Raw genomic sequence first — 52420 nt, forward strand, 5'->3', positions numbered from 1 at the left:
TTGCCCGTGAGCGCGGTTTGATCATTGACCAGGCTGGTTTTGATAGTGCAATGGCTGAGCAGCGCAAACGCGCGCAACAGGCTAATAATTTTGGCACAGATTATAATGATGCCCTGATTATTGATAACGACACTGAATTTGTCGGCTATGAAACACTGGAAAGTGCGGCAACGGTAACTCACTTAGTCGCAGAAGGGGCTTTTGTCGACTCGTTAAACGAAGGTCAGAGCGGACAAGTTATTTTATCAACCACACCCTTTTACGCTGAATCCGGCGGTCAATCCGGGGATGCTGGTAAGTTAATACTTAACAATGGCGTATTTGTTGTTACCGATACTAAAAAATCCGGCAGTGCATTTTTGCATAGCGGTTATGTCAGCATGGGTTCAGTAATGTTGAATGGCAAAGTGCATGGCGAAGTTGATTCAGCGCGCCGTCAGTCTATCGCACTGCATCATTCGGCGACCCACTTGTTACATGCGGCGCTGCGCAAAACCTTAGGTGAACATGTTACTCAAAAGGGATCCTTGGTCGACGCGGAAAAATTACGTTTTGATTTCTCCCATTTTGAAGCGCTGTCTGCGGACTGTCTGAGCGAAGTAACTTACTTGGTGAATGAGGCAATTCGTAATAACTATGAAGTTGTGACTAATTTAATGGACATAGAAGAAGCTAAGACTTCCGGTGCTATGGCCCTATTTGGTGAAAAATACGATGAAATGGTACGTGTTGTCCAGATGGGCGACTTCTCAACTGAGTTGTGTGGTGGTACTCATGCCAAGCGTACGGGTGATCTGGGCTTGTTTTTGATGCGCTCCGAGTCCGGTATTGCTGCCGGTGTCCGTCGTATAGAAGCGACCGTAGGCACGGCTGCAGATCAGGCGATTGCAGATATATTCTTAGAAGTTGATAAAGCCTGCAGCATGATTAAGGGAGATCATTCCAATTTCGGCGAAAAAATAGAACAGCTTGTGGATCGCAGCAAACTATTAGAAAAAGAGGTCGCTCAGCTTAAGGCAAAAATTGCCGGTGCAGCAGGCGCTAATCTAATTGATAATGCCATTGAGATAAACGGCGTAAAGGTTGTTATTGCAAATGTTGAAGGAATTGATCCTAAATCATTGCGTGATAGTGTTGATCAAATGAAAAATAAAATGCAATCAGGTATTGTTGTTTTAGCGACAGTCGCAACCGATGATAAGGTCAGTTTAATCGCCGGTGTGACTAAAGATTTAATCAAAAAAGTGAAAGCCGGGGAGTTAGTTAATCTGGTTGCCGGTCCTGTAGGTGGGAAAGGTGGTGGTCGTCCGGATATGGCAATGGCAGGAGGTAATAATCCTGCAGCTTTAGCGGATGCACTCGCATTAGTCGCACCCTGGTTAATTGAACGTTTGTAATAGATAGATTTGCTATGTCAATAGCGTGAATAGATGAGAAATAACGATGGCATTATTAGTTCAAAAATATGGCGGAACCTCAGTAGGTAATATTGAGCGCATAAAAAGCGTTGCTGAAAAAGTGAAAACAACAAGAGAAGAAGGTCACGATGTGGTAGTTGTCTTATCCGCGATGTCGGGTGAGACAAATCGTATGATAGCGCTCGCCAAAGAGATAACAGCCAATCCAAGTCCGCGTGAAATGGATGTGCTATTAACCACGGGTGAGCAAACTACGATTGCACTTTTATCAATGGCATTACACAGTTTAGGTGTTGATGCTGTCTCTATGACTGGGGATCAGATCCGTTTAAAGACCGACTCTTGTCATAATAAAGCGCGTATTTTAGACGTCGAAACAAAAAATATTAAGGCGTACTTAAAACTTGGGCGGGTAGTTGTTGTTGCCGGTTTTCAAGGCCGCTCAGAAACTAATGATATTACCACCCTAGGCAGGGGAGGTTCGGATACCTCTGCGGTTGCTATTGCTGCGGCTTTAAAAGCGGATGAGTGTCAAATTTACACCGATGTTGACGGTGTTTATACAACGGATCCGCGTGTTGAACCCAATGCACGCCGTTTAGACAGTATTACCTTTGAAGAAATGCTTGAAATGGCAAGCTTAGGCGCTAAGGTTTTACAAATTCGCTCAGTCGAGTTTGCAGGAAAATATAATGTACCCCTTCGTGTTCTATCAAGTTTTAAAGATGGTGGCGGCACTCTAATCAGTTATAAGGAAAATAAAATGGAATCTCCTGTTATCTCCGGTATTGCGTTTAATCGTGATGAAGCCCGTTTAACATTATCGGGTGTACCTGATCAGCCGACCGTTGCCGCACAAATTCTCTCTCCTATTGGTGATGCTAATATCGATGTGGATATGATAGTACAAAATACCGTCGGTAACGGGAAAACAGATTTCACTTTTACCGTGCATCGTGAAGATTATCAGCAAACCAAGGAACTATTAGAGAAAGTGTGTGTCTTATTGCACGCAGATCATGTTCAGGGTAATAAGGAGATAGCAAAAGTTTCAGTCGTAGGCGTTGGAATGTGGAACCACCCGGGTGTTGCTAAAACAATGTTTGAAACACTGGGAGAAGAGGGTATTAATATTCACCAAATTGCAACGTCAGAGATAAAAATCTCAGTGCTGGTTGATAGTAAGTATCTCGAACTTGCTGTGCGTTCATTGCATAAAGCATTTGAGCTGGCAAATGACCCGACAGAAGAAAAATAAATTTTGGGATATGGTGCAGTAAAAACACGGGCAAGATAGCCTGTACTGGTCCATACTTAAATCAACGGATAGATTAATCCTAACAGGAGTGGCGCATGCTTATATTAACACGCCGGGTTGGTGAAACGCTGATGATAGGCGATAACGTTACCGTTACCGTTTTGGGCGTAAAAGGTAATCAAGTAAGAATTGGTGTAAACGCACCGAAAGAAGTATCGGTTCACCGTGAAGAAATTTATATGCGGATTCAAGCAGAAAAAAATAGCGAATAAACAGCATTCTTAAGTCATGATTTAAAATAATGTTATTCTTTTAAAGAGCCCGTAGGCTCTTTTTTTTTACTTATTTAAAGTGCTTTTTAAGCGGCTCACGGGAAGGTAGGTTAAAAATCCAGCATATGCAGGGTTAAATTGAAAGAAGGTTTCCCGTTTCTAATACAAGGCTGCTAAGACGCGCTGAGCATAATAGTTCCGTGTACGAAGCTAATTAAGCAATTTGGTATAATAAATAAGCAAACAGAAGTCACTTGTCAGAAAATGTTTGACTTGTTTTTAGAAGACAGTATTATGTGCGCCACAAGACGACGGTGGGGTGGCCGAGTGGCCGAAGGCGCTCCCCTGCTAAGGGAGTAACGGGTTTATAGCCCGTTCGAGAGTTCGAATCTCTCCTCCACCGCCATTCTTGTAGATTCTTAAAGCGGGTGTAGCTCAGCTGGATAGAGTACCTGGCTACGAACCAGGTGGTCAGGGGTTCGAATCCCTTCACCCGCACCATCTTTTTTTGCAGGAAGTGGTACGTATAAGAATCAAATATCAAATATCAAATATTAAAGACAAAAGAATATCGCGGCGGGTGTAGCTCAGCTGGATAGAGTACCTGGCTACGAACCAGGTGGTCAGGGGTTCGAATCCCTTCACCCGCACCATTCTTTATAAACTTACTCTGGTAAGTTTTTTGTTTTTAAGAGCTTTATAATATTAAATTATTAATATTATGCACTATGCGGGTGTAGCTCAGCTGGATAGAGTACCTGGCTACGAACCAGGTGGTCAGGGGTTCAAATCCCTTCACCCGCACCACTTTTTATAAACTATCTATATCTCCCTGTTTACGATCTTCAATCCAATACAATAATCCAATACAATTTTTATCCAAGCCATAAAATCATCTGCAAAATACATTTTTATGTGTTTTTTACATTACCCCTCTTTTTTTGCGTTACACCTCTCTTTTTATAAAATATATACTTTTATAGAACTTCTGAAGGTTTACACTAAGCGCTCTGCACTGTTCACATTTAATATAAAAAAAAGTACACTTAATATGCTGTTAAGGTACACTTAATATGCTCGTAAAGTGCTTTTTCATGCACTCCAATATATTGTCTTATGTCCATGCCAAGGGGTTGATAGATAAAAAAAAATATTTGTGAATATTTATTCATTAAAAGCTGTTTATTGAAATATACCGACTAGATCAGTGTAGAAAAGGATAAAGAACTATGGATATCAATCAGTTACTGTTAACCGCGTTGCAATTATTAGGTCTCGGGATGGCCTTCGTATTTCTGTTTTTAGGCTTATTAATGGTTGTTGTCAATTTGATGGCGAAATATATTCCAGCAGATCAGCCAGTTGTTAATAAAAAAAGGGTTCAGCAGAGTCCTGCAACAATGAGCTCTGCAGAATCTTCAATCAATCCTGCATTAATAGCCGCTATCACCACGGCTGTGCATCAATATCACAAAACCAAAACCGCATAATAGGAAATGAAAAATGAAGGAGCAAGAAAATATGTCTAAGCCTCTGGCAATCACTGAAGTTGTCCTACGAGATGCGCATCAATCATTATTTGCAACACGTATGCGTACCGAAGATATGCTGCCTATTGCAGAGAAGTTGGATAAAATTGGTTTCTGGTCATTAGAGACATGGGGTGGCGCTACGTTTGATTCCTGTATCCGCTTTTTAGGGGAAGATCCATGGGATCGTCTGCGTGCTTTAAAAGCTGCCATGCCTAATACGCCGCAACAGATGTTATTACGCGGTCAAAACTTATTAGGTTACCGTCATTATGCGGATGATGTTGTTGAAAAATTTATAGAGCGTGCTCATACTAATGGTGTGGATGTATTCCGTATCTTTGATGCAATGAATGATGTGCGTAATTTTGAAACCGCTATTAAATCAGCGGTTAAAATTGGTGCACACGCTCAGGGAGCGATTTCTTATACCACTAGTCCGGTACATACCGTTGATAACTGGGTTGATATGGCAAAACGCCTTGAAGATATGGGCTGTCATTCTTTATGTATTAAAGACATGGCGGGTTTATTAAAACCCTACGTTGCCGAAGAATTGATCACCAAAATTAAAGCCAGTACCAATATTCCCCTAGCATTACATTGTCATGCAACCACCGGGCTCAGTATTGCAACACATCAAAAAGCGATTGATTCAGGTATCGATATTATTGATTCTGCTATCTCTTCAATGTCCATGACCTATGGGCATACTCCAACTGAAACGCTGGTTTCAATTGTTGAGGGTGAAGCGCGAGATACAGGGCTGGAATTGCCTAAACTTGCAGAGATATCCGCGTACTTTCGTGATGTTCGTAAAAAATATGTGAAATTTGAAGGTGAATTGAAAGGTGTTGATCCGCGTATTCTGATTGCGCAAGTGCCTGGCGGTATGTTAACTAACATGGAAAGCCAACTTAAGCAGCAGGGCGCCGCAGATAAGATGGATCAAGTGTTAGCGGAAATCACCGCGGTGCGTAAAGATCTTGGTTATATTCCGCTGGTTACCCCGACCTCTCAAATTGTCGGTACACAAGCTGTAATTAATGTCTTGATGGGTGAACGTTATAAAAATATCACCAAAGAAACTGCCGGCGTATTAAAAGGTGAGTATGGCGCGACACCCGCACCGGTTAATGCGGAACTGCAAGCGAAAGTATTAGATGGCGGAACGGCCATTACCTGTCGTCCTGCTGATAACATTAAACCTGAAATGAAACATATTCAGACAGAGTTTAAAAAACTTGCCGCTGAAAAAGACATTAAAGTTGCCAAAGATGAAATTGACGATGCATTGATTTATGCTTTATTCCCTGAAATTGGTCTTAAATTTTTAGAAAATCGTAATAACCCCGATGCATTTGAGCCCGTACCCAGCGCCGATGATCTAAAGCCCGCCGCTGAAACGGCTAAAAAGCCGCAACAGGGTGGTGTAGAAACTTATTCAGTAGCAGTTGATGGACAATTATTTACCGTCCAAGTTGGCCCTGAGGGCACGGTAGAGGGCATTACCGCAGAAGCGCCTTCAACGCCGAACGCAACGCTATCGGCTTCAACACAAGCTGCAACAACCTCGACAGCGATGAGCGAAGAATTACCAGCCCCATTGGCGGGTAATATCTTTAAAGTGCTGGTCAGTGAAGGTGAAAAGGTTGAAGAAGGTGATGTGCTATTGATAATGGAGGCGATGAAGATGGAAACTGAGATTCGTGCACCAAAATCAGGCGTAATCCAAGGCGTCTTTGTCAAAGAAGGTTCTTCTGTTGCCGTGGGTGAAACCCTGTTTAAAATAGCTTAAGGAAGATAACGTGGATGGATTAGCAACACTTTGGGCAGATACGGGTATCGCACATTTTACCTTACCTGATCTGGTCATGATTGCTGTAGGTATTTTATTATTATACCTCGCAATAGTACGTAAGTTCGAGCCGTTATTGTTATTACCCATTGGTTTTGGCGCAATTTTAGCGAACATTCCCAATGCTGGTTTTACAGAACCCGGCGGCATACTTTATTATATCTACCATGTGGGGATTGAAACGGGGGTTTTCCCGTTAATTATCTTTATGGGTGTCGGGGCACTAACGGATTTTGGTGCTTTGATTGCAAATCCTAAGACCCTGTTCTTAGGCGCTGCGGCTCAGTTTGGTATTTTCACTACATTATTTGGCGCTATTTTACTTAATTTAGTACCGGGTTTTGAATTTAGCCTGCAGGATGCTTCTGCTATTGCCATTATTGGCGGCGCCGATGGTCCGACTGCTATTTTCTTAGCATCTAAGCTTGCGCCTGATTTGCTTGGACCTATTGCCGTTGCCGCTTATTCATATATGGCACTGGTACCGCTGATTCAGCCACCTATTATGCGCGCTTTGACCACTCAAGCTGAGCGTGAAATTAAGATGGAGCAGTTACGTCCGGTCAGTAAGCGGGAAAAAATTATTTTCCCAATGGCTGTCTTATTAATGACTATTCTATTTTTGCCGGCGGCGACACCTCTTGTGGGGATGTTCTGCTTAGGTAACCTGATGCGTGAGTCTGGCGTTGTTGAGCGTTTAAGCAGTACCGCACAAAATGAGCTTATTAATATAGTCACCATCTTTTTAGGATTGGGCGTCGGTTCAAAGTTATCGGCAGAAAAATTCTTAAACCTGGAAACCTTAGGTATTTTAGGATTGGGTGCGATTGCCTTTTCTATCGGTACTGCATCGGGTGTGTTAATGGCAAAACTGATGGGCAAATTCTCTAAAGATAAAATAAACCCGTTAATCGGTGCGGCAGGGGTTTCGGCTGTTCCAATGGCGGCGCGAGTTGCAAATAAGGTTGGTTTAGAGGCAAACCCTCATAACTTCCTATTAATGCATGCGATGGGACCTAACGTTGCTGGAGTGCTTGGTAGTGCGGTTGCAGCGGGTGTGCTTTTAGCGCTCGTAGGCTAATTTACTGATTATATTTTGTTATTGTATCAAGGCCACTTATTAAGTGGCCTTTTTTATGGGTGAAGGAGTTTCATTTGTGGTCTGAATTAATAGTTTTGTTGGTCAGCAGTTTTGTTTCTGCCACTTTATTTCCCGGCGGATCTGAATTATTACTGATTTATTATCTGAAAAATAATCCCAGCGAACTCTGGTGGTATTTTAGCGCTGTGACCCTAGGCAACAGTTTAGGTGCAATAACTACCTATTTTTTGGGTTTTTATGTCTGTGGAAAAACACAAAAAACCAAGTCTAAGTACTTTAAAACGTGGTTATTTTGCCAAAAACATGGTCTATGGGCTTTATTATTAAGCTGGTTGCCCGTGGTGGGTGATTTTATTCCTCTGGCGGCAGGGTGGTTAAAACTGCCGATCTTTCGCTCTATTGTATTTATAACCTTGGGCAAAGCGTTACGTTATGCAGTCATTACAGTGACCACACTGTCTTTAATTTGAGCAAATCCAATCATTGTCTTTTATTTTTCTATTATGAACCGCGCATGTTTATGTGTTGTTCGGCGCAGATTATTTTTTTGAACTTGTAAATGGTATCTTTATTAAGGTACTCTGCTAAATCTTTTCGTTATTTCAAAGGGTAAGCTCTTGTCTCTCAATTATAATCAGCGTTTAGCTGTTTTTGAACAACAATCACAATCTCTAGAAGGTTTTGGACGCGGTGTTGAACGTGAAGCGTTACGCGTGACGCCCGATGGCGGATTATCACAAAGTGGCCATCCGGATGCTTTTGGTAGCGCTTTATGCCACGGTACTATCACCACTGATTATGCTGAAAGTCTATTAGAGTTTATTACCCCCGTCGCTAAAAATGTCGATCAGCTCTTTGCCTATTTAAACGATGTGCACCATTATGCGGCTAAAAATTTAGAAAATAATGAAACATTATGGCCGATCAGTATGCCCTGTTTTATTAATAATGAAGACTCAGTTGAACTTGCCCAGTTTGGTTCATCTAATGCCGGCAAAATGAAAACCGCCTATCGTGAAGGATTAAAAAATCGTTACGGCAGTATGATGCAGGTCATTGCCGGAGTGCATTATAATTTTTCATTCCCGGAAATTTTTTGGGAGACGTGGGCTGAAGTTAATCAATCACCCTTAACGGGAAAAGATGCTAAGTCTGCCGGTTATATGGGGTTGATCCGCAATTATTTGCGTTTTGGCTGGGCTATTCCTTATCTGTTCGGAGCATCTCCGGCAATCTGTAAATCATTTTTACAGGGTAAAAAAACAACCTTTAAATTTAAAAAAACCGGTCTTGGCACTGTCTATTTGCCCTATGCAACTTCGCTGCGTATGAGTGATTTAGGTTATACAAGCAGCGCTCAATCTTCACTTGATATTTGTTATAACAGCCTGGAAAATTATCTCGCGTCAGTGCGCAAAGCGTTGACCCAAAAAAATCCGGAATTTGTCGATTTAGGCATCAAAGATGATGATAAATATATTCAACTAAATGACAATGTACTGCAAATTGAAAACGAGCTTTATGCTTCGATTCGTGCAAAACGGGTACAGAAAGAGGGTGAAACACCTTTGCAGGCATTAAATGCGCGCGGTATTGAATATGTTGAGATCCGCTCTTTAGATGTCAATCCATTTTCTAGCGTTGGTATTACGGAAGAACAGGTCAATTTTCTGGATCTGTTCCTGACCTGGTGTGCGATCACTCCTTCTGAGGATATTACTACATCACAATCAAAGCACTTTTCAGAAAATTTTAATAAAATAGTGACCGAAGGTCGTCAACCTAATTTAATGCTGGAAATTGACGGCACTGAGCAGAATGTAACGGCTTGGGGAGATTGGCTAACGGGACAGTTAAAAGAACTTGCTGTTGTGATGGATAAAAAAACGGCGGAACAGCGTTACCATGATGCAATTACTCATATCGCCCCGCGCTTCGCTGAACCCGAGTTGACAAGTTCTGCACGAATTTTAAACTTTATTAAAGAGAGTAACTCAGATAATGGCGTATTAGCCTTGGATTTATCGAAGAGTTATAAAAAGCAGTTAATTGCGCAGGACTATCAAATTTGGTCCGATGCTTTCTTTGAAAATGAAAAAACAGTTTCCGAACAGAAACAGAAAAAAATAGAAGCAAGTGACGATCTGGATTTTGATGGATACCTGCAGCGCTATTTTTTAAATGCACAAAAAAAATAGTGAGATTAAGGTTATAAAGAGCCTATAAGATTAAGCTCTTTATATTACTCAACATGATAGATTTTTGTAGGTTGGTGAAGCATCATTTTGGAAGCAAATTTAATGAAAATTAAACATAAAATAATGTATGTTATTAGCGTTCTGATATTAACTTCATGTGCGACGCCACCCCCCGCTAATCCCGAAAATATTTGTGATATTTTTACTGAAAACAGAGACTGGTATCATGCTTCTAAAAATATGAATGAAAAATGGGGTACCCCGATTCATGTTCCTATTGCAATGATGTATCAGGAGAGCAGTTTTAAGCATAATGCCGCGCCACCGATGCAATACTTCTGGTTTATTCCGATTGGTAGAGCAAGTGATGCATATGGTTATGCTCAGGCTAAAACCATGACCTGGGGTGATTACCAGCGTGAAACCGGTAATGGCTGGGCCGATCGTGATGATTTTGATGACGCAATGGATTTTATGGGTTGGTTCACTTATAAAACCCAAAAAATTAACGGCGTCTCTAAATGGGACGCTTATGGACAGTACCTGAATTATCATGAGGGCTGGGGAGGCTATAAGCGCGCCAGTTATAGAAAAAAACCTTGGTTAATGCGGGTCTCTAAAAGAGTGGATAACCGGGCTAGAAAATACGCTCGACAACTAAAAACCTGTCAGGAGAATTTAGATTCCAGCTGGTTATGGCGGTTATTCTTCACTTAACCGTTTATTAAATATATTTTTCAAAAGGAGTTCCAATGCCATTATTAGATAGTTTTACCGTTGATCATACGATTATGAATGCCCCTGCGGTTCGCATAGCGAAGTCCATGCAGACCCCGAGTAAAGATACCATCACCGTCTTTGATTTACGTTTTACGGTGCCTAATGAAGGTATATTGTCGGAAAAAGGGATCCATACCCTAGAGCATCTTTTTGCAGGATTTATGCGCGATCACTTAAATAGCTCCGATGTTGAAATTATTGATATTTCTCCAATGGGGTGTCGAACTGGATTTTATATGAGTTTGATAGGCAGTCCAAGCGAGACAGAAGTTGCCGACGCTTGGTTAGCCGCAATGCGTGATGTGTTGGCTGTAAAGCATCAGGAAGAGATTCCTGAGCTTAATAAGTACCAATGCGGGACTTATACTATGCACTCGCTTAGCGAGGCGAAAGAGATTGCCCATGCAATTATTGATGCCGGGATTGGCGTTAATAAAAATGCAGATATCAGCTTGTCGGATGAACAATTAAAGCAGTTATAATAAGCACTGCTGGTAATTAAAAAAATACCAATCTAGAAATCTAGATTGGTATAAATATTAGAATAAAAAATATTAGGTCTATTGTGATGGGTTATCAGAACAAACTATCCCTTATATTTTTTGTAAAACTGCGGCATCACTTTGACCAGTTTAACCTTGTTGTTTTCTACTTCTAATATCTCCATAGGATAACCGCAGACACGCGCACTGATCTGGCCTTTGGGTATCTCTTCAAGATATTCTAAAATGAGACCATTTAAAGTACGAGGCCCGTCTGTTGGTAACTTCCAGCCCATCTCTTTATTGATATCGCGAATACCTAAGCTGCCTTCAATAATATAAGAGCTATCCTTTTGCTTGTAAATTTCCTGCGAACTGTGCGGCTCCTGTGTGGTCGTAAAGTCACCCACTATCTCTTCTAAAATATCCGCAAGTGTTACTAGCCCCTGAATATCTCCATATTCATCGACGACTAAACCGATCCGTTCTTTATTATGCTGAAATTTAATAAGCTGAGTATTTAAAGCCGTCCCTTCGGGAATGAAATACAACTCTCGCACACTGCGTAACAGGCTGGTTTTTGTGAAATCGCCTTTGAGGAGAATCAGCAGAGAATCACGTGCATGCACAAACCCTATCGCATCATCAATGGTATCCCGGTATAAGAGGGTCATAGTATGAGTGCGATGTTGTAACTGTTTAAGAATAGTTTCCCAATCATCGTTAATATTGATTGCCGCAATCTCATTACGGGGGATCATTATTTCGTCAACGGTGACCTGTTCCAGCTCTAGAATGCTCAGTAACATCTGCTGATGATGTGCCGGAATCATTGAGCCTGCCTCATGCACCACGGAGCGTAATTCATCACTTGAAAGCGCCTGATCATCGGTGTGGTTAATATTCACTCCAAAGATACGTAACAGGGTATTTGAAATACCATTAATTAACCACACCAGCGGGCTAAGTAATTTTTGCAATGGGCGCAAAATAAATGAACTTGGAAAGGCAATTTTTTCCGGATAAAGTACTGCTAAGGTTTTTGGAGTTACTTCGGCAAAAATCAGAATAATTAAAGTAAGTATACCGGTCGCCATAGCAATGCCGGCATCACCAAATAAACGCTGACCGATGATCGTGGCGATTGCCGACGCCAAAATATTAACTAAGTTATTACCTATTAAGATCAGGCCAATCAGTTTATCGGGCTCTCTGAGTAAGTTTTCAACACGTATTGCCACTTGGTTTTTACTTTTTGCAAGGTGCCGCAAGCGATAGCGATTTAATGACATCATGCTGGTTTCTGAACTAGAAAAATAAGCTGAAATAATAATTAAAATTCCAAGCGTTATCAGTAATCCACTAGTGGGTATAGCGTCCAAATTTCCTCTCTTTGTATTAAATAAAAATTAACGAATGTTAGGTCTGCGATAGTAGCGAAAAAATGAGCATAAAACAAAAGCGATTATTTTAATTGGCTAAAATAGTGATGGCACTGCTTTTATCTTTTATTTGCATCTAAGTTGTTATTAACCGCTGATAATTAATTTCATGCACTTATTTATTTGCATCTAAGTTTTCAATAAAGCTGCGAATGAGCAGGTTATTTTCACTGAAACTTAGGCGTAAAGGGTGATTGTTGTTTAGTTGAGTATGATTTCACGGACAAATCGACTGCCAAAATAAGCCAGCGTTAATAAAGATGAGCCAATGATAGTGATATAGACAATCAATTGTCCTCGCCAGCCTTTTGTATAATGTCCCCATAATAAAGTCGCATAAAGTATCCATGCAATTATAGACAGAATTGCTTTATGTGCATTTCCTTGCGCAAACATATCATCCAGGAAAATAAATCCACTAAAAAGAGTACAACTTAATAAAATAAAGCCAATCAGAATAAACTGAAATAAGCTTTTTTCAAGGGTCATTAAAGGCGGCATGTTGATCATGCTTAAGGGGCGTTTATGATTTTTTAAGCGATAATTAATGTAGGCAAGTTGTAATGCAAATATGCTGGCGATGGTCAGCACTGAATAGGCTAATAGAGCAAAAATAATATGCGACCCGATCGCCGGGTGCATTTCTAAATGGGTAATATAATGACTTGGCAAATGCGCAACGGCAATAAAATTAATGATATTGAAGCCAAATATAACCGGTAATAAAACACCCGTATTAAGGCGCTTACTCATTATCGCCGACAATAGGGCGATAAAAAATCCAATTAAAGACACAACATTTAAAATCGGCAGGCTTTGTCCGTTGATTAAGAATATATTTTCATACAACCAAACTGCATGAGTAGAAAGTGCGATGATTGTTGACACAATAAAGCACTTATAGAAAGGCCTTGCCCGATTAAATAATATATTGACCGCTAAACCACCACTGATGAGATAAAAAGTAGCGACAATAAATGCCCAGTAATCCATATCAACCCACTTTTGTTATTTATATTGCTTTTATTATACGCACAGCTTTGCGCTTAAAGTAGTGAAAATATATTCTTTATTAATTGCTTGGAAGGTTACAAGTGATCCTCCATATTATGCGGCACTGACGACAAAGAGAGATGACCGAATCCGGTGGGTAATTAAGATTAAATCCGCGGCCATTTACAAAGTTTTGCCGCCGAAGACTTGCGATATGCTCTTAAAATCAGATGCGACGGATTTAATGCCTTTGTAAGCAGCGGCTAGGAATGCTTTGGTGATTCTAATTGCTTGTAATTGCACGTGCGGGTCACCGTGAATCTGCATATTCCGGTAGTATGGGTATTGATAAGTGCGTATAATAAATTTTATTTTTAGCAACGAGATCTGAGTATGTTTGAGAATCTAACCGAACGACTGTCGAAAAGCCTGAAAAATATCAGTGGAAAAGGGCGCTTAACCGAAGATAATATTAAAGATACCCTGCGTGAAGTGCGCATGGCTTTATTAGAAGCCGATGTTGCGTTACCTGTTGTTCGTGATTTTATACAAGCGATAAAAAAACGTGCTGTTGGTCAGGAAGTTGCTAAAAGTTTAAGCCCCGGTCAATCCTTTATAAAAATTGTCCAAAATGAGCTTGAATTGGCAATGGGGGAAGTTAACGAATCATTAAATCTTGCGACACAACCCCCCGCCATTTTATTGATGGCTGGTTTGCAGGGTGCGGGTAAAACAACATCGGTGGCTAAACTTGCCCGATTATTAAAAACCCGTGATAAAAAAAGTGTGTTAGTGGTCAGTGCCGATATTTATCGTCCCGCTGCAATCAAACAGCTGGAAACACTTGCCGGTGAAGTTGATGTTGAATTCTTCCCAAGTGATATATCGCAAAAACCGATTGATATTGCTAATGCCGCTATCGCTCACGCGAAAAAGAAATTTATTGATGTAGTGATTGTCGATACTGCCGGTCGTTTGCACGTCGACGGTGAAATGATGGATGAGATTAAAGATCTTCATCATGCGATTAAACCTATCGAAACGCTGTTTGTTGTTGACGCGATGACCGGTCAAGATGCCGCCAATACCGCTAAATCTTTCAATGAAACATTACCCTTGACGGGCATTATATTAACCAAAGCCGATGGTGATGCACGTGGTGGTGCGGCGCTCTCTATCCGTCATATCACGGGTAAACCGATTAAATTTATCGGTATGGGCGAGAAAGTTGATGCGCTGGAGGCTTTCCATCCTGACCGCATTGCTTCGCGTATTTTAGGAATGGGCGATGTTCTTTCATTAATCGAAGAACTTGAAGCCAAAGTTGATAAAGACAAAGCGGCAAAGCTGGCGAAAAAAGTTAAATCCGGTAAGGGTTTTGATTTAGAAGATTTTCGTGAGCAGCTAATACAGATGAAAAGTATGGGCGGCATGACCGGCATGATGGATAAATTACCGGGCATGGGCAAGTTGCCTGACGGTGTTAAAAATCAGGTAAATGATAAAAGTACCGAGCAGATGGAAGCGATCATTAATTCCATGACCAAAAAAGAGCGCGGTAAACCGGAAATAATTAAAGGCGGACGTAAACGCCGAATCGCAGCAGGCTCTGGTACGCAAATCCAGGATGTGAATAAATTATTAAAACAATTTATGCAAATGCAGAAAATGATGAAGAAAATGTCCGGTAAAGGCGGCATGCGCAAAATGATGAGCAGCATGCAAGGTATGATGCCGCCAGGCATGGGAGCAGCAGGCGCGCCTCCTGGGCTGGGTAATTTTAGAAAAAAATAAGTGTATTTAGAGTTTCCTAAATAAGCTCAAGTTGACTTTTTTCGTACTCTTCTTGGGCTTTTTTGATCCGTTAGATTGTGAGTTTAGTCGCTTAACTGCGGTGAAAGTGTGATTTATATTGTTCTTTTGCCTGATAAGAGTATAATTTTGCAGCTTTCTACAAAAGCAGGTGGTCAGAATATTCTGACTTATGACGTTTAATAATAAATAGAGGACGATATGGTAACTATTCGTTTAGCTCGTGGTGGCGCTAAAAAACGCCCATTCTACCAAGTGGTAGTAACTGATAGCCGTAGCCCGCGTGACGGTTGTTTCCTTGAAAGAGTAGGTTTTTTTAACCCTACAGCACAAGGTCAAGCAGAAAAATTACGTTTAGATACAGATCGCATCAACCATTGGGTTGGACTTGGCGCACAGCTAAGTGATCGTGTAGCTAAACTTGTAAAAGATAACGTAGTAGCTGCTTAAATTGCAGTCAGGTGAGGGGAGTTCGGTGAGCGAAAAAGCAGAACCAATTGTAATCGGTAAGTTTGGTGCGGTTTATGGCATCAAAGGCTGGTTGAAAGTCCACTCCTACACCGATGACGCTGAAAGTATTTTTGCATACAAGCCTCTGTTAATGAAATCAAAAGGACAGTTTCAAGAAGTTAATTTAGCTGATTGGAAACGTCACGGTAATGGTTTTGTTGCAAAAATAGTAGGATTTGATGTCAGAGAAGATGCACAAGCCTTAGTTGGTTTGGAGCTGCTCGTTGACTCGAATAAGCTTCCTAAATTGGAAGAGGATTACTATTGGCGTGATGTGGTCGGTTGTCAGGTTAAAACTGACAGTGGTTACGATCTTGGTGTTGTCACTGAGATGATGGAGACAGGCTCAAATGATGTGCTTGTTGTAAAGGCCAACCCGAATGATGCTTTTGGACAGAAAGAACGGTTAATTCCGTTCATCGACAAGCAAGTAATTTCCAGCGTGGATATTACGAGCAAATTAATTCAAGTTAATTGGGAACCTGATTTCTGATTACCCTAGGAGAAAAGTGATGTGGATAGGGGTTGTAAGCCTCTTCCCGGAAATGTTCCGGGCCATTAGCGAAAATGGGGTAACAGGTCGAGCGATTAAAAATAAGCTGCTTTCTATTCAATGTTGGAATCCTCGTGATTTCACCGTGGATAAACATAGAACGGTCGATGATCGTCCCTATGGTGGTGGACCTGGAATGTTAATGATGGTGAAGCCCTTACAGGATGCCATCTTAGCTGCTAAGCAGGCCGCCCGGGAAGCAGGGCACGAGGCTAAGGTTATCTACCTTTCTCCTCAAGGAAAACGTTTAGATCATTGTGGCGCGCAGTTATTATCAGGCTCTGATGCATTGATATTAGTAGCGGGGCGTTATGAGGGTGTGGATGAGCGATTAATTGAAAGCATGGTTGATCAGGAATGGTCAGTCGGTGATTATGTTTTAAGTGGTGGTGAGTTGCCAGCCATGGTTCTAATTGATGCGGTGGTGCGATTCGTACCCGGTGTGTTAGGACATGTGTTGTCAGCCGAGCAGGATTCCTTCGCGGATGGATTGCTTGATTGCCCGCACTTTACGCGGCCTGAGGTGTTAGATGGAAAACAAGTACCCAGTGTATTATTGAGCGGTGATCATGAAAAAATTCGTCTTTGGCGATTAAAACAGTCACTGCAGCGCACGAAACAGAGAAGGCCCGATTTATTAAATAATCTAGCTCTGACTGACGAGCAAGCTAAATTGCTTGCTGCTCTGGAAAGTGACTCCGGCTAACCGGCGACGTTTTCAGCTAACTAGGTAATAAGGTATTAAAATGAGCAATATTATACAGGCAATTGAAAAAGAACAAATGCGTACTGATATCCCTAAATTTTCACAGGGTGATACTGTTATTGTACGTGTTCGCGTAAAAGAAGGTGAAAAAGAGCGTCTTCAAGCATTTGAAGGTGTTGTTATCGCTAAGCGTAACCGTGGTTTACACTCTGCATTTACTGTTCGTAAAATCTCGTCGAATGGTGAAGGTGTTGAGCGTGTATTCCAAACTCACAGCCCAATTGTAGGAAGCGTTGAAGTTAAACGTCGCGGTGTGGTTCGCCAAGCTAAACTTTACTACTTACGTGAACTTACTGGTAAGGCTGCTCGTATTAAAGAGAAGCTTGGTAAGAAGAAGTAATTTCTTGTCAAATTGTAATATAGCAAGGCCGATTTAGATTGGCTTCGCTGAAAAAGCTCGCAGATTGCGAGCTTTTTTTTTGCTGTTAATTAAACTTTTGCTGTTAATTAAACTAATATACCAAAATGCATAAACACCTTTATCGTTACCTTATTATTTTTGTCGGTGGCCTGAGTATTTTACTGGGTTTGTTGGGTATTATTTTGCCACTCCTGCCGACCACCCCTTTTTTTATTTTAGCACTGAGCTGTTTTGCCCGGACTTCCCCTTATTTCCATCAAAAGTTATTAAAGACTCCCTACATAGGTGAAACCTTGCAGGATTGGGAAGAACATAAAAAAATTGATAAAAAGCGTAAATCACAGATCTATGTAATAGTGCTGAGCAGTTTTATGCTCTCTATCTTGATATTGAGAGAGTCTCTTTTATTACAGTTATTGCTGATTTTTATTATGTCTGTATTGCTGTTTTTTATTCACCGTATAGAGGAAAAATAATCCGGATTAACTATGCAACAAAGATAAACGCTCACTTTCTATATTCGGGTTAAATACCGGCAGGGTAATGATAAACCGCGTAAATAAACCCGGCTCAGATTCAATTTCTATACTGCCATGGTGCTGCTTAATAATTTGTGAACAGATAGTTAAACCAATCCCCAGACCAAAATGCCCTTCTCTTTTTGTGGTGTAATTCAGTTCAAATATTTTATCCAGATTAGTTGCCGGCACGCCGGGCCCGTTATCTTCGATAATAACCTGAATGCTGGGCGCTTCCTCGTAGGGCAGGTAACATGTTGATATCTTTATAATCCCGGTGTCACCCGTGGCATCTATCGCATTTGATATTATATTTGTCCATACCTGCTCTAATTCGATTGGGTGACACTCAATTTTAGGTAATTGCTGGTACTCTTTAATCACGCTGTAATTTTTTAATTTATTTTCAAAGATGATTAAAGTTTCTTCCAAACCTTCATGAATATCAGTCAATTCTGATACCGGGCTATCTTGACCGGCATAATGTTTTAAACTTTTAACCAGGTCAGCAATGCGCGAGGCACAGGCATTGCTGTTACGTAAAATACTACCTACTTGATAGAATTTATCTAACAACAAAATACTTTCCTGTAAATTGCGTTTATTTTCCAGTGGAATCTCCTTCGTGTCTAAATTCATATTTATTAAATATTTAGCGAGCTTTTTGTCTTTTATTTTGGGCAGTAGCTGGTTAGTTCTTTGACGGATTTCAGAGGTGGATAAAGGTATCAAGCTTAAACCTTGCTGCAGGGTTTGCCGCGCAAGTTGAGAAAAAGGGGTGTTATCATTGCAGCAGATCAGAGTGAATATAAGCTCTTTTAAGGAATCTGAACCGCGTAAAATGGCTGCGACGGGATTATTAAGTTCATGGGCAACGCCGGTGACTAATTGCCCCAATACCACCATTTTTTCACTTTCGATAAGTTGATTGTAAGCAATATCTAAAGACTGCAGGGTTTCTTGTAAGGCAAGTTCCGTTGAGATGCTATGTTGTAAACGGCGGTTGAAATTACGCAATAATAAATTAGTGAAGGGTGCTAAAAGTTCGGAGTTTGACTGCATAATTTGTGAAAAAATAGTGTTATCTACTTTTAAAACTTCAGTGTCAACCAGGGTAATTCCGGTACTAAAAGCCGCTTCTCCGGTTAAAAAAGACATACCGCCCACCATTGTACCGGCCTGCATAATAGTAATATCTTGAACTTCACCCTGAGCATTGCGTTTCTTAAGTAAGACCTCACCCTTGGTAATAAACCACAGGAAACAATTTTTTTCACCTTCGCGGGTGAGTATGTGATTGGCGCTATAACGACGGCGAACTTTATATTGATCCCCTGTTTCTAAAACTTTATGCAAGGATTTGATCACCAGATTAGATAGTTCAGAGTCTGAATAAAGTGAATAATCAAGAAATTTATCTTTGAAAGACGAAGGGTTGGACTGTTCAGGTTTATCTAATAAGCAGGTGGTATTAACAATACTATTTTTGGGGGAGGACTGCTGCTGATGGTTTATTTTATAACGGCTGATCTGCTCTTGAATAACGGTGATCAGCTCCTGCGCTTGATAAGGTAACGGCAAAAAATAATCAATATGACTCTGATTGATATAATCAATAAGCTCTGTGGTGGAAGGGACTGCTCCATAAACCATTTTCCTCATTGCGCTGCATTGTGAGCCCTTAAAAATTGACATTGCATTGCCGTCTGTAAATGTTTGCGCACAAAGTATTAAGGCTATGTTTTGTTTGTTTTGTAAGATCAACTGCTTGGCTTGATATAAGCTGGTCGCTTGCAGTAATGTTAAACGTGCGCTTAAAGGCTGAAGATCTTCGATAATTTGAGCAAGGCGGAGTGGATCACTATCAACACATAACATAGTTAGCATAAGCACAGTTTCCAAAAGTAATTTATTGCCGAGTATATAATGATGGCGTTAAAAAATAAGCATTGCAGAGCTCATTTTAGCGCGCTAATCACTATTATAATAATGAAGGTTGTTTGTAAATATGCTTTTGTGAAGATTATGATAAACTTAGCTGGTTTATTTAAACAAATTATCCAAAAATAAAGAGATAACATGAAAATAATATTACCGGAATATGACAAGGCGCAAGTATTAGTAGTTGGCGATGTCATGTTAGATCGATACTGGCATGGGCCAACGGTTCGAATCTCCCCTGAGGCGCCCGTGCCGGTGGTTAAGGTTGAGCAGATCGAAGAGCGTCCGGGCGGGGCTGCCAATGTCGCCTTAAATGTCGCCGCGCTGGGTGGTAAGGTCAATTTGATTGGTCTGGTTGGCAGTGATGAAGCCGCCGATATATTAGTAAAAAGTCTTAAATCCGTACATGTCACTACAGATTTTGTTCGCGTGCCTAATTTCCCGACTATTACCAAATTAAGAGTATTAAGTCGCCATCAGCAGTTATTACGTTTAGATTTTGAAGAGGGATTTGAGGGCATAGACAGCACTGAGATATTAGAAAAAATGCACGGCAGTCTAACGCATCAGCAAAGTGTGGTTATCTTATCGGATTATAATAAAGGCACTTTAGCCGATGTGCAGAAAATGATTCAGCTGGCCAAAAAATTCAATTCACTGGTGTTAGTGGATCCCAAAGGTTCTGATTTTGAAAAATATCGTGGTGCAACCCTGTTAACCCCAAACTTTGGCGAATTTGAAGCGGTGGTGGGTAAGTGTCATTCCGATAAAGAGTTGGTTGAGCGTGGCCTGGCATTGATTAAAAAATTGGATCTTGACGCTTTATTAGTGACCCGCAGTGAGCATGGCATGACGTTGTTAAGAGAGGGGCAAGAGCCGCTCCATCTGCCTACACAGGCGCAGGAAGTTTATGATGTGACCGGTGCGGGTGATACCGTTATTTCTGTTTTAGCTTCGTCATTGGCCGCAGGCAGTTCATTTGAACAGTCCTGTGCGTTAGCTAATGCCGCTGCAGGTGTGGTGGTCGGTAAAATCGGTACTTCAGCGGTTAATACTATTGAATTGGCGAATGCGGTTTATAGTCTGCAGGAGATAGGTTTTGGTGTGCTTTCAGAAGAACAACTTAAACTGGCTGTACAGCTCGCTCAGCATCGCGGCGAGAAAGTGGTGATGACCAACGGCTGCTTTGATATCCTCCATGCAGGTCATGTTTCATATCTAAATACAGCTCGAGAGCAAGGTGACCGTTTAATCGTTGCAGTTAACAGCGACCAATCAGTACGCGGCTTAAAAGGTGAAGGGCGTCCTGTTAATTCCGTTGACCGGCGCATGGCTGTATTAGCCGGGTTAGCCGCAGTTGACTGGGTGATCGAATTTACCGAAGGAACACCACAGCGCTTAATCGCTGAGATTTTGCCGGATCTGCTGGTTAAAGGCGGAGATTATCACCCGGAAGAAATCGCCGGTGGAAAAGAGGTGATTGCTAATGGTGGGGAGGTGCGTGTTTTGCAGTTTGAAGAGGGCTGTTCAACGTCTGAGATTATCAAAACAATTCGAAATAATCCGTAACAATGCTTAAACTCACTTTGTATTAACACCGTGAATGGATCTAAAGCGAATAAAAAGGGAAGCAGATTGCTTCCCTTTTTGATTAAACCCTTTACTTTAAATTGTATTTTTTAATCTTCAATTAATTGCACTAGACAAATTTCAGTTTTGAATTTCTGCCGTTAGGATTTGCCTGATATTTTTGGATTGACTTTAATTAAACTGCTGGAAATATCAATAATATCCTGCTCCGATAAAGTGCCGGCAGAAAGTTTAAGCTGCAGCATATTGAGGATATAATCATAACGTGCATTCGCTAATTGATTTTCCGAGTTGTACAGAGAACGCGTTGCATCCAACACATCAACGATAGTACGGGTACCCACTTCAAAACCTGCTTCTGTTGCATCTAGGGCACTGCGTGAAGAGAGCACTGTTTGTTCATAAGCGCGAAGAGAACTGATTGCTGCGCCGACATTATTATAACCACTATTGATCTGTGCTTCTGTGCTGCGGAATGTTTGTACTAAATCTTCACTGGCCATTACATAACTATATTGTGCTTGTTTTACACGCGAGGTAATAGCACCTCCGCTATAAATGGGTACATTTAAGCTAAGGCCAAAGGTCGCTGATGTTGCATCATATGAGTTTGAGCTAGAGTTATCATAGTCGTAATCGTTATAGCCTAAATCAGTGGTAAAATCGAGTGTTGGAGCATGGCCTGCTTTTGCTAAGTCGATATTCATTTTTGCTAACTCTTTAGCAATACGTTTACCGTGCAAGTCTAAGTTATGCTCTAGTGCTTTATTGCGCCAGTATTTCACATCACCTTCAAGCGGCTGTGGGGAAAATGTTTTGGTGTTTAAATAAGCAACTTGTTTTACATCTTCGCCGGTTAATTCGCGCAATGCATAATATGTGTTAGCAAGGTCATTTTCTGCGATGATTTCATCGGCCGTTGTCCTGTCGTATTCCGCCTGCGCTTCATGCACATCGGTGATCGCAATTAAACCCACTTCAAAACGTTGTTGTGTTTGTTCTAGTTGACGTTCCACAGCGCGTTTATTCGCTTTAACTGATTTTACGGATTCATCAGCACTCAATACATCAAAGTAAGCGGATGCAGTACGGAACAATAAATTCTGCGCTGCATAACCATAAATAGTTGCATACTCAGTCGCTTGTTTCTCAGAGATATCGGCTTGCTGCCAATATGCACTATTATAAATCGATTGAGCCAGAGAAAATCCTACTCCGGTAGTCGTATTGGTCGAAGCATCGCGGCTTGATTGCGTTCTAGAACCCTCTAGACCAAAGCCAATTTGGGGTAATAATTGAGCATTTGTTTCTGTTACTTTTTCTAAATAGACATCGTACTGGGCTTTGCTTTTAAGGATAATAGGATCTTTGGTTTTGGCGGTTTGGTATACTTGTAATAACGTGTCAGCCGAAACAGAGTAACTGTAGCTAGTAAGGGCAAAGAAGGCTGCGAGGGAAAATTGTTTTATGGCCATGTTAATAAATCCTATAAGTGTGCTAGCTGCTGAAACTTTATGCTAATTTAGTGACAAATTAAGTGTAATATAAAAAATTAGGTTATGTATTTTTCTAAGGAATAAAAAAAATGAACGTTCATTCAGGTGGAAGTGTATTTTATAATCAAGATGATGTGCAAGTATTATCTAAGAAATCTTTATATAAAGGTTTTTTTGAATGTAATTTATATACGTTAAGGCATAAATTATTTGCAGGTGGTTGGAGTCCCGAGATAAAACTTGAGTTTTTTGAACGCGGCCATGCAGCCGTATTATTACCCTATGATGTCAAAAACGATACCGTGGTATTAATCGAGCAGTTTCGTTTTGGTGCAATGGGCGGTGAAAAATCTCCGTGGTTATTTGAATTAGTGGCCGGGATCATTGAACAGGACGAAGTGGCAGAGCAAGTCGCTAAACGTGAAGCCTTTGAAGAAGCGGGGCTAACCGTGCAATCATGCCAGTTTATGCTCAATTATCTTGTCAGTCCGGGTGGCACAACAGAGCAGATTGATCTGTTTATCGCCAACGTAGACAGCAGTGAGGTGGATGGATTATACGGACTGGCGCATGAAGGAGAAGATATTCGCGCGCACGTTGTGCCAAGAGAAATAGCTTATCAGTGGGTAAAAGAGGGTAAAATATATAATGCGGCGACCATCATCGCCTTACAATGGCTTGAACTAAATAAAGAAAATTTAACTATTTAAGGCGTGAAAATGGTTAAATAAAAAGTATCGGGTTATTTGCCAGTAATAATCCCGGTATACAGATCGCAAATTTACAAGTAAATCGCGCATCATCTCGGTTTTTTAGCATTTTTTTTAAAAAACCTAACTAAGCAAATGGTAAAATAATCCTCTCAGGTATAACTGCTGTTATATTAAGGTCAAATTATGTCCATTAAACACATATTACAATCTCCATTAATTTACGAATGAAAGTTATGAGCACACAAGTCGCAACATTAAAATCAGACCCGCAAGGTTGTTTACAACTTCTGCAAATCACAGATACCCATCTTTTTTCCGATCGGAACAAAGACCTGCTGGGTATAAAGCCAGCTGAAAGTTATGAGGCTGTGATTAAACATGCTGCTCGTTATTCAACGAGATGCCAAGCTGTTTTATCAACGGGCGATCTGTCTCAAGATCATTCCCGACAATCCTACCTTGATTTTACCGATCAGATAAAAACCTTGAATTTACCCTGTTACTGGTTGCCCGGCAATCATGATATGCAATCGGTGATGTTGCCCAGTCTTTTGCAGGAGGGCCTTGCGCAGAGCAAGCAGATTGTTAGCGATTTTTGGCAAATTATTTTACTGGATTCACAGGTTGAGGGTGCGCCTCATGGCTTTTTAAGTGAGCAACAACTGGATTTTTTACAGCAAGCTTTGAGCGAATATCCCAATAAACATACTCTAATTTGTGTGCATCATCATGTTTTACCAGTAAAATCTGCCTGGTTAGATCAGCATATTCTAAAAAATAACCAGCAGTTTTTAGCCCTCATCAAGTTGCATTCCAATGTGCGTGCAGTGCTTTCCGGACATGTGCATCAAGCGGGCGATAGCGAATTCAATCAGGTGCGCTTTCTAACCAGTCCATCTACTTGCCTGCAGTTCAAGCCCGATTCCGAGGATTTTGCTGTTGATGATAGTGCCCCCGGTTACCGCTATTTAGCGTTAAATAAAAATGGTACTATGGAAACTAAAGTTGAGCGCGTAGCGCATGGGGTATTTACCACCAATAAAGATGCAACAGGTTATTAATGCAGAAAATTTTATTATCCCTACACGGTTATCACAGTTCTCCCGGATCTTTAAAAGCACGACAAATGTATTCTTATTTAGCGGAGTATTTTCCTGAAATAAGCTTTGTCTGTCCGCAACTCCCGTGCCTGCCTATGCGGATGTGGGAGTCGATTGAGTCTGTTTTTGAGCAATATAAGGGCGCAGAAATCGCTGTCATGGGAAGCTCTCTGGGCGGTTATTTAGCAGAAAAAGCAAGTGAGCAATATGGGGTGAAGGTGGTGTTAATCAATCCGGCTGTTTTTCCCTATCGTTTACTGCAGCAATACGCGGGAATGCAAACTCATCCTTACACCCAGCAGTCTTATCAAATAGATGAAAACTATCTGCTGCAGTTAAAAAAACTGGCCATAAAAGAGCTCAGTGAGCCGCAAAAATGTTGGGTTTTATTACAAAAAAACGATGAAGTTTTAAATTATCGGGAAGCCTTAGATAAATTCCAAGGCTGTAAAATAACCTGTGAAGAGGGGGGTGATCATAGTTTTGTTGGTTTTGAACGTTTCTTACCTGATATCATTAAATTCTTATTTTAGTTATTCATTTTTTAAAATAACTTCTCGTTCTTCCAATATAAGCACAAGCATGGATAACCAATACAATTCAGATTTTATTTTATGTATTAATTAGTTAAAATAACTCCCCCCGTTTTTTCAATATAGGTACAAGCATGAGCGACCAATACAATTCTGATTCCATTGAGGTCTTAAACGGTCTTGATCCCGTTCGCCACCGTCCGGGAATGTACACCGACACAACTCGTCCGAATCATCTTGGTCAGGAAGTTATCGATAACAGTGTGGATGAAGCTTTAGCGGGGCACGCGACGACTATCCAGGTAATTTTACACCAGGATCAATCCTTAGAAGTGATTGATGACGGACGTGGTATGCCGGTTGATATTCACCCTGAAGAGCGCATTTCAGGCGTTGAGCTTATTTTCTGTAAATTACATGCGGGGGGTAAATTTTCCGGTAAAAATTACGAAATATCCGGCGGTCTTCACGGAGTTGGGATCTCCGTGGTTAATGCATTATCAAAACGTGTGGATGTGAGTATTCGTCGTGATGGTCAAGTTTATGACATTGCCTTTGAAAATGGTGAAAAGGTTGAAGAGTTGCACGTAACGGGGGTTTGCGGAAAACGTAATACCGGCACCACGGTGCATTTTCATCCCGATCCCGCTTATTTTGACAGTCCTCGATTTTCAGTGTCTCGTTTACTGCACCTGTTAAAAGCCAAAGCCGTGTTATGTGCGGGTCTGACCATCAAATTTAAAGACAAAATAAATAAAAATGATTATCAGTGGTGCTATCAGGATGGTTTAAATGATTACCTGCTGGAAGCCGTTGCAGACAATGAGCTATTACCACCTCAGCCCTTTACCGGCAATTTTTCGGCAAAAAGTGAAACAGTGAATTGGTCGGTCGTGTGGTTACCCGATGGCGGGATTTCAATTTCAGAAAGTTATGTAAATTTAATACCTACACTGCAGGGCGGAACACACGTTAATGGTTTTAGACAGGGGCTGCTGGATGCGATGCGTGAGTTCTGTGATATTCGCAACCTTCTACCGCGCGGTTTAAAATTAAGCCCGGAAGATATTTGGGACAGATGTGCTTATATCCTTTCTGTTAAAATCAAAGATCCACAGTTTGCCGGACAAATAAAAGAACGACTCTCATCAAGGCAGTGCGCTGCTTTTGTTTCCGGTGTGGTAAAAGATGCCTTTAGCTTATGGCTCAATGCACATGTTAATGAGGCCGAGTTACTGGCGGAATTTTGCATTAATAATGCCCATACCCGAACGCGTAAAAGTAAAAAAATAGCCCGTAAGAAGATCACTCAGGGTCCGGCTCTTCCGGGTAAACTGACCGACTGCTCAACTCAGGAGCCGATGCGCGGGGAAATCTTTCTAGTCGAAGGTGATTCGGCTGGCGGCTCTGCAAAGCAGGCGCGGGATCGCGAGTTTCAGGCGATAATGCCGTTACGGGGAAAAATCAAAAATACCTGGGAAGACGACTCTGAGATCATTTTAAATTCCGAAGAGATCCATAATATCTCCGTGGCAATAGGGATTGACCCTGCTTCCTCGAATTTATCCGGCTTACGTTATGGAAAAATCTGTATTCTTGCCGATGCCGACTCCGACGGTCTGCACATCGCAACGCTTATCTGTGCTCTGTTTGTACGTCATTTTCGATCCGTCGTTGATGCCGGGCACCTGTTTGTCGCAATGCCGCCGTTATACCGAATTGATATCGGTAAAGAAGTTTATTATGCCTTGGATGAAGCAGAAAAAGACGGAGTGTTGAATCGTATCGAATCGGAGAAAAAACGCGGTAAAGTCAATGTTCAGCGCTTTAAAGGTCTGGGTGAAATGAACCCGTTGCAGTTGCGTGAAACGACCATGGATCCTAATACCCGTCGTTTAGTTCAGCTGACCACTGAAGGTGCTGAGAAAATGTTAGAAATGATGGATATGTTACTTGCGAAAAAACGTGCGGGTGATCGTAAGGTCTGGCTTGAAGACCGGGGTGATATGGCCTCGATTGATTAAATACCCGGCGCTCACAGCAGGGTAATAGTGTAAAAACAGAGGCGTTTTATTTGCAGTTTATCTTCAACGAGAGGATGTTGGTGATGCGCGTATTTGAATTTAAAATGAATTATCCAACCTGGTGACAGGGTGAATAATTCATTTTTTTTGAAGATTTTAAGCAATAAATAGTCGCGACTACACGGCAGCTAATTTTAAATCGCGGTGCTGACAGACAGCTCCGCTGCGACTGACCGCATTAAGGACTGCCTGCAAAGAAGCTGTGACTATATCGTGGCACTTGGCTGCTGCGCAGTAACGTCGACCTTGAAGGCTTAGTTGGACATAAGCCATCGCTTCGGCCTGTTCATTTTCAGCCCCTTCTTTGCTCGGCAGGGCATGCTCGCTATAATCGATTAAAACAATATCAGCGCCGACCGAGGCACTTAATCCTTTGACAAAAGCATCCAGTACCCCTTTACCTTGACCTTTAATACTCACTAAGCCGTTCATGGTGAGTATCTGCGCCTGCAGACTATCGGCATTACTTTGACGGTTAAGCTGGTAGTTGTCGACAGTTGCGCTTTTCTGCCCGGCTAAATAAGTCTGCGAAAAAATATTGTGGATCATTAAAGATGAAACTTCACTCGCAGAGCTTTCCGCATGTTCTTGGATATGCGGACTGAAGTCTACCTGCATCCAGCGCGGCATTTGTATACCATAGTCCTGCTCCAGTACGTGGGCGACTCCGCCTTTGCCTGACTGACTATTGATGCGAATAACCTGCTGGTAAGTTCGCCCTAAATCACGCGGGTCGATGGGCAAATAAGCCACTTGCCACTCTGTTTGCGGATCACTGCTGCGCTGCGTTGCATCAATCGCCATACATTTATTAATTGCATCCTGATGACTGCCGGAAAAAGCCGCAAAAACTAATTCGCCGGCGTAGGGGTGACGAGGGTGCACGGCCAGCTGTGTGCAGCGTTCAACGGTTGCAATTATACTGTCCATATCAGAAAAATTTAGTTTTGGATCAATGCCCTGACTATATAAATTCATCGCCATAGTAACTATATCCATATTACCCGTGCGTTCGCCGTTGCCAAGTAATGTGCCTTCGATACGATCCGCACCGGCCAGTACACCCAGCTCTGCAGCTGCCACGCCGCAGCCGCGGTCGTTATGAGTATGTAAACTGATGGTCACCGATTGCCTATGGCTGATATGGTCACAAATCCATTCAATTTGATCTGCATAGACGTTAGGCGTTGATGTCTCAACTGTTGCAGGTAAATTGATAATTACCTTGTTTTCAGGGGTCGGCTGCCAAACATTAATGACGGCATCGCAAACTTCTACGGCGTAATCCATTTCCGTACCGGTAAAGCTTTCAGTGGAATACTGGAACGACCACTTTGTCTCGGGTTGTGCAGTCGCAAAGTCTTGTATCCATTGCGCTCCCTGTACGGCAATGTCTTTAATTTCAGCACGTGATTTTTTAAATACCTGCTCACGCTGTACCGTTGAGGTGGAGTTATATAAGTGCACTATGGCTTTTTTTGCGCCTTTTAAAGCGGCAAAGCTGCGTGCTATTAAAGGCTCGCGTGCCTGCGTTAATATCTGAATAGTGACGTCGTCGGGAATTAAATCCTGCTCAATAAGCTGCCGCACAAAATCGAAATCAGGTGCCGATGCCGCGGGAAAACCAACTTCAATCTCTTTAAAACCGACATCCACTAAGAGTTTAAACAGATCCAGCTTTTGGCCTGGACTCATCGGCTCGATCAAGGCTTGATTACCATCGCGTAAATCGACACTGCACCACAGAGGCGCCGCTTTGATAATTTGATCCGGCCAGCGTCTATTGGTTTTTTTGATGGGCGCGTAAGCGCGATATTTTTTATGGTTAAAACTGGAGTGGATATTAGACACGGGTCATTTCCTTTTCGATCATCGGCAGAGAGGGGATGAATTCGCGAGTTGGTGCACCTTGGTAAGGGTATAACCGCCCGTTTCCGGTAAGAAACTTTGCTCGCTATCCATGTACTGATTTTAGAGCGAGTTGGTGCACCTTGGTAAGGGTATTACCGCCCGTTTCCGGTAAGAAACTTTGCTCGCTATCCATGTACTAACTATAGAGTGAATGGTGTAGCGAGTGGTTGCAAAGTGACTCTTTTTTTGTGGTTATTGTGCAATAAATAACTAGTAAATGTGCTATCGTTAGTGAAAAAATCTATACAGGTAAAATGCTATGCAAAAACTCATTAAATTAGACCGTATTGATAAGCATATTCTTAGACTGATGCAGAGCAATGCGCGTATTAGTAATTTGGAATTAGCCGACAGTGTCGGTTTATCACCCACGCCCTGTTCTCGTCGTGTGAAACGGCTGGAAGAGTCGGGGATCATCGATAAACACGTCACTTTATTAAAACCCTCGGTACTGGGCTTAAATTTGACTGCCATGATTGGTATTTCAATGGATCGCCATACACCGGATCGTTTTGATAATTTTGAACGGGCGATTGCCGCATTACCTGAGGTACTGGAATGTTTGATTGTGACCGGGCAGTCTGCTGATTTTTTGTTAAAAGTAGTAGTGCGGGATATGCCGCATTATGAGCAGTTTTTACTTGGGAAATTAACCAAGTTAAAAGGAGTTACCGGTGTACATTCAAGTTTTGTATTAAGAGAGGTGGTTAAAAAGACGGAACTGCCACTCGATTAAATTATCTGCAGCGCCTAGGGCTCTAGTCACAGCAATATATTGATTAAATTTAACTTTCCATCTGCAAAAGCTAAATATCATGTCTGTTAAAAAATATTAGAAAAACAGGTGCATCTCATTTAGGTAATGATATGATAAATATTTAGACGTCTAAACGTCTATTTTATGATTAGAATAGGGAATGTTATGAAGCAATATAAAAAAGTAAGTCAATGGATCTCGATGATCTTCCTTTTCATTGGCTTAACGGCTTGTGGTCAGGAAAACAGTTCAATATTAAAGGTCGGTGCGACCGTAGGTCCTCATGCTCAAGTGGTTGAAGCTGTCGCCAGAGAAGCTGCAAAACAAGGCTTAGAAGTTGAGGTGATAGAATTTTCAGATTATATTACGCCCAATTCAGCATTAGCTGACGGCAGTATCGATATTAACAGTTTTCAGCATCAGCCTTTTTTAAATAATTACAATAGCAATAATGGTACGCATCTGGTGCCTATCGGAAAATCCATTCTTATGCGTATGGGGCTCTACTCCACTAAATATCATTCTCTCACGGATCTTCCTGAAAATGCTTTAATTGCAATTCCTAACGATCCGACTAATGGCGGAAGAGGTCTGCTTCTTTTAGCGGATTCAAAACTGATCACACTAAAGCCTGGTGTTGGTTATAAAGCCAGTATCAATGACATCCTTGATAATCCCAAGCATCTTAAATTTGTCGAACTTGAAGCCGCGCAATTGCCAAGAAGTTTAGACGATGTGGATGTCGCTGCAATCACCATGAATTACGTTATGTCAGCCGGTTTAAATCCTCAAAAAGAAGGTATTTTTCTTGAACCGAAAGATGCGCCGTTGGCCTTAATGGTTATTGCCGTAAGAGAAGAAGATAAAAACAACGCCGATTACAAAAAGTTTGTAGAAATTTATCATTCTCAAGCGATTCGTGATTTTATACAAAAGACCTTTAAAGGCACCATAGAGCCGGCTGCCTGATAAAAACATTTTAATAGTTTTGGTGATATTCTAAAAAGGCCGCGGTCTTCTTTGTGCACGGGAAAGAATTTATTGTCCAGCATAACGAAGACCGCGGATTAGTGCAGGTCAGCAGAAACGCTTTGATCCATTTAGCCTTTTTTCACTGTAAATAATGATTTACAGTTTAACGCCCTGAGCCAGATCTTTGTACTGACTGAAAAACGTTTTTAAATAATCAATCAATAAGCGCAGTTTTTTAGACTCCGCGCCACCGGATGGAAATACCCCATAAATATCAATATCATTTAGTTGGTATTCACCAAGCACTGATTCCAGGGTGCCTGCCTGTATTCTTGGCCAGGCATCATAGGTAGGAATTCGGCCTAAGCCATGGCCGCCTTCAACAAATGCGGTGCGCGCTGCCGAGTTATTAGTACTAATCCCTCCTTTGACTTTGGTGCTATATGACCTGTTACCTTTGCTTAACTCGATCGTACTGGAGGTGAGTTTGTAAATTACCCACTCATGTTCAGTTAACTGAGCTGGGGTGGTCGGATAACCGCGCTTCTTAAAATACGAGGGCGCCCCGCATAAACAGGTGCTCAGACTAAAAATTTTACTGGCCTGCAAACCAGAATCGGGTAATGGTGCACCACGAATGGCAAGATCGATTCCCTCCTTAATAATATTAACCACCTCATCGGTGAGTTTCAGATCCAGATCGATTTTAGGATAAAGCTGACGAAAGGCATTTAATGCCGGGACGATAATTTGCAGGCCAAGATTAACCGGGCAGGTTATTTTTAACAGACCTTCAGGTTCATTTTTTAAGTTTTCAATCTGCTGGTGGGCAGCTGAAGCCTGCTCGGCAATCACCCGGCAGCGCTGATAATATTGTGAACCCGCTTCCGTTAAAGCGATCGATCGCGTGGAGCGATTAAGCAGTTTAATGGCTAAATGGGTTTCGAGCTTTTTAATGTGATAACTCACCACTGCACGCGATAAACCGATATGTTTGGCGGCACCACTTAAACTGCCTTGTTCTACTACCTGAGCAAAAACAATCATACTTTTAAGCTGCTCAAATGAAATATCCATGATTTCTCTCTGTGGCTAAATATTTATCTATTGTATCAATTATTCTAACAATGATATCAATTATGTGTGCATTGTTAAAATTACCGCAGGGGCATACACTGGTCAGGTCAATTAATCACATACAATCTATTTCAGGTTACACAAAGGAGTAAGAATATGAATCCTAAGAAAATATTAATGGTGTTAACTTCACACGCTGAACTGGGTAATACGGGCGAGAAAACCGGGTTTTGGATAGAGGAGCTTGCCGCACCTTATTACCTTTTTAAAGATGCAGAGGTCGAAATTACCTTAGCTTCACCGGCCGGTGGAGAGCCACCTCTGGATCCGAAAAGTGATACTGAAGATTTTCAAACTGACTCGACCCGACGTTTTGCCAAGGATAACGACGCGCAGTTGCAATTAAAGAACACTAAAGTGTTAGCAACCCTTAATGAAGCCGATTATGACGCCGTTTTTTACCCTGGCGGCCATGGCCCATTATGGGACTTGACGGAAAACACTGATTCGATCAAGCTGATTGAAGGCTTTTTAGCCGCTAACAAACCAGTTGCGACTGTCTGTCATGCAACCGCAGCGTTGCTTAATGTTAAAACCAGCGGCGGTCAATTTATGGTCAAAGGTAAAGTGATCTCCGGTTTTACCAATAGCGAAGAAGAGGCCGTACAGTTAACTGACATTGTGCCTTTTTTATTGGAAGATGAACTCATTAAACGTGGCGCAGAATATCAAAAAGGTGCCGATTGGGGAGCCTTTGCGGTACAGGACGGTCTGATTATCTCAGGGCAGAACCCCGGCAGTTCAGAGTTGGTTGCAGAAAAATTAATGAAGCAGTTGGAAAACCAAAAGCAGCTTAAATAATAGCAAATAAAATAAATTGGTAGATCCGTTACTAAGCAAAATTGATCTTGAATAGTAACGGGTATAGAACCCTTACATTATCGATAACAGTAGGAAGCAATATGTTAAATTTTAGTTTTGAAAATCAGACCCGCATTCATTTTGGTGAAGGTCAAATCGCGACACTCTCTACCGAAATACCAAAGGATGCCAAAGTATTAGTGGTTTATGGTGGTGGATCGATAAAAAATAATGGCGTTTATGATCAAGTGGTCAATGCCTTAAAAGATCATACCTGGTTTGAATTTTCAGGCATTGAGCCTAATCCAAAGTACGATACTTTGATGAAAGCGCAGGCCGTGATTAAAGAGCATGGTATCGATTATATACTGGCCGTTGGTGGCGGTTCTGTGGCTGACGGTTGTAAATTTATCGCCGCAGCAGCGCTGTTTACGGGTGATGATCCATGGGATATTCTGGCCAAACAACAGCCGATAGAAAGTGCCTTACCTATCGGTGTTGTGCTTACCTTACCGGCAACCGGTTCAGAAACGAATACTAACGCAGTGGTAACGCGTGACGGTAATAAATTACCCTTCTCAAGTTCTGCTGTGCGCCCGCAATTTGCTGTTTTAGATCCAGCGGTCACCTTGTCGTTATCGGATCGACAAATTAGTAACGGTGTGGTGGATGCGTTTATCCATACTATGGAGCAGTACCTTACCTATAGTGTTAACGCCAAAGTACAGGATCGTTTTGCTGAAGGTTTATTACAAACCCTAATTGAAGAGGGCCCTAAAGCGCTGCAACCAGCAACAAAAGAGAATATTGAAGTACGTGCTAATATTATGTGGTCTGCCACTATGGCATTGAATGGTCTGATTGGTGCCGGTGTGCCGCAGGATTGGGCTACCCATATGATCGGCCATGAGCTAACGGGTGCTTACGAAATTGACCATGCCCGTACTCTGTCGATTGTTTTACCTGCGGTAATGAAAGTACGTCGCATAGCTAAACATGAAAAACTGTTGCAATATGCCGAGCGTGTTTGGCATATCACCGAAGGTAGTGAAGAGCAGAAGATTGATCAGGCGATTGCATTAACGGAAGATTTTTTCCAGAAGATGGCGATGCCCGTGCGCTTGTCAGATGTTCAATTAGGTGCAGCAGAGATTGATGTTCTACTGACTAATTTGGAAGCTCATGGCATGGTCGCTCTGGGTGAACAGAAAGAAATTAACCTTGAAATCAGCCGTCAAATATTAGAGCAGGCAAGCTAATAACAACGTTTCTTTGTTGATACTTTAATCTATATCAGAAATTAAAAACCGCTTAAGTTACCACTAAGCGGTTTTTTTATTAAGACAGTTATAAAAGCACTCTCCTCCCAAGCGTCTTGCTTACTCTTAACGTTGAACAGTCCCTCGATTGAGCTCTAACAGAGCTGATATCTCAATGATAAGATTTTCCATTTTTGTCATGCTCCATTAATAACTGACGTATGCGGCTACCAATATTACGGCGTTCTTCAATATTCTCTGTTGATAGTGTTTAAAATAACGCCTTAATATTTTATACCCTTTAAACTAACACTTACCTAGCTTAACTCCTTCCCCATGCGCTTAAACAAGTGAAATTTTTCGCAGACTAAAAAAACTCCCCAGAGAGCGGGAAAATTGGGAGGTTAATCAATCTAACCAATTGTTGAGTGTAAATGACGGCTGATCCTGCTCTATGAAATAAAGGCTCTGTTCCATTTTATTGTTGTCCCCCATATGCAAATTGTAAAATTTGCTAAGAATTAAGCTTTAAGTCACTTTCCCTAAACCAAGCTAGATAATGAGGTAAATACTTTGTCGCAACGCCTCGCATTTTTCCATCAATCCAACTTTTAAAGTGGGTAATCGCACCATTCATCGTTTGAATATAATAAATTTTATTTATTACTTTATTTTTACTAATTATCAATCGCTTATGGTGGTAATTAGTTATTTTAGTAATGTTGACATAGGCCCATGCCCCATAACTGCATAAGACAGAGTTTTCTGTGATGTATGACTTCAAGTACAATTTTATTCCAGAGGCAGTATCATTTGATAATACTCAATCAATCAGGTGGTTACTGCGATCTGTAGATAATATAACGGTTACTTGTCCTTCCTTCCTTCGTTCTCTTATCTACATTACCGCCTCGCTTACTAGCTGCTGGTTTTTGTGTTAATTTTTTATCGCCTTTTTCTGAGTAGGTAAAGAAAAATTCATCAACCTCGATAATGCCTGATAGCTTGTCTGAATATTTACCTGATTGAGACACCAGAAAATGATGTCGCCATAAAAATGCCGCTTTAAGGTTAATATTGCACATGGATGCGGCTTCTCTTAGTGTTATTTTTAACCCCATACAATGTCCATATTCTTCCCAAATATGACACTTATACAGCTTAGCTAAAGGTGTTTTTGTCTTATTATTAAAGGTCTTTTGGCAGTTTTTGCAATAATATATTTGTGTTTCACCGGCTCGACCCCATTTTTTAAAATAAGAGGAGTAGCAATGAAGAGATTGAGGTAAATTATCAAATAGTGGCTGAAACAACTCATTGACCGTAATTTCTGCATGAGTTGGCTGAATTGAGCGGTGAACAACCTATCTTTGGGTTGGTATCATCGCTAATAATGTATCAGTTATCTGCTTAAGTTGGTCGACCAATGATTTAGTCTCCATAGCCTTTACCTTCAATAAGTTATGCTTATTTATAAGTATAGACAACAATCAGTTTGAACAGAGCCGAAATAAAATAGATTATAAAAAAATTATATAGTTATCTTATTGATTTATATATTAAATTTTAAGTTAAAGGCTTAGTTCTCTAAAAATAACAGCCTAATTCCGAAAGGTAAGTTTGACATAATTGCCAACATAACCAATTCTTAAAGCTGCTTGTATATTATAAACATTTGAATTTACAAAAAAAGTAGGAGGAATAAAAGAAAGGAGCAGAACTGCTAGTTTGGTATTCTGTTTTTTCTTAAATAAATAAACAATATTGAAAAATTATCACTTTATAGGATGCTTGGTTTAGTTTTTTATTTTGCCTTAAATTATTTTTCAGTTGCTAAGGCATAGTTTAAAAGGGATTTTAATTATGTTTAATCGTGATGGGAAAAACCTTCTTTTAATTGCATTTGATCCGATTTTATCACAGCGTTGTATCAAACAACTCAGTCCATTTTTTGATGTTGATTACTGCGATTCAATGGAACTTCTTGAAAAATCAAAGGGTAATCCGGGGGCCGTTATTTATTTAATGGATTTTACGCGTGCTGATCATCTCTATAATTTAAATTACATCCGTAATAAATATCCGGAAAAATGTTTTTTTGTTATCACTGCGACGGTGTCTATCCCCTTGTTGCATCATTCTTTGCATATCGGTGTTGATGATCTGTTTATTTTTCCGTTGTCCAATCAAGATCAACATCAGTTGTTTTGCATAATAAAAAATACAACCTCGGTACAGCTGCTGAAGGGGGCTATCGAAAGTAATATTGATCTTTTCTACTCGAATCTGATGGATAATAATCCATTGAACAGCGTCCTTGAGATCATTGAGCGCGATTTTAGTAAAAGTCCGTCTTTGCTGGATTTGTCAAAGAAAGTTTATTTAAGCCCCAGCCGTGTCAGCCATCTTTTTAAAGATTCCTGTGGTATTACTTACAGCTATTACTTGTTATTTAGAAAGCTTGAGGAGGGGGAGCGTTTATTGACCATGGGGAATATCTCCATCTCGTCTGTCTCATACCAAATAGGGTTTGCCAACCCGTCGCATTTCTGTCGAAGTTTTAAAGAGCATTTTAATATTACGCCAACCTCCTATGCAGAAGGCAATAGGGGGATCGAGCAAAGTGATGCTTATCTGCAATATCAAAGAATCAGGTCTGAATTATTCCCGGTATCCGCTGTTAAATCGGACAGTCAAGGGCTGAGTTTGGGAGCTAAACGTCATGTTGTATGAAACATTTTTTATAAAAAAGAGTAAACGGATTTTTATTCGATTATTTTTTATGCTTTTACTCTCTTCCCCGATGGCACTGTCTGCTCAGCAAGCTAGCCTTAATCAAAGCGACATCGCTTACCGGACTATTTTACAGCAATCAGAAAAACAGTTGTTATGGTTTGCATCCGATCAATTAACCTCATCGGGTCTGAGCTTAGAAAGTCTATTCGTGGATTTAGGCTGGTTATATCCTTCTAAAGACAATAAACGCTCAAGGGCTGAGCAGCAACAGCATGATCTTGCATTAACCACCGAATTGTTAAGGTTAATTCAACAAAACAGCAGTTTAGCCAACTCTGGCGCAGAGAACGTCTTAATAAATGCGATTAATAAGGGAGAGACAGAGCAGCTGTTATTTTCTTTGATTCCCAAATACCAACAGGTAGCACAATTAAGAAAGGCAATTGCTTATTACCGGTTATTATCCGCTTATCCCTGGCCAACTCTGGATGTTAATTTCCAGCCCAAACTTGGACAGAGCCATTATAAAATAAAAGCCATTAGAGATATTCTGACCCGTTTGGGGGATCTTCCGCAAAAGATGCAAACTGAATATCGCCGTGATATTTTTGATTCGGTGGTGATTAATGCATTGGAAAAATTTCAATTACGCCACGGTTTAAGCGTTGATGGAAAGTTGGGGGCTAATACCTATGCCGCGTTAGGGATCTCACCCGAGCAGCGCATTAAACAGTTACAGGTCAACCTGTGGCGCTGGTTTTCCCTGCCGACACAACCCGATAAATATCTGTTAGTGAACATACCCAGTTACCAATTATCGGTAATGGAATATGGTCAGCAGGTATTAAAGATGAAAGTAATAGTGGGTGATAGGGTTAATCAAACGCCGCAAATGATCACCAAAATAAATCAGATAACCCTGAACCCTACCTGGACACCGACCTTTAATATTATTAAAAATGAATTAATACCTGAATATCAAAAAAATCATCTATCATTAAAGCGCAAAAAATTTCAGCTGGTGAAAGGCTCGCGACAGGATCCGCAGTACAGAGAGATTGATAAGGTAAATATGGATCTGCCTAAACTGCTGCAGTCTTATCGTCTGGTACAGGCTCCCGGGGTAAATAATGCCTTAGGTAATTATCGTTTTAATATACCCAATAATCAGTTTATCTACTTGCATGATACGCCGGTTAAATCTTTATTTAATCGAGACTTTAGGGCACTCAGTCATGGCTGTGTACGCTTGCAAGATGCCGGTTTATTAGCAAAATACCTGTTAAGTTTTGAGAGTGATAAAAGTGAGCAGAAAATGCAGGCCGCCCTGAGCGCCGGAAATACCAAATATCTGTCTTTAAATAATACTCTGCCTGTTTATATTGCCTATCACACCGCCTGGTTTAATCAGCAGGGAGTATTACATTTCTCTGCCGATATTTACGCACTGGACAGCAACCAGTCAATCTTAAGCGCAATTTAGTTACCCCTTTCTTAAATCTATTCCATTCATTTTGATCCGCGCAAATCAGATGGCTTTATTTTGTTTTTAACTTCCAATATGAGCGCTTTGAAAGTCAATAGATAGACCTCGCGCAATTTCAGACTACAGAATGCAACTGGGTGATAACGTATTCAACTAACTGAATCTAAACTTAAATACGTTGATAGGTTAATTTGTTAACTTACTAACACAGTCAATGTATCAATTGATACAGGGCAAGGTCTCAGTAGATACAGGTGATGGATTACGTTGGATAAAAAGCAGGGACTGCTACCTATATTACCTTGTTTAAATTTTACAATAGGAGTGGTTTACCATGTTAAATATTAAAAATTTATTAACTGAGTTTGTACAAGATGAAAGCGGTTTGACGGCAGTGGAATATGCGATTGCCGGTGGGTTGGTTGCCGGTGCTATGGTGACTGCATTTGTAAATCTAGGCGCAAATGCAACACTAAGAATCGATGCATTAGATGAAGCGGTACAGGGCAACGTTGTGGCACCTACTTTCCAATAATAATATAAATAGGGATAAATAATGGAAGAGCTCAGTTTGATGATTAAACTCTCCATCATTTTGCTGGTATTTTTAATCGCGCTCTATTTTGATTTAAGATACCAGCGCATCCCCAATTGGTTATGCATGATAACTCTGATGACAGGCTTTATAGTCCAGAGTTATTTTTCCGGATGGGCCGGCCTGTTAAATGCTTTTCTTGGCGCAGGTCTCGCCCTTCTTATTCTCTTCCCCGCTTTTGCCCTAAAAATGTTAGGCGCAGGCGATGTGAAATTGATGATCGCCATCGGCTCTTTCTTAGATGTTAAATTTTTACTCTGGTCAATAATTTACGCGCTTATTGCAGGCGCGCTTACCAGCATCTGTCTGGCGTTATACAAATTAGGCTGGCAACCCTTTAAAGAGATATTGCTCCATTATTTACGCTGTTTGTATCTGCGACAGTTTATTCGGCCCAGTAACCAGCAGTTTTTAAAAATGAAGGTACCCTATGCTCCCGCGTTATTGATGGGCTGGCTTTGGGCCTGCAGTCAAAATAGCGATGTTTTATGGCTTCTTTCAAATTTCCGTTATCAACTAGGTGGATGAAATGCGAATGTTTAACTTCCAGAAAAAAAGCAAAAATGAAGTTTCAGAGCAATTGGAGAGCGGCACGGAACTGCTCAATAGCGCGCTTGAATCGGGTGACAGCTCCGACCCTGCCCCTATTTTTCAACAGGTTGCAGATTCCGCTGAGCTTCCTGAAAATATGATAGAACCTGCCTTTGATACCCGTCTGTTAGATTTAGCCCCTCGGCCGTCAACCGTCGCTGAAACAGGTTTGTCAAACAGTTTATTGCTAGATTTATTAGTTAAACATCTGCACATTGGCGGCGTTTATTCTCTTCGTGAATTAAGCGATAAATTAGCACTGTCGGGTGGAATCGTGAGTGACCTCATCGAGCAGGCGAAAGCCTTAGCCTGGATAGAAAACCGGCAAAGCGGCAGTGATGGTCAAATGCGTTTTTCCTTAAGCCATATTGGGCAATTTCAAGCGGAAAAAGCATTTCTGAAAAATGGTTACATGGGACGTGCACCATTACCTTTAGCGCAATATATTAAGGTCGCCAAGAGTCAGTCCAGCCGCAGTACACCACTGTCTAAAGCTGAGCTGGATAAAGCTTTCTCGGGGTTAATGTTCCCCGAGCAGCTAATTGATAAAATCGGTCCGGCGCTCAATTCAACCAAGCCCATTTTGATTTATGGCAAACCGGGAACCGGTAAAAGTTATTTTTGTCGTCATCTCAATCTCCTCTTTGGTGAGCAGGTATTAATCCCCTATGCGATAGAGGTTAATAATGAAATCATCCAACTATTTGATCCTGCAGTACATCAAACAACTTACCAATCTAATAATAAAGATTTATTGAAAATGGGCAGCAGTTTCGATCAGCGTTGGTTATTGTGCCTGCGACCATTAATCATTACCGGCGGCGAGTTAACCCTGGAGATGCTTGAAGTTCGTTTTGATCATAATTCGAAAATGTATCAAGCGCCATTACAGCTTAAGGCGAATAACGGCATTTTATTGCTGGACGATTTAGGCCGCCAAAAAGTGACACCCAAAGCGTTATTCAATCGCTGGATTGTGCCCTTGGAAGAAAGACGAGATTTTTTGTCGTTACAATCCGGGCTGCACTTTGAGGTGCCCTTTGAACTGCTACTACTGTTTTCGACAAATTTATCACCAAAAGATCTTATCGATGAGGCGTTTTTAAGACGTTTAGGTTATAAAATTCCGTTTTCAGGGTTAAATAAACAGCAGTTTAAAATGATTTGGGACCAGGAATGTATTTTTAATTCATTGTCTTGTGATCAACCGGTGTTTGATTATTTGGTGACTGATTTATTAACTTTCTACGAAAAAGATTTTTTACCCTGCTACCCAAGAGATTTGATTTCGATTATTCGTGATCAGATTGTATTTAAAAAATTACCATCTGAAATAAACAAACAGCTACTTGATTTTGCGTGGCAAAGTTATTTTGTCTAGGTCAGCAATACGGCGCTTGTAATATTTATTTAAAACGAATAATGAGGAGGAAATATGAATAAGAAAACCCTAATGTTTATTGTCCTGTCCGTTTTGTTTGGACTCGGAGCCGTATTGATTGCAAAAAATTGGTTGGCTGAAAATCAGCCTGAAGATTTAACCGCAGGGCAAATAACGGTTTTTACCGTCAATACAGATCTTTCTGTGGGGACTATCCTGGATCCAAAATACGTAGCTTCGACTGTTATGCCAAAAAATTTAATTGCTACGGGTACTATTACGGATAAAAGCCAATTAGACGGGATGGTGATTAAGCAAAAGCTTTTTCAGGGCGACATTATCACCCGCCAAAGGTTAGCTAAAAAAGGCGAGGGCAGCTCGCTAGCCAGTCTAATTGGTGAAAATATGCGCGCTGTGACCATTCGCGTCAATGATGTGGTGGGGGTGGCCGGTTTTTTACTGCCGGGTAACAAAGTCGATGTCTTAAATACCTACAGTGCTAAAAGTAAGAAGGTGGCTACCGATGTTATTCTGTCAAATGTGAAGATATTAGCCGTAGATCAAAAGGCCTCCTACGATGAAAATAAACCGCAGTTAGTCAGGGCGGTGACGCTTGAACTTAGCCTTGAACAAGCTGAAATCTTAATGAATGCACAGGATAAAGGCAGCATTCAATTAGCCCTTAGAAATCCCAACGATCAGGATGATACTTCGGGGCTCTTAACTGCTTCTCTTGATCCCTTCCCCCTACCACTGCCTGCTATCGAAAACAGTACTGTAGTGGATAAAACCCCGGTCGTCACCGAGGTCACTGCCGTCGATAATTCCCCGCAAGCGGATAACTCGCAACCGCTTAGAATTCGTCATAAAATTGAGATTATCCGCGGAGTAATACAGGAATCGATACAGTTAAAAACGATTAATGGAGGGCTACAAAATGAAAATTAAACAAAGGACAGCATTTTATTTCAGCAGCATCATTTTTACTCTGGTTTTCTGCTTTAGTAGCCTTAGTCTTCATGCCGGCGGACCAAGCCTAAAAGAGGGCAGTGCAGAGAAGATTCCCATTTATAAGTCGCGTAACTTAAAAATTAAAGATGATATTTATCGTATATCAATAGGGAATTCTGAAATAGCCGATATTCTTATTTTAAAATCCAATGAGCTATATGTACTGGGGAAAGCGTTAGGGATAACCAATGTGATGGTTTGGGATGAAAATGACAAGGTTATCGACATTATCAATATAGAAGTTACCCATGACTTGAACACCTTACGCGAACGCTTCTATCATTATTTGCCCGATCAAAAAATTGGCATTGAATCTTCCCAGGGGCAGTTAGTATTAAGCGGTCAGGCATCCTCTCTGGAAAAAATGAACTCAGCCGTTGAACTTGCCAGAGGATTTTCCGATGCATCAAGCGTCGGTAATCGTAAAAGTGAAGTGTTAAACATGATGTCCGTCGGTGGTGGTCACCAGGTAATGCTCGAAGTGACCGTGGCGGAAGTGCAAAGTGAAGTTGCTCGCAGGTTAGATACTCGAATGATATTAGCGGGTTTTGGTGGTCAAGGAGGAGGCGGCATTGTTAATGGTGGAGATCTTTTTGATGCGCTCGGAGACGGTGCCACGCAAGGTTTATTTGGTACCTATTTTAACAGTGATATGCTCTTTAGCTTTGCGTTAGACGTCGCCAAACAACACGGTTTAGCAAAGATATTAGCCGAGCCTAATATTACCGCACTGAGCGGTCAGCAGGCAGAGTTTTTATCGGGCGGTGAATTTCCAATTCCGGTACCGAGTACAGACGGTGTCACCATCGAATATCGAGATTTTGGTGTCGGCGTTAGCTTTGTACCAACGGTCTTAGATTCAGGCAAAATTAATCTCAATCTTAAGGTGCTGGTTAGTGAATTGAGTAGTAGCAATTTACTTTCAATTAGTCTTTCAGATACGGACTCCTCTTTTATCGTGCCTTCCATCGTTAAACGTACGACTTCGACAACCGTTGAGCTGGGTGATGGTCAAACCATTGCTATCGGCGGACTTATCAGCGACAACCTCAGGGAAACGGTTGATAAAATACCTGGTTTTGGTGATATTCCGGTGCTTGGGCAGCTGTTTCGCAGCCAGGAATATATCAAAGGTCAAACGGAGCTGGTGATCATGGTAACCCCAAGGCTGGTTCGTCCGTTTAATAAGGAGGGGATTGCCTTACCGACGGATAATTTTGTGGCCGCATCGGATCGGGACTTTTATTTATTAGGCACGATGACCAAGCGTAATCTGGCAGATAAAAGCAATACCTCTCCTAATTTGGCCGAAGAAAATGCCAGCGTAGATATGCTGCCTAATAGCGGTGGTACGCAGGAAAAATATGGTCAGGAATTATAAGCACAACTGCAACCGAGGATTAAGTCATGAAAACATTTAAAAATTCAATCTGTCTACTGTTTGTCATTGTTGCTCTTTCTGCCTGCAGTAACAGCAATGATCTCGAATATGGCCTATCAGGCACTTATGCCGAAATTAATAAAATGCAAATTTTAGATCCCATGGCGCCCGAAAATAATGCCGGAATTGTAAATTCTTTAGAAGGCAATGTTGCTAACAAGGTAATGAAAACTTATCAAGGAAGTACCTATCAGCCAAAAGAAGGCCGCACTGTTTCAATAACAGAGTAGCGTTCTATTAGGAGCTAACAAGGTGATGCTTATGAATAACGGTGCCAAGAAATATTATCACGGTCATTTACTAAAAAAACAGCAGGGTAATATCCTGGTGATGTTTACTATCGGACTGTTTTCTTTTATTGCCATGATGGCGTTAGCCTTGGATGGCGGGCATCTACTGCTTAATAAAACTCGCCTGCAAAATTTTGCCGATTCATCAGCGTTACACGCGGCTGTTGTCTTAGATTTAGGTGGCAGCCACCGTCAGGCAAAGAAAGCTGTGATAGAAATGTTAAGTAAAAATATTGCTCATGCTGATAATTTTGAAATTAAAGACGGTCTAAATCTTTCATCGCTAAACTATGATGCTATTGATCTTAATGGGCAGGTGCGTGTCGACTTTTCAATGCGCGCAGATCCTTTTGTCAGCTCCGCTGATGAAGATGCGCATTATGTGAAAGTTGAATTTGTTGATGTTAATTTAAATAATTTCTTTGCTGATCTGCTCAGCTTTACTAAACGGGTATCAGCCGTTGCGCTAGCGGGGCCAAGTACCGCGATAGAAGAGTGCCCCATCGATCTAGTACCTATGCTGGTTTGTGAAGATCCTGTAGCACGATCTGCACACCCCGATCATATAAACAGTGATGGCAGCGGATACGCCTTTGGTTTACCTCTAAAAGAACTCATGGCAATGAAATCAGGATCAGCTTCCGCAAGCGAGCCTGCGATCGGGCCGGGTAATTTCCAGTTGATACGTTTGGGAACTAATACCGGTGCTGCCGATATAAGAGAAGCGATGGCCGGTTCCCCCTTTACCAATGCGGCTAATTGCGCAGCTACACTCGGCGTGGGTGCTGAAGTGGCAACCGAACCGGGTAATACGGTCGGTCCTTCAGCGCAGGGCATCAATACCCGATTGGGTGATTATGCTGGTCCGATGAATAAAGATAAAGCTCTCTATCCTGCGGATTGGAATACCTGCCAGGGAGAAGATAGGGTAGAGGTTTATACAAAAAAAGAGGCAGAAGATGCAACCACCGCCGCTGCAGCGAAAGCAGCAATAGCAGCCGCAGCAGCTGAAGCCGCTGGAGAATCAGCTGAACAAGTAGCAGAAGCTGGTATGTACACAGTATCTCAGGCAGGTGATATCAATCCTACCACTATAGGTAATGCTTATCGACACGATCAATATATTAGCGACTCACTTTCTTGCAGTGATGTGCTTAATGGCGAGTCTGGTGGTGATGTTGTTACCTTGTCCGATAATGTACCAACAAGTGGTTTTGAACGAAGAATGTTAAAACTAGTTATTGGAGACTGTACCGGTAAAAATAATGGCGCAACGGATATACCCGTTGTCGGGTTGGGATGTTTTTTCTTAACCCAAACAATGGGCGGCGGCAGTGATGATTTTATTGTCGGTGAATTTCTTGGGGACTGCAGCTCTGTTGGTAAACCATCAGGGGTTGCAGATGATACGCCAGGTCCTTATACGATAGTGCTTTATCACGTGCCCGGCAGCAAAGACTCCTAGGAGGAATTATGAATAAAAAGTTAAAACAAAATCAAAAGGGCTTAGCGGCAATAGAGCTGACATTGTTATTACCTTTTTTACTGTTTTCTTTATTTGTTGTGACCGAATTTTCGCGGGTTTTATATCAATATAATGCCCTAAACAAGGTGGTAAGAAATGCTTCCCGCTATATTATCGCTAACCCTGAATTTAACTCGACTAATGCTAATATTGTGACAAATGCAACAAAGCTTGCGGCAAAATCTTTGTTGATCTACGGTGATTTGGGCGGTACGCAAGAGATATTACCTAATCTGTCCGCCACCACTTTTTCAGTTTCTGTTAGTGATGAATTTATAACAGTAACGGCGAGTTATCCGTGGCAGCCGATCTTCACTGACTCATTACCTAAATTTGCCAGCAGTGGTAGTTATGATTTAAGTTTTCCTTTGGTGAGCAGATATACAATGAGGGCATTCCCATGATCTATAGAAGTAAACAAAAAGGGGTCTATGCGGTTGAGTTTGCCATTGTTGGGTCGCTGTTTTTTGTGCTTTTTTTTGCGGTGATTGAATTTGCCAGAGTTATATTTACCTGGGATGTGCTAACCGAAGTTTCCAGGCGCGGCGCACGGTTAGCAACGGTATGCCACGTACAAAGACAATCCACGGATCTGACCTCACCGGATTTTCGATTGATCGGTGCCGCAGCAACGCCCAATGAGGTATTAACTGCCGCGATATTTTCTGACGCTGATTATGACGCTAAGATGATTCCTAACTTAACACCGGAAAATATTAAAATATCTTATTTGGATTATGCTGGTAATACGGCGAGTACTTTTGCTCAAATTAGCCTTGTGCGCGCAGAAATAGTCAATTATTCGCATCAACTATTAATTCCTTTTTTCAGTATCACCCTTAATTCGCCGAGTTTTTCAACGACCTTACTGCGTGAAAGCCTTGGGGTTACAAGATACGGCTACACATGTAATGGAACACCACTTTAAGAGGGTTTAATTATCATGGAAAGAAATACGCTAAAAATAGCCTCAATATTAAAAGAACCAGCAGAGGTCTCTTCTTCAATAGCGAAGGATCCGCTAAAATTTTCCCTGCCTTTTGGAGTCAATAGTCTATTAGTTTGTGCTGATCCATCGCGCCGAGAACAAGTGCGGGGTTGCTTGAAATCAGTGAAAAACTTAATGTTGAAAATAGAGCCAAAAATCACTTTTATTGAAACAGATATTAAAATGGTGTTCTTAGTCTATTGTGGTGATGAGCAGCAAATTTGCGCCGATATGGAAAAGTCTGCGGCGCAGAACATTCCTGCTTTATTGATAGGCAATGATATTTCTTCATCTTTGATGCGTAAAGCAATGCAGTACCAGGTTAAAGACTTTATTCCTTTGGATCATTTTAGTGAAGAAATTGGACCCGCCCTATTATTACTAACGGAACAAATTTCAGCCAATATAAAAATGGCGCCAGTGGTGAGTATTATTAATGGTAAGGGCGGTTCAGGATCAAGTTTTATTACCGATTGCCTGGGACATATTTGTGCCGAGCAAACCCATGACAATATAGCTCTGTATGATGGTGACTTTCAACATGGGACTTTAGCGGATATGTTCGGCGCTGAGCCTGAATATTTCATAACAGATGCACTAAAAGATATTCAAGAATTAGATGCGCTGGCGATTAAATCCATCATGTGCTCAAACGGGAATTTAAGTTTGATGCCGGTCAAACCTTACTCCCATATCTCTGATATTGACACACTAAATTCTAATGATTTAAGTCTGTTAATAAACAAAATCCGCAGCAGTTACCAGTTAGTTATTGCGGATCTTTCGCGAGGATTAGATGCCCATAGTCTGCCAATTGTTGATATTTCCGATGTGGTTTTAGTCGTAGTACAACAAAATATTGTCAGTATCCGTAAAGCGAAAGAGTTAGTGTCGCAAATGAAAATTCGTCTGGGCATAAAACCCGAGCGAATTCATCTGGTGGTGAACCGCTTTTCAAGTAAGCACAGCACTATTAATGTCGAAGAAATAAAAAAAGCAGTGGGCATAGAATCAGCCTTTGTTATCCATAATAATTATGAGTTAGCCAGTGCCTGTACGGACTTGGGTAGATCCATACAGCAGGCTAACAATCCCAAAAAAATCAAAACAGATTTTGAACAAATAGTCTCTAAGTTGTTCCCCATCTCTATCAAAAAAAGTGCAGGTTCAACAAGCTTTTGGTCTCGTTTTTCGCTTAACTCACACAAGGAGTAAATGATGGAATCCTTAAAAAACAAAGAGCAGCCGTCATATGATGTCATTAGTCAGCAAGATTTGCAGATTAAGCAGGAAACCTTTGCAAAGCTATTAAAAATGTTGGATTTGTCTGTTTTAGAAACCTTAGATGATAAAAATGCACGCGCACAAATTACTGAAATTTGTCATCAGTTACTCAATGACATAAGCCGTCCGTTAAATTTACTTTCGCGGCAAAAAATTATCAAACTCATTATTGATGAGGTCTTAGGGTTAGGTCCGTTGGAAGCCTTGTTAGCGGATCCCTCTATTTCAGATATTTTGGTCAACAACTTTGACAATATCTTTGTGGAACGCTTTGGTAAATTAGAAAAAGTTCCGGTCACTTTTTATGATAATCACCATCTGCTTAATATTATTGACCGCATCGTATCTCGAGTGGGTCGCAGAATTGATGAATCATCGCCTATGGTAGACGCCCGTCTGCAGGATGGTTCGCGTATTAATGCGATTATTCCTCCTTTGGCACTCGATGGCCCCTGCCTATCTATTCGTCGTTTTTCTGTCGAAAAATTAACCGCCGAGCAACTGATTGCCTATGGTTCCATGAGTAAAGAAATGGGCCAATTTATTGAAGCTATTATTGTAGGTAAATTAAATGTGCTCATCTCGGGGGGGACCGGCAGTGGTAAAACCACATTGTTAAATATTTTATCTGGTTATATTCCTGAAAATGAACGCATTATTACCATTGAAGATTCTGCTGAATTACAACTGCAGCAACCCCATACTGTCCGCCTTGAAACTCGTATCGCAAATATCGAAGGAAAAGGAGAGGTAGTACAGCGCGATTTAATAAAAAACTGCTTACGTATGCGGCCTGACAGAATCATTATTGGTGAAGTCAGGGGGGCTGAGGCTATTGATATGCTAGCTGCAATGAATACCGGTCATGAAGGTTCTTTAACGACACTGCATGCTAATACACCAAGAGATGCATTAGGCCGGATGGAAAATATGGTTTGCATGGCAGGTTTTGATATGCCGATTAAAAATATTCGCGCGCAAATTGCATCGGCTATTAATGTGGTTATTCAATTACAGCGTCATGAAGATGGTTGCCGACGTATTACCAGTGTGCAGGAAATTAATGGTATGGAAGGAGAGATTATAACCATGTCTGAAATTTTTAAATTTGAACGAACCGGTAAAGATGCCGATGGCAATATTCAAGGGAATTATAAAGCGACGGGCATAGTACCTAACTTTAATAACCAGCTTAAGTTAAAAGGGATAGATTTGCCCGCTGCTGTTTATGGTGTGGATTATAATATCGCTAATTTTTAGGAGGCTGTATGACAAATGAAATTTGGTTTTTACTCTTAATTTTTGCTGCGGTTATTTTTTTATTTCAATCCCTATTGATCTCCGTTTACAGTCCGCAAAAGACTAACACGCGGTTATTAAGGAAGCATCTTAAAAAAATTTCAACAGAGGGCATTGTCCAGCAAGCCGACTTGGTACTTAATAAAAAATTAGAAAAACTGCCTGGCTTATTGAGGGCATTGGAAGAGATTGAGTTCATAAAAAACTTAACCTATAAATTACAATTAGCGGGTTACAAAATGCTCGGCCACCAATATGCTTTGTTGGCTTTATTGGTAGCGGCTCTGATTGCGCTGCTGATTTGGCATTATACGCTTGACCCTCTGTTTGTCTTCCTGAGCATTCTTGTGGTTTTATTTTTATTTAATCTGCAGTTAAACAGGGCAATGAATAACCGTCTTGAAAAAATTGAAGAGCAGTTTCCGGAAGCACTTGATGTTCTTCGACGAGGGCTGCAGGCGGGTTATGCTTTCTCCGAAGCCTTAAAATTGGTTTATGAAGAAACTCAGGGTGAATTATCCAAAGAATTTTATATTTTATTTAGTCAAATTAATTTTGGAACCGATGTGAAAACATCCCTTTTAATCTTCGTGCAACGTGTGCCTATTACGTCGGCAATGGCCTTTGCCAGCGCGGTCAGTATTCAAAAGGAAACCGGGGGCAATTTAGCAGAGAAAATTGAAGGTCTTTCAAAAATTATTCGTCAACGCTTTGCTTTTAAACGTCGGGTTAGAACGCTTTCGGCGGAAGGTCGCCTTTCCGGTTGGGTATTGGTATTGACTCCTTTTGCGCTGTTTGCCGTATTGTATATAAGTTCCCCCGGTTATATCGCTACATTAACTAGCACTCCGGAGGGTATAGATTTATTAAAATGGGGTGGTTTAGGCATGTTATTCGGCATTTTTTGGATAAGTAAATTGATAAAAATTGATCTGTAAAAAAAGAGAGACATCATTATGGAATATATTCTTAGTTTAATTAATAGTTATGTTAGTGATCCTCAATACGCAGAATTGTTACTTTACGGAGTCGCAGCGGCTGGTGGGATAACTTTTGCTGTGGCGTTAAGTTTATTGTTTTCAGGTGTCTACTCACCGATAAAATTACAGTTACAGAAAATGGGTAAAGGTGAACAGACTTATTCGGGAAACAATGCGGGTTTTAATCAATCATTAGAGCATTCGCTGACTAAACTCCCTTTTATTCGCCACCAATTTGCGGGGGACAATAAAACCAAACGTCTATTAATCCATGCCGGGTTTCAATCCCAGAACGCTTTAAATATCTATAATGCGTTGAAATTGATTTTTGTACTAATCTCAATAGGTATAGCGGTTATTGTTAATCGACTGTTTACTGATCTTTCCATCATGCTCAGTATCTATCTTTTTGCTGTCATTATTGGCATTGCTTATTTGTTACCTGGATTGATTCTTACCTATCTTGCAAGTTCACGAATACAAAATTTGCGTCGCTTTTTCCCCGATGCCCTGGACTTATTAGTTGTCTGTTGTGAATCCGGTTTAGGTTTGTTAGAAGCTTTCCAGCGAGTGGGGAAAGAGCTTCAATTTGCCCACCCGGAACTTTCCAAAGAACTGACCTTAGTCTGCAGCAAAGTGCGCGCAGGCTATTCGATGCAGGACGCATTACATGAGTTTTCTGAGCGTACCGGTCTTGAAGATATTCGAGGATTAAACTCAGTGATTGTACAAAGTTTAAAGCTCGGTACCGGGATAGCCGATACTTTAAGAGTTTATGCGGACGAATATAGAGATAAGAGGTTACAGGAAGCAGAAGAAAAAGCCGCAAAACTTGGCGTGAAAATGGTATTTCCGATGATGTTTTGTATTTGGCCTTCATTTTTTATTGTTGCTATTGGACCTGCGGTGCTTAAAGTGATGGCCGTTTGGGGTCAAGCTTTTTAGGGGAATTTATGAATAACAGGACTGCTACATTAAGTTTTTATCTGAAAACGATTATTTTAGTTTTAACGTTTGGAATTTTTGGTTGCAGCACGTCGGGACAAAACCAGGACAGTGCTGCATTGAAAACCCCAACAGTAGAGGAGTTCTCTAAATTAGCATTGACTGCTGAGCAAAAAGGCGATCTTGAACAGGCCTTATTTCATTATGTTAAAGCCTTGGAAATGAGCCCTACCGATACCAAACTATTAATTGCAATTGCTCATGTTCATGAACTTCGTAATGATAAATCCATTGCCTCCCGTGCTTATTTAGAAGCGCTCAAAATTGATCCTACTTTGATCCTTGCTCATCAAAATTTGGGCATTATTGAACTGCAGGACAGAAAATATAAGCAAGCTAAAATCCATTTGCAGCAAGCTCTAATCTTAGATCAGCAACGTCTTAGCAAATTAGGTGGCATAAAAACCAGTGGCTACTACGATTTGGATAATGAATCTCTGACAAAATCCTATAATGCTGCTGGTGTGTTAGAGGATATGAATGGTAACTTTTCTTTAGCTCGAATTTATTACAACTTAATATTAAACATCAATGAAGACTTCCCTAATGTGTTATCCAATATTGGCTATTCCTATTATTTAACGGGAGCGTTGAGTCAGGCCGAAAATTATTACAGAAAAGCAATTAATCAAGATCCCGGATTGAAACGAGCTTGGACTAATTTAGGTTTGTTATATGTCAGAAAAAATCAATACAGCCGAGCGATTCAAACTTTAAAGCAAGTGATGAGCGACTTTGAAGCTTATAATGATTTGGGGTACTTTGTTATGCTCGATGGCAACTTAGACGAAGCTGAATATTTTTTCCAAAAAGCCATCGATATATCACCAAGCTATTATAAAAAAGCGAATGCAAATTTAGATCTGGTGCGCTTAAAGAAACGTGAATTATGGTTGGCGCAACAAGAAGCTCATGGTGTGAAAATACCTCAATCATATATGAAAATGGCAATACTAGAGTAATCCGAAGGAGGTTTACCAATCTACATTTTTGTATACCTCAACTTTGTGGTTAAAATAAAGACGAAGCTCGTTGTTTTGATTTGCAATAGACAGTTAGTACTCATCAAATGCCAACTATCCTTGATTTTACTGCGAAACATTAAGCTATTTACTCTATAAACCGTATTTAAAGAATATGGGCAAAGAAAATATTATGCTTAACAGTTAAAAAAACAGCTTTATTTAGATGATAAATGAGCACATTGATTGTTAAATAATCGTTCGATCATTTTATTGAACTTATAGTCAATAAAACCCTTGCCAGCGTGATCAAAGTCTCTATAATGCGCATCCACGGAAACGGGAAAGACGCAAGTCAAACCGGTTACTTAGAACGAAACAGGTTAAGTTTTTAATAACGTTTAACGTTGATTAAAAACATTATATTGGCCCTTGACATCGTTTGCAGGTAGCGTAATATACGCACCTCGCCGAAAGGCACGCTCTTTAACAATTTAATCAAACAATCTGTGTGGACACTTATTGTTGATGTGATTTCAAAAAAAATCAAAGTCCTTTTGTTATTTATATAGCACAAGGCAGTAACTTTTCACTTCGTGAATAGATTACTCATCAATAAAAGTGACACACGAATAAATTTATTTATTCAGAATAATAAAGAACTTCGGTTCTTTAGTTTTAGTCAGTTATATTGAGTCGC

At 41.0% G+C, this 52420-nt stretch carries 47 protein-coding genes, 4 tRNA genes and 1 pseudogene (1 of these 52 running past the window's edge); 45 read left to right on the forward strand and 7 right to left on the reverse strand.

Going from position 1 to position 52420, the window contains the following annotated elements:
• The 14 genes from alaS to luxS form a co-directional block, all read left to right on the forward strand.
• Nucleotides 1-1397: the 3' portion of an alanine--tRNA ligase gene (alaS, locus tag ACJAZP_RS08645; RefSeq protein WP_415230342.1), read on the forward strand. 1207 nt of this gene lie to the left of the window's left edge; 1397 of the gene's 2604 nt are visible here — the last part of the coding sequence; its start codon lies beyond the left edge, outside the window; it ends in the stop codon at nt 1395-1397.
• Between the two features lie 46 nt (nt 1398-1443).
• Nucleotides 1444-2676, forward strand: a complete 1233-nt coding sequence (locus tag ACJAZP_RS08650) for an aspartate kinase (RefSeq protein WP_415230343.1) — start codon at nt 1444-1446, stop codon at nt 2674-2676.
• 95 nt (nt 2677-2771) lie between these two features.
• Nucleotides 2772-2948, forward strand: coding sequence for a carbon storage regulator CsrA (gene csrA / locus ACJAZP_RS08655; protein ID WP_415230344.1), 177 nt, complete (start codon nt 2772-2774; stop codon nt 2946-2948).
• A gap of 313 nt (nt 2949-3261) precedes the next feature.
• A tRNA-Ser gene (locus ACJAZP_RS08660) sits at nt 3262-3354 on the forward strand.
• An 18-nt stretch (nt 3355-3372) separates the two neighbouring features.
• Nucleotides 3373-3449 (forward strand) — tRNA-Arg (locus tag ACJAZP_RS08665).
• 75 nt (nt 3450-3524) lie between these two features.
• A tRNA-Arg gene (locus tag ACJAZP_RS08670) sits at nt 3525-3601 on the forward strand.
• A 77-nt stretch (nt 3602-3678) separates the two neighbouring features.
• Nucleotides 3679-3755: transfer RNA gene (locus ACJAZP_RS08675), tRNA-Arg, on the forward strand.
• Nucleotides 3756-4177: 422 nt separating this feature from the next.
• Nucleotides 4178-4438, forward strand: coding sequence for an oxaloacetate decarboxylase subunit gamma (locus ACJAZP_RS08680; protein ID WP_415230345.1), 261 nt, complete (start codon nt 4178-4180; stop codon nt 4436-4438).
• Between the two features lie 31 nt (nt 4439-4469).
• On the forward strand, nt 4470-6275 hold the full coding sequence (gene oadA, locus ACJAZP_RS08685; protein ID WP_415230388.1) for a sodium-extruding oxaloacetate decarboxylase subunit alpha: 1806 nt from the start codon (nt 4470-4472) through the stop codon (nt 6273-6275).
• Nucleotides 6276-6285: 10 nt separating this feature from the next.
• Nucleotides 6286-7416 carry a sodium ion-translocating decarboxylase subunit beta gene (locus ACJAZP_RS08690; RefSeq protein ID WP_415230346.1) on the forward strand — a complete coding sequence of 377 codons (1131 nt, stop codon included), beginning with the start codon at nt 6286-6288 and terminating at the stop codon, nt 7414-7416.
• Nucleotides 7417-7490: 74 nt separating this feature from the next.
• Nucleotides 7491-7907, forward strand: a complete 417-nt coding sequence (locus ACJAZP_RS08695) for a YqaA family protein (RefSeq protein ID WP_415230347.1) — start codon at nt 7491-7493, stop codon at nt 7905-7907.
• Nucleotides 7908-8054: 147 nt separating this feature from the next.
• Nucleotides 8055-9635: a glutamate--cysteine ligase gene (gene gshA, locus ACJAZP_RS08700; RefSeq protein ID WP_415230348.1), complete on the forward strand. Its 1581-nt coding sequence runs from the start codon at nt 8055-8057 to the stop codon at nt 9633-9635.
• 102 nt (nt 9636-9737) lie between these two features.
• Nucleotides 9738-10352 carry a hypothetical protein gene (locus ACJAZP_RS08705; protein ID WP_415230349.1) on the forward strand — a complete coding sequence of 205 codons (615 nt, stop codon included), beginning with the start codon at nt 9738-9740 and terminating at the stop codon, nt 10350-10352.
• A 35-nt stretch (nt 10353-10387) separates the two neighbouring features.
• On the forward strand, nt 10388-10897 hold the full coding sequence (gene luxS / locus ACJAZP_RS08710) for an S-ribosylhomocysteine lyase (protein ID WP_415230350.1): 510 nt from the start codon (nt 10388-10390) through the stop codon (nt 10895-10897).
• Between the two features lie 104 nt (nt 10898-11001).
• Here the strand turns inward: luxS and ACJAZP_RS08715 are convergent, their stop codons facing one another.
• Together ACJAZP_RS08715 and ACJAZP_RS08720 are read right to left on the reverse strand one after the other, a co-directional pair.
• Entirely contained in the window at nt 11002-12279 is a 1278-nt protein-coding gene (locus ACJAZP_RS08715) for an HlyC/CorC family transporter (RefSeq protein ID WP_415230351.1), read from the reverse strand.
• A gap of 261 nt (nt 12280-12540) precedes the next feature.
• Complete coding sequence (locus ACJAZP_RS08720; RefSeq protein ID WP_415230352.1) at nt 12541-13332, reverse strand: inner membrane protein YpjD; 792 nt, start codon at nt 13330-13332, stop codon at nt 12541-12543.
• Nucleotides 13333-13725: 393 nt separating this feature from the next.
• On the opposite strand from ACJAZP_RS08720, the gene ffh reads away from it, so the two are divergent.
• The 6 genes from ffh (at nt 13726) to ACJAZP_RS08750 (ending at nt 17810) form a co-directional block, all read left to right on the forward strand.
• Complete coding sequence (ffh, locus tag ACJAZP_RS08725; RefSeq protein WP_415230353.1) at nt 13726-15126, forward strand: signal recognition particle protein; 1401 nt, start codon at nt 13726-13728, stop codon at nt 15124-15126.
• Nucleotides 15127-15345: 219 nt separating this feature from the next.
• Complete coding sequence (rpsP, locus tag ACJAZP_RS08730) at nt 15346-15594, forward strand: 30S ribosomal protein S16 (protein WP_415230354.1); 249 nt, start codon at nt 15346-15348, stop codon at nt 15592-15594.
• A gap of 25 nt (nt 15595-15619) precedes the next feature.
• The gene (rimM, locus tag ACJAZP_RS08735; protein ID WP_415230355.1) at nt 15620-16147 is read left to right on the forward strand and encodes a ribosome maturation factor RimM; all 528 of its coding nucleotides are present in this window, start codon (nt 15620-15622) and stop codon (nt 16145-16147) included.
• A gap of 19 nt (nt 16148-16166) precedes the next feature.
• Complete coding sequence (gene trmD, locus ACJAZP_RS08740; RefSeq protein ID WP_415230356.1) at nt 16167-16913, forward strand: tRNA (guanosine(37)-N1)-methyltransferase TrmD; 747 nt, start codon at nt 16167-16169, stop codon at nt 16911-16913.
• A 40-nt stretch (nt 16914-16953) separates the two neighbouring features.
• Complete coding sequence (gene rplS / locus ACJAZP_RS08745; RefSeq protein ID WP_415230357.1) at nt 16954-17313, forward strand: 50S ribosomal protein L19; 360 nt, start codon at nt 16954-16956, stop codon at nt 17311-17313.
• Between the two features lie 125 nt (nt 17314-17438).
• Nucleotides 17439-17810, forward strand: a complete 372-nt coding sequence (locus tag ACJAZP_RS08750) for a YbaN family protein (RefSeq protein ID WP_415230358.1) — start codon at nt 17439-17441, stop codon at nt 17808-17810.
• A gap of 6 nt (nt 17811-17816) precedes the next feature.
• On the opposite strand, the gene ACJAZP_RS08755 is transcribed toward ACJAZP_RS08750, so the two are convergent.
• A complete protein-coding gene (locus ACJAZP_RS08755) occupies nt 17817-19739 on the reverse strand; it encodes an ATP-binding protein (protein ID WP_415230359.1) in 1923 nt (640 codons plus the stop codon).
• Nucleotides 19740-19931: 192 nt separating this feature from the next.
• Here ACJAZP_RS08755 and hldE point away from each other — a divergent pair, with 192 nt between their 5' ends.
• Nucleotides 19932-21362: a bifunctional D-glycero-beta-D-manno-heptose-7-phosphate kinase/D-glycero-beta-D-manno-heptose 1-phosphate adenylyltransferase HldE gene (gene hldE, locus ACJAZP_RS08760; protein ID WP_415230360.1), complete on the forward strand. Its 1431-nt coding sequence runs from the start codon at nt 19932-19934 to the stop codon at nt 21360-21362.
• 161 nt (nt 21363-21523) lie between these two features.
• On the opposite strand, the gene tolC is transcribed toward hldE, so the two are convergent.
• Nucleotides 21524-22858 carry an outer membrane channel protein TolC gene (gene tolC / locus ACJAZP_RS08765; RefSeq protein WP_415230361.1) on the reverse strand — a complete coding sequence of 445 codons (1335 nt, stop codon included), beginning with the start codon at nt 22856-22858 and terminating at the stop codon, nt 21524-21526.
• Between the two features lie 110 nt (nt 22859-22968).
• Here tolC and nudF point away from each other — a divergent pair, with 110 nt between their 5' ends.
• From nudF to parE, 4 genes are all read left to right on the forward strand, one after another.
• On the forward strand, nt 22969-23589 hold the full coding sequence (gene nudF, locus ACJAZP_RS08770; RefSeq protein WP_415230362.1) for an ADP-ribose diphosphatase: 621 nt from the start codon (nt 22969-22971) through the stop codon (nt 23587-23589).
• A gap of 236 nt (nt 23590-23825) precedes the next feature.
• A complete protein-coding gene (gene cpdA / locus ACJAZP_RS08775; protein WP_415230363.1) occupies nt 23826-24653 on the forward strand; it encodes a 3',5'-cyclic-AMP phosphodiesterase in 828 nt (275 codons plus the stop codon).
• Complete coding sequence (locus ACJAZP_RS08780; RefSeq protein WP_415230364.1) at nt 24653-25225, forward strand: YqiA/YcfP family alpha/beta fold hydrolase; 573 nt, start codon at nt 24653-24655, stop codon at nt 25223-25225. The genes cpdA and ACJAZP_RS08780 overlap by 1 nt, the downstream gene beginning before the upstream one ends.
• Nucleotides 25226-25359: 134 nt before the next feature.
• Nucleotides 25360-27249, forward strand: a complete 1890-nt coding sequence (gene parE, locus ACJAZP_RS08785; protein WP_415230365.1) for a DNA topoisomerase IV subunit B — start codon at nt 25360-25362, stop codon at nt 27247-27249.
• 177 nt (nt 27250-27426) lie between these two features.
• Here the strand turns inward: parE and leuA are convergent, their stop codons facing one another.
• The gene (leuA, locus tag ACJAZP_RS08790; protein WP_415230366.1) at nt 27427-29160 is read right to left on the reverse strand and encodes a 2-isopropylmalate synthase; all 1734 of its coding nucleotides are present in this window, start codon (nt 29158-29160) and stop codon (nt 27427-27429) included.
• A gap of 319 nt (nt 29161-29479) precedes the next feature.
• Between leuA and ACJAZP_RS08795 the strand changes: the two genes are divergently transcribed.
• Nucleotides 29480-29956, forward strand: a complete 477-nt coding sequence (locus tag ACJAZP_RS08795) for an Lrp/AsnC family transcriptional regulator (protein ID WP_415230367.1) — start codon at nt 29480-29482, stop codon at nt 29954-29956.
• A 186-nt stretch (nt 29957-30142) separates the two neighbouring features.
• Nucleotides 30143-30946, forward strand: coding sequence for a MetQ/NlpA family ABC transporter substrate-binding protein (locus ACJAZP_RS08800; protein ID WP_415230368.1), 804 nt, complete (start codon nt 30143-30145; stop codon nt 30944-30946).
• Between the two features lie 159 nt (nt 30947-31105).
• On the opposite strand, the gene ACJAZP_RS08805 is transcribed toward ACJAZP_RS08800, so the two are convergent.
• Nucleotides 31106-32026 carry a LysR substrate-binding domain-containing protein gene (locus tag ACJAZP_RS08805; protein WP_415230369.1) on the reverse strand — a complete coding sequence of 307 codons (921 nt, stop codon included), beginning with the start codon at nt 32024-32026 and terminating at the stop codon, nt 31106-31108.
• 156 nt (nt 32027-32182) lie between these two features.
• On the opposite strand from ACJAZP_RS08805, the gene ACJAZP_RS08810 reads away from it, so the two are divergent.
• Nucleotides 32183-32887, forward strand: coding sequence for a type 1 glutamine amidotransferase domain-containing protein (locus ACJAZP_RS08810; protein ID WP_415230370.1), 705 nt, complete (start codon nt 32183-32185; stop codon nt 32885-32887).
• A gap of 101 nt (nt 32888-32988) precedes the next feature.
• Nucleotides 32989-34146 carry an iron-containing alcohol dehydrogenase gene (locus ACJAZP_RS08815; protein ID WP_415230371.1) on the forward strand — a complete coding sequence of 386 codons (1158 nt, stop codon included), beginning with the start codon at nt 32989-32991 and terminating at the stop codon, nt 34144-34146.
• 514 nt (nt 34147-34660) lie between these two features.
• On the opposite strand, the pseudogene ACJAZP_RS08820 reads toward ACJAZP_RS08815, so the two are convergent.
• Nucleotides 34661-35588 (reverse strand): annotated as a pseudogene (locus ACJAZP_RS08820) (IS1595 family transposase).
• 421 nt (nt 35589-36009) lie between these two features.
• Here ACJAZP_RS08820 and ACJAZP_RS08825 point away from each other — a divergent pair.
• From ACJAZP_RS08825 to ACJAZP_RS08900, 16 genes are all read left to right on the forward strand, one after another.
• The gene (locus ACJAZP_RS08825; protein WP_415230372.1) at nt 36010-36879 is read left to right on the forward strand and encodes a helix-turn-helix domain-containing protein; all 870 of its coding nucleotides are present in this window, start codon (nt 36010-36012) and stop codon (nt 36877-36879) included.
• Nucleotides 36869-38365, forward strand: coding sequence for a L,D-transpeptidase family protein (locus ACJAZP_RS08830; RefSeq protein WP_415230373.1), 1497 nt, complete (start codon nt 36869-36871; stop codon nt 38363-38365). Before ACJAZP_RS08825 ends, ACJAZP_RS08830 begins: the two co-directional genes overlap by 11 nt.
• Nucleotides 38366-38702: 337 nt before the next feature.
• Nucleotides 38703-38903, forward strand: coding sequence for a Flp family type IVb pilin (locus tag ACJAZP_RS08835; RefSeq protein WP_415230374.1), 201 nt, complete (start codon nt 38703-38705; stop codon nt 38901-38903).
• A 21-nt stretch (nt 38904-38924) separates the two neighbouring features.
• Nucleotides 38925-39491, forward strand: a complete 567-nt coding sequence (locus tag ACJAZP_RS08840; RefSeq protein WP_415230375.1) for an A24 family peptidase — start codon at nt 38925-38927, stop codon at nt 39489-39491.
• 1 nt (nt 39492) lies between these two features.
• On the forward strand, nt 39493-40935 hold the full coding sequence (locus ACJAZP_RS08845; RefSeq protein ID WP_415230376.1) for an AAA family ATPase: 1443 nt from the start codon (nt 39493-39495) through the stop codon (nt 40933-40935).
• A gap of 54 nt (nt 40936-40989) precedes the next feature.
• Nucleotides 40990-41883 (forward strand): Flp pilus assembly protein CpaB, encoded by an 894-nt coding sequence (gene cpaB, locus ACJAZP_RS08850; RefSeq protein WP_415230377.1) that lies wholly within the window; start codon nt 40990-40992, stop codon nt 41881-41883.
• Complete coding sequence (locus ACJAZP_RS08855; protein WP_415230378.1) at nt 41873-43327, forward strand: type II and III secretion system protein family protein; 1455 nt, start codon at nt 41873-41875, stop codon at nt 43325-43327. The genes cpaB and ACJAZP_RS08855 overlap by 11 nt, the downstream gene beginning before the upstream one ends.
• A 26-nt stretch (nt 43328-43353) precedes the next feature.
• The gene (locus ACJAZP_RS08860) at nt 43354-43617 is read left to right on the forward strand and encodes a hypothetical protein (RefSeq protein WP_415230379.1); all 264 of its coding nucleotides are present in this window, start codon (nt 43354-43356) and stop codon (nt 43615-43617) included.
• Between the two features lie 31 nt (nt 43618-43648).
• Nucleotides 43649-45142, forward strand: coding sequence for a TadE/TadG family type IV pilus assembly protein (locus tag ACJAZP_RS08865; RefSeq protein ID WP_415230380.1), 1494 nt, complete (start codon nt 43649-43651; stop codon nt 45140-45142).
• A gap of 8 nt (nt 45143-45150) precedes the next feature.
• Nucleotides 45151-45606, forward strand: a complete 456-nt coding sequence (locus ACJAZP_RS08870) for a TadE/TadG family type IV pilus assembly protein (protein WP_415230381.1) — start codon at nt 45151-45153, stop codon at nt 45604-45606.
• Complete coding sequence (locus ACJAZP_RS08875; RefSeq protein ID WP_415230382.1) at nt 45603-46130, forward strand: TadE/TadG family type IV pilus assembly protein; 528 nt, start codon at nt 45603-45605, stop codon at nt 46128-46130. The genes ACJAZP_RS08870 and ACJAZP_RS08875 overlap by 4 nt, the downstream gene beginning before the upstream one ends.
• A 15-nt stretch (nt 46131-46145) precedes the next feature.
• Nucleotides 46146-47405, forward strand: a complete 1260-nt coding sequence (locus tag ACJAZP_RS08880; protein ID WP_415230383.1) for an AAA family ATPase — start codon at nt 46146-46148, stop codon at nt 47403-47405.
• A gap of 3 nt (nt 47406-47408) precedes the next feature.
• On the forward strand, nt 47409-48734 hold the full coding sequence (locus ACJAZP_RS08885) for a CpaF family protein (RefSeq protein ID WP_415230384.1): 1326 nt from the start codon (nt 47409-47411) through the stop codon (nt 48732-48734).
• 8 nt (nt 48735-48742) lie between these two features.
• Nucleotides 48743-49711 (forward strand): type II secretion system F family protein, encoded by a 969-nt coding sequence (locus ACJAZP_RS08890; RefSeq protein WP_415230385.1) that lies wholly within the window; start codon nt 48743-48745, stop codon nt 49709-49711.
• Nucleotides 49712-49729: 18 nt separating this feature from the next.
• Nucleotides 49730-50698, forward strand: coding sequence for a type II secretion system F family protein (locus tag ACJAZP_RS08895; protein ID WP_415230386.1), 969 nt, complete (start codon nt 49730-49732; stop codon nt 50696-50698).
• 8 nt (nt 50699-50706) lie between these two features.
• A complete protein-coding gene (locus tag ACJAZP_RS08900; RefSeq protein WP_415230387.1) occupies nt 50707-51720 on the forward strand; it encodes a tetratricopeptide repeat protein in 1014 nt (337 codons plus the stop codon).
• Nucleotides 51721-52420: the final 700 nt, after the last annotated feature.

This window comes from Psychromonas sp. (assembly GCF_047632955.1).
Classification (GTDB): domain Bacteria; phylum Pseudomonadota; class Gammaproteobacteria; order Enterobacterales; family Psychromonadaceae; genus Psychromonas.

Excerpts from the sequence above, each read along its gene's own strand:
- ACJAZP_RS08780 (WP_415230364.1), top strand. The coding sequence starts at position 24,653 with ATGCAGAAAATTTTATTATCCCTACACGGTTATCACAGTTCTCCCGGA.
- ACJAZP_RS08825 (WP_415230372.1), top strand. The coding sequence starts at position 36,010 with ATGTTTAATCGTGATGGGAAAAACCTTCTTTTAATTGCATTTGATCCG.
- nudF (WP_415230362.1), top strand. The coding sequence starts at position 22,969 with ATGAACGTTCATTCAGGTGGAAGTGTATTTTATAATCAAGATGATGTG.
- cpaB (WP_415230377.1), top strand. The coding sequence starts at position 40,990 with ATGAATAAGAAAACCCTAATGTTTATTGTCCTGTCCGTTTTGTTTGGA.
- ACJAZP_RS08875 (WP_415230382.1), top strand. The coding sequence starts at position 45,603 with ATGATCTATAGAAGTAAACAAAAAGGGGTCTATGCGGTTGAGTTTGCC.
- ACJAZP_RS08870 (WP_415230381.1), top strand. The coding sequence starts at position 45,151 with ATGAATAAAAAGTTAAAACAAAATCAAAAGGGCTTAGCGGCAATAGAG.
- ACJAZP_RS08880 (WP_415230383.1), top strand. The coding sequence starts at position 46,146 with ATGGAAAGAAATACGCTAAAAATAGCCTCAATATTAAAAGAACCAGCA.
- luxS (WP_415230350.1), top strand. The coding sequence starts at position 10,388 with ATGCCATTATTAGATAGTTTTACCGTTGATCATACGATTATGAATGCC.
- ACJAZP_RS08800 (WP_415230368.1), top strand. The coding sequence starts at position 30,143 with ATGAAGCAATATAAAAAAGTAAGTCAATGGATCTCGATGATCTTCCTT.
- ACJAZP_RS08900 (WP_415230387.1), top strand. The coding sequence starts at position 50,707 with ATGAATAACAGGACTGCTACATTAAGTTTTTATCTGAAAACGATTATT.
- ACJAZP_RS08650 (WP_415230343.1), top strand. The coding sequence starts at position 1,444 with ATGGCATTATTAGTTCAAAAATATGGCGGAACCTCAGTAGGTAATATT.
- ACJAZP_RS08845 (WP_415230376.1), top strand. The coding sequence starts at position 39,493 with ATGCGAATGTTTAACTTCCAGAAAAAAAGCAAAAATGAAGTTTCAGAG.
- ACJAZP_RS08810 (WP_415230370.1), top strand. The coding sequence starts at position 32,183 with ATGAATCCTAAGAAAATATTAATGGTGTTAACTTCACACGCTGAACTG.
- ACJAZP_RS08855 (WP_415230378.1), top strand. The coding sequence starts at position 41,873 with ATGAAAATTAAACAAAGGACAGCATTTTATTTCAGCAGCATCATTTTT.
- ACJAZP_RS08865 (WP_415230380.1), top strand. The coding sequence starts at position 43,649 with ATGAATAACGGTGCCAAGAAATATTATCACGGTCATTTACTAAAAAAA.
- ACJAZP_RS08835 (WP_415230374.1), top strand. The coding sequence starts at position 38,703 with ATGTTAAATATTAAAAATTTATTAACTGAGTTTGTACAAGATGAAAGC.
- rpsP (WP_415230354.1), top strand. The coding sequence starts at position 15,346 with ATGGTAACTATTCGTTTAGCTCGTGGTGGCGCTAAAAAACGCCCATTC.
- hldE (WP_415230360.1), top strand. The coding sequence starts at position 19,932 with ATGAAAATAATATTACCGGAATATGACAAGGCGCAAGTATTAGTAGTT.
- ACJAZP_RS08705 (WP_415230349.1), top strand. The coding sequence starts at position 9,738 with ATGAAAATTAAACATAAAATAATGTATGTTATTAGCGTTCTGATATTA.
- ACJAZP_RS08680 (WP_415230345.1), top strand. The coding sequence starts at position 4,178 with ATGGATATCAATCAGTTACTGTTAACCGCGTTGCAATTATTAGGTCTC.
- ffh (WP_415230353.1), top strand. The coding sequence starts at position 13,726 with ATGTTTGAGAATCTAACCGAACGACTGTCGAAAAGCCTGAAAAATATC.
- cpdA (WP_415230363.1), top strand. The coding sequence starts at position 23,826 with ATGAGCACACAAGTCGCAACATTAAAATCAGACCCGCAAGGTTGTTTA.
- ACJAZP_RS08755 (WP_415230359.1), bottom strand. The coding sequence starts at position 19,739 with ATGCTAACTATGTTATGTGTTGATAGTGATCCACTCCGCCTTGCTCAA.
- ACJAZP_RS08815 (WP_415230371.1), top strand. The coding sequence starts at position 32,989 with ATGTTAAATTTTAGTTTTGAAAATCAGACCCGCATTCATTTTGGTGAA.
- ACJAZP_RS08750 (WP_415230358.1), top strand. The coding sequence starts at position 17,439 with ATGCATAAACACCTTTATCGTTACCTTATTATTTTTGTCGGTGGCCTG.
- ACJAZP_RS08830 (WP_415230373.1), top strand. The coding sequence starts at position 36,869 with ATGTTGTATGAAACATTTTTTATAAAAAAGAGTAAACGGATTTTTATT.
- tolC (WP_415230361.1), bottom strand. The coding sequence starts at position 22,858 with ATGGCCATAAAACAATTTTCCCTCGCAGCCTTCTTTGCCCTTACTAGC.
- trmD (WP_415230356.1), top strand. The coding sequence starts at position 16,167 with ATGTGGATAGGGGTTGTAAGCCTCTTCCCGGAAATGTTCCGGGCCATT.
- ACJAZP_RS08795 (WP_415230367.1), top strand. The coding sequence starts at position 29,480 with ATGCAAAAACTCATTAAATTAGACCGTATTGATAAGCATATTCTTAGA.
- ACJAZP_RS08885 (WP_415230384.1), top strand. The coding sequence starts at position 47,409 with ATGGAATCCTTAAAAAACAAAGAGCAGCCGTCATATGATGTCATTAGT.
- parE (WP_415230365.1), top strand. The coding sequence starts at position 25,360 with ATGAGCGACCAATACAATTCTGATTCCATTGAGGTCTTAAACGGTCTT.
- ACJAZP_RS08860 (WP_415230379.1), top strand. The coding sequence starts at position 43,354 with ATGAAAACATTTAAAAATTCAATCTGTCTACTGTTTGTCATTGTTGCT.
- ACJAZP_RS08840 (WP_415230375.1), top strand. The coding sequence starts at position 38,925 with ATGGAAGAGCTCAGTTTGATGATTAAACTCTCCATCATTTTGCTGGTA.
- ACJAZP_RS08805 (WP_415230369.1), bottom strand. The coding sequence starts at position 32,026 with ATGGATATTTCATTTGAGCAGCTTAAAAGTATGATTGTTTTTGCTCAG.
- rplS (WP_415230357.1), top strand. The coding sequence starts at position 16,954 with ATGAGCAATATTATACAGGCAATTGAAAAAGAACAAATGCGTACTGAT.
- ACJAZP_RS08720 (WP_415230352.1), bottom strand. The coding sequence starts at position 13,332 with ATGGATTACTGGGCATTTATTGTCGCTACTTTTTATCTCATCAGTGGT.
- ACJAZP_RS08890 (WP_415230385.1), top strand. The coding sequence starts at position 48,743 with ATGACAAATGAAATTTGGTTTTTACTCTTAATTTTTGCTGCGGTTATT.
- oadA (WP_415230388.1), top strand. The coding sequence starts at position 4,470 with ATGTCTAAGCCTCTGGCAATCACTGAAGTTGTCCTACGAGATGCGCAT.
- csrA (WP_415230344.1), top strand. The coding sequence starts at position 2,772 with ATGCTTATATTAACACGCCGGGTTGGTGAAACGCTGATGATAGGCGAT.
- ACJAZP_RS08895 (WP_415230386.1), top strand. The coding sequence starts at position 49,730 with ATGGAATATATTCTTAGTTTAATTAATAGTTATGTTAGTGATCCTCAA.